Genomic DNA, 48,454 nt, shown 5'->3' with positions numbered 1-48,454 from the left:
ATTTGAGACAGCTTCTTTTTGGAGATCACAACTCCATTCATCATCACAATAACCGATTGTTCAGTGCAATGATGAGTGCCTCATTCATATTACTTACTCCTAGCTTTTCAAACAATTTCCGCCGGTGAAATTTCACCGTGTCGATGGAAACGAAAATTCGTTCGGATGTTTCATGAATACTAAGTCCACGATGATAAAAGCGCAATATTTCTATTTCGCGCGCTGTGAGATTTATCTTATTTCGGGATGTCCATTTTCCTGTTAACAGGTCTAGCTCCCATAATAAATCAGTATGAAGTTTCTCGATCACTACATTCCCTGAAGAAACATTGGTGGATAACGAAACAATACAAATGGCTTTCCATATTTTTCCCTCCTCTGTTAAAAAGACAGGCGTCAACTTATGATTAATCAAAAATGGTCTATTTGGAGCATTTTGTATTTGAAAATCATAAGATATAACGTATAATTTTCTCTCTTCAATGGGTATTTTTTCATAAAAGGCAAACCCCGCTTCGTTGATATTGATAAGCATCTGAAAATCATCAGCAGGAACATATTTCTCATAAAAAGCATATCCCATTTCCATTACTTCCATAGCGGTCAAACCAGCTAAAAAAAGAGGATTATCAGAAACGTATTCAAAGCCTTTACTTTGATAATCTATCAGGTAAATACTTTGGTAGGTGATCCGCGAAAAAGCTTTTACAAACTCAAGATAGTCATGGGTCTGTAAGATATCCTTTTCCGAAAGACGATCAAGGGCATTTTTTTTCGAAAATAGCGCATTAAAATCCATATTAAAATTGAAAATCCGAAGTTAAATAAAACTATAATCAGTTATAGTGTTTATTAAAACAAACTGCAATATTTTTGGTAAATAGCTACTTGGCTAATTTGTTGCAACCCCAGCAGTAAATAAAAAAATCTCCACGAAGGATGGAGATTTTAAAAATTACTTGGGAACCAAAGCGTTCTTAAAAGATAAAACCGAGAGTTATCATTTACTCACTTCATTCAACAATTGAATATCTTCTGTATCCAATTTAAGCGTTGGAGCAGCAAATAATGTTTCCAATTGGGTCGCACTTGTAGCACTTACGATTGGTGCTGTGATCAACGGTTTGGCCAATAACCAAGCTAATGCGACAGTAGCCTGCTGTACTCCATGTTTTTCAGCAATCGAGTCTAACGCTTTAAGGACAGCTTTTCCTTTATTGTCGAAATACTTCTTTATCCCACCGCCGCGAGTAGTATTGTCGAAGTCAGCTTCTGTTCGGTATTTACCAGTCAAAAAACCAGCCGCAAGTGACCAATAGGGAAATACACTTAAACCATACTTTTCGACCAATGGAGCGTAATCTGTTTCAAAACTTGATCTTTCAACGAGATTGTAATGTGGTTGCAAGGCCACATATTTTGGTAAACCATTCTTCTCGGCAGCATCAAAGCTTTCAATCAATCTTGTTGGCGACAAATTAGATGCTGCAATATATCGAACCTTACCCGCTTTAATTAGTTCATCATAGGCCGATAGTGTCTCTTCCACTGGTGTTAACTTATCATCAAAATGAGTGTAGTACAAATCAATATGATCTACTCCCAATCGTCTCAAAGAATCATCAGCAGATTTTAAAATATGTTTTTTTGAAATATCGTAACCATGCTCTTGAGTTTCTGAGCCAACTTTCGTAGCAATTACCATATCCTGTCGATTGCCACGGCTCTTCAACCATTTACCAATTATTTCCTCGGATTGCCCCCCTATGCCATTTACCCACCACGAATAGGTATCCGCCGTATCAATAAAATTAAATCCTGCGCCTACAAATTGGTCTAAAATCTCAAACGACTGTTGTTCGTTCAGCGTCCATCCAAAAACATTTCCACCGAAATTTAGTGGTGCTATCTGCAAATCTGTGTGTTGTATTTCTATCTTTTTCATTCAATTTATTTATTGTTCCATTTATTAAAAAAACTGGATCACACCGCTGTGTAGAAATTAAAGTTACATTATTAGAAGCGCGCTCGCGCAAAAACCTGTCACATAAAATTGTCATAAAACGAATTCGGAAAACATAGCACTGGCGTACACAAAACAATCTTCCAATGCAATATAAGGAGCATAATTCCGGAAGAAGAATTTAAGAATTCTCTGTTTTAAGAACTAATAAAACAACGAAGCTCCAATTAGGCATCTGGGGCAATACTCTAGCGGAAAACGAACATTCGCCGGTGGAGGAGTAACGAATGATGGGTAGAAAAAAGGGTCACTCTAATGAGAGTCGACCCTTATATATCTTACTTTTCGATAGATGACATGTCTATTACAAATCGATATTTAACATCACTGTCCAATACCCTTTGGTAAGCCTCATTGACATAGTCAATATCGATCATTTCTGTCTCGGGCAGAATATTATGCTCTGCACAAAAATCGAGCATATCCTGAGTTTCTTGTATTCCGCCAATACTGGACGCCGTTAGGACCTTATTGCCCCCCATAATGGACCGGCCATTAATCTCCATAGGAGCAGCAGGAATTCCAACACAAATGTAAACCCCTTTGGTTTTCAGCAGGGCCAAATAGAGGTTGTAATCGTGAGGAGCCGATACTGTATCAATAATGAAATCAAAATACGACGAAAACTCGTTGATCTCATTGGCCTCGTGCGTATTTAAAAACTTATGCGCGCCAAGCAAAGCCGCATCGTCTTTTTTACGTGGCGAATGACTAATCATGGTAACTTCTGCCCCCATCGCTACCGCAATCTTGACAGCCATATGCCCTAATCCACCTAGTCCCAATACACCAACTTTATGGCCTTTGCTGACATTCCATCTTTTTAATGGAGAATATGTTGTAATCCCGGCGCAAAGCAATGGGGCAACTTTTTTAATATCCAACGATTCTGGCACATGAAGCACGAAATTTGCGTCCGCTACAATATTATTGCTGTAACCACCAAATGTATAGCTGTGATCATGCATTACATCTTTGCTATTATAGGTCCAGACGGTCTTCTTTTCTGAGCAAAATTGTTGTTGATCTGCTTTACAGTTTTCGCAAGTACCGCACGAGGCAACCATGCAGCCTACACCGGCGAGATCACCTTTTTTAAATTTAGTTACCTCAGCACCAACCGCACTAATGCGGCCGACAATCTCATGCCCTGGTACAATCGGGTAGTGTGTACCGCCCCATTCATCATGCACTTGATGAATATCTGAATGACAGATTCCACTATACAAGATATCTATTAATACATCGTTCGCACCCAGCTCCCTTCTTTCAAATTCCCAGTATTCAAGTGGAGAAGTACTGTCTTTTGCCGCATAACCTTTCGATTTAATCATATCATCTTTTTTTATAGACCACATTTGGATACGAAAATGATTTCGATCCTCATTTAACTGGTGTAAAGTTAATAGGTCATGCTGATGAATGAAGAAGCCGAATTGGAATATTGACATTCGACAAACAAAAAAGTAAGTTTCAACATATACATTAAGCAAAAGACCGTGTATATTTGAGTACATATAAATCATTTCAATGAAAAGAATCAATTTAACGCTGGCTGTTCTTTGCTTTACATCTATGGCTTTTGCCCAAAAAATCGATTACAAGGTGAATACCCAATCTTCGAAGATCAAATGGAGCGCCAAAAAAGTCGTCGGTGGACATGTAGGAATTATAAATCTACAAGAAGGCAGCATACAAACCGATAAAGGAAAAATCATAGCCGGTAACTTTACAATAGATATGAATTCCATGGCGTGTACTGATGCTCCCAAATTGACGGGACATTTAAAAAATGAAGATTTCTTTAATGTCCCGAGCTATCCCACCGCGAAATTTGTCATCAGTAAAGTTGACAATAGCAAAGCAAACCCAATCATAACAGGTAATCTTACGATCAAGAATAAAACAAAATCAATATCATTTCCGGCAAAAGTCACCACGACGGTAGATGGTCTAGCCGCAGAAGCTGTCGGCGTAAAAGTAAATCGTTTGGATTTTGATATACAGTATCGTTCTGCGAGTTTCTTCTCCGATTTAGGCAACCGAGCAATAGACGACGAGTTCACATTGGATATACAGATTAAAGGAACAAAATAGCTGTTGCAGCGTAGCGGCTCAATAAAATGCCCTTAATAAGACTGTTTCTAGTCTCCAAATACACTGAAATTCGATCGTTAATATTTTTTAAACGTATGAAACGTGGATTCTGTTAAATTAGATTTGTTTCAAATTACACTTAACGTCCTTGAAAATTAACGAAAGTGAAGTTTTAGATTTATCTTTAAAATTCCTAAAGATAAATTATACAAAGTATTTATGGAGAAAATAAAAACTTTTCAACAGCACGAGCTTAATAGAATTAGAAAACATTGGAGTAATAGTGGCCTTGCATTTGAGAAGTTAGGAAGATCTTCTAATATATCGGATTACTCCGACCGGGAGATCAATGAGATGCTGCTAGGGATATATAAAGACAGTAAACATCTGATGGTTGATGAAGGATATTTTATTGATGTTTCAAAGGTACAAAAAGCCAGCTGCACTTTAGTGGATGTCTCCTACGCTAGACGCATTAAACCAGATCCAAAAAGTGCCCTCAAACTTCAGGACATCCGTAATTTTTATATTGAAGATTATTTTGTCGAAACAACAGAAATATTTTCTGATCAACATAAACACAAAATAACCGGTTATTTGAAAAAAATCGGTGGTATCAGCTTGGGGAAAGGTCAATACAATAAATTGTATTCTATTCCGAATGATTTTAAAACCTTTTTCGGTAACGCGCCCGCAGATTTATTCTACCCCATACAACGGTATATAAATGGGTTATTCTTTGACGACGATTATCGAATGTCAGATTTTGAGGTCGTCAGTAATATTTCCATTAGTAAGATATGAGCCTATTAGAACGCATATCTTACTAGCGTTTTTTTGACTATCTATTGCGTCTAATCGCTTTTTCTCAAGGTAACAACAGTGATTTCAGGCCATACCCCTATTCGACCTCTCAAACCGTGAAAACCAAATCCACGATTGACATAGAGATATTTCCCGTGCTTTTGATACAGCCCCGCCCACTGTTTGTAGAAATATTGAATTGGACTCCATTTAAATCCAAACAATTCGATCCCAAACTGCATACCATGTGTATGCCCAGCGAGGGTTAAATGGACATGTTGATCGTGAGCCAAGGTAACATGATCCCAATGGGAAGGATCATGAGACATCAAAATTTTGAAAGTATCCTTATTCAATCCAATAGTAGCCTTAGCAAGATCGCCGTACTGATGAAATCCACCTTTACCCCAATTTTCAACGCCAATGAGAGAAATACGATCTCCTTGCTTTTCAATTGCTATTGATTCATTCAGTAATAATTTAAATCCCATTTCATGGTGAATTTCCTTAAGTCTATTCAGGTTTGAAATTTTTGACTCGACACTATCCCATTGCACATAATCCCCATAATCGTGATTTCCAAGAACTGAAAACTTGCCGAAAGGAGCTTGCAATCGATTAAATTCTGAAACCCATGGCTCCATTTCAGAAGCCCTATTATTGACCAAATCGCCAGTAAACAATACAAGATCACTGTTCTGAGCATTCGCTAACTCAATACCTTTACGCACTCTTTTCATATCGGATAAACTCCCGGAATGGATATCTGATAGTTGCGTAATTTTAAAGCCGTTAAACGCCTCCGGGAGATCTGGAAAACTCACAATTTCTTCTCGTACTCTATAAAAATAACGACCTCTCGTTAGCCCGAAAAAAATAATCAGTAGCATGAGCACCGCACAGAGTAGGACGATCTCGCTCAAAAGAACACTACGCGGCGGATAAGAGCGGAAAATACGCGTAAGATCTTCGAGGAGCAAAAATGGAATAGCGATCAATTTAGGTATAAAAACAATCAAAAATGCCGTAATCAAACTGGTCGCTGACCGCTGGATTTCATAACCTGCCTTCCGCAAGAAAAATAGAGCGAAAACTCCAAGAAGCAACAATAAATCCAGACACCAATATATGCTGTGAAAAACTGAACTTTTAGCAACGGTAATGAAAGCCTGAAAAAAATAGAAATCCCCTACGATGAATAGGAATAAAATGAATAGAAGTCTTTTTGCCATATTGTACGAAATACATATGTTGAACCGCTAATGATATGCCAAAAGATATATCGTTGCACCTCTAGCAGCTTACGCTCGAAATACTGATGTGCTCGTGACAATTGATTCTATTTCAACCCCATTTGATAGCGAAATTTCCTTCCATGCATTCAAAACATGACATAATGTCTTAAAGTTTTTCTAAGTGATGATCATTACAATATGCCAACTTTTTGCATACATGCCCTCATTTTCCTATAAGTCCGCTCAATATCGTCATCTAAACCAATCGAGAATCTGATCAATCCATCTGAAATCCCCATCGTTAAACGTTCCTGCTCAGGGATTTCAGATGAGGTCGAACTACCCGAGCAGGAAAATAGTGTCTTGTAAAAACCTAAACTCACAGCAAGATATCCTAAATTCTCAGCCTGCATCAACTCCATCAGCTCATTAGCTCTCTCAGTCGTTTCCACGTCCACCGTCATTAAACCACCAAATCCATACGCCTCATGCATCATGCTCTTCATTAACTCATGATTGGGGTGAGAATTCAGTCCAGGGTAAGAAATCTTCAATCCATCTTGCTCAAACCGCTCGGCTAAATAGAGGGCGTTATAGCTATGTTGTTTCATCCGTATATGAAGTGTGCGCAAATTCTTCAGTATACTCGCCGAGCGTAGGCTGTCCATTGTTGGTCCCATCAACATGCAAGCTCCGCTATTCACGTTTTTGGTTTCGTCGATAAATTCCTGACTTGCACAATACACACCACCAACGCTATCGCTGCTACCGTTGATAAACTTTGTTAAGCTATGAATGACAATATCAGCGCCCAACCGTATAGGTGAAATTGACAAAGGAGAAAAGGTGTTGTCAACAATCAATTTTAGCTTATACTTTTTACAGAGAGTCGATAACCTCCTCAGATCCGCCACACGCAACAACGGATTGCTCACACTTTCACAGTACAAAATTTTTGTATTGGGTCTTATCGAATTTTCTAATGCTTCGAAATCATCAATATCCAAAAATGTCGTCTCAATTTGGAAAGGTGGGAGAAAATTTTTAAGGAAAGCATACGTTCCCCCATAGATCGTCCTGCTTGAAATAATATGGTCGCCACTTTTACAGAGCTGTAAGAGAACCGTAGTTATGGCCCCCATCCCAGAAGATGTTACATTAGCTGCAGCGGTATTTTCCATTTTTGCCAATGCCTGCGCTAAGTATAAATTCATTGGAGATGAATGTCTCGAATAAAGATAACATCCTTCCCCATTTCCTTCGAACGTATCAAACATCGTTTTAGCCGAAAGAAATGTATAAGTAGAACTGTCCGATATCGACGGATTCACACCTCCAAACTCACCAAAATATTGCAAATCTTGAATTTCATTTGCAGCGTTAAAATCTTCCATGTTTTTATCTTTAAAATTGGGGAATTTTAAATTAGATTACAATAAATTATAGCTATATTAGAGTATAAATCTATCATATAAAGGATCGTTAGTGAAAAAATCTATTTGATTTAAAAAAAGAATCATTAAACCAAAAATAAATCTATGCATTTCGATGAAATTGACCGAAAACTACTGCTCCTCCTACAACAAGACGCAAAACAAACAACCAAAGAGCTTTCCCACAAACTTAACTTATCAGCAACAGCAGTCTACGAACGTGTACGTAAACTCGAAAATACGGGAATTATTAAAGGATATGTTGCAGTACTTGATAAACGCAAAATAGACAAAGATTTCTTGGTATTATGTCACGTTAAATTAGTGCAACATAAAAAAGAATTTATCTTACATTTTGAAAAAGAGGTTATGAACCTTCAGGAAGTAACAGAATGCTTTCATGTGAGTGGAGATTTCGACTATATATTAAAAATATGTGTGCAGGATATGGCAGACTATCGTAATTTTATGTTAACGAAATTGACCAGTCTAAAACATATCGCAAGCACGCATAGCTCATTTATGATCGCCGAAGTCAAAAATACCATAGCTATAATGCTGTAGAAACCTAAACTAAAACTCCATTTTTTGAAGCAATTGGCTCTGGAATATCTTCGTCTCCTATGATCTGCAACATATCAATCTCAATGGTTCTACAGATCGATAGCATCGGTATATCAAACATCAGTCCTCCAAAAGGATTTTCGGTATAGTCACCCACCAGTTCCATCACAATATAAATCCATCCTATGACCACACAAAAAGGAATACTCGTCCATATACCCCAATCTCCCAATTTCGCAAATTCATTCACTAAACCCAATGGAAGCAGAATGATAAGAATAACATTGAACACAAATGCTGTACTCGCAAACTGCCGCGGCGAAGGAAATTTTTTGATTCTCTCTGCCTGCCCCTGATAATCATAAAATTGGTTTAAACAGTTCTGTAATTGAGTTTGATTGAAATCAGAGATGACCTTATCATTTTTCAAGGCATTTACTTCCCTAGCTTGTTGGGAAATCAAATATGTCGCAAAGTTTTTGTATTGACGCTGTGCATTGAATTCCGCAGTAGAAAGATATTTATTCAAAAAAATAGATGTCCTACTGTAATCAGGAAAACCAGCCTTTATAAGTCTGTTTCTTTTAACATTCATAGAACCAATATATTTTTTCAAACTAATGTGCTCCCATTCCGTTGGGACCAACAATTGCTCCCTCAACGTATACAGCCAGGCAATATGACGGTAAGCAATCCTTTTTCTCCGTTCTACTAAATCGGTAGAATCACCATTTTCGGTGTTAAAGGCATATAACATAGCTGTAAATGACCGGCTAGAATTAACAATTGAACCCCAAATTTTTCGGGCTTCCCAAAGTCGATCATAGGCCTGATTGTTTTTAAAACCAACGTAGAATGCTTCAGCCGTCCCGATCAATGCCAAGGGAACCCACGGAATTATCATCCACTGCCAGTTAAAAAAATAATAGATAACCGCCACGAGTGAGCACCAAAGTGTAAGCCATATCAAATGTGCCCCTGCTAAATTGAATATTTGCCTATAGTTGAAATATTTGGTTGTGATCATAAAGAATGGATATCTTTCATTATTAAAAAACGCTGTGAAAGTACACTTAATTTATAACTGTTCAATACACCAATTTGTTTTCGAGGCAATTATTTCTAAAGCTTTGCCATATTATTAAAACTAAAGCTTTAGATTTCAAAATAGCTTATCATTAAATTTACTCCTTTCGTCCCGAAAAAACCAATATATATCCCAAAAAATTGAATAAAAACATCGTTGAATATAGCTTTGGGTAATTATTCGAAACTTATGAACAAATTAATAGTAGTAACTCTTATCACATTTTTCACTAACAGTTTGCTATTCGCTCAAAGCACAGTCATCGGAAAGGTCTCCGATCAATCTGGAAATCCAGTCCCCTACGCGACCGTTTCATTTAAGCCATTACATGCAATGAAAGATACATCAATAGAGAAAATAGCCGATGAGTATGGAAACTTTCAGTTATTCATCAACGAAAAAGGAACATACCTCGCTTCAGTTCATATTGAAAAAATACTCAAAATGCAGCAAAAAATCGATATTAAGGAATCGAATGAAACCATGGCATTTGTAGTTCCCAAATCACGCTTAACCAACCTCGTGCTAGATGAAGTAACGGTAAACCATCGCAGACCGATCATACAGCGAAAAATCGACCGTCTCATCATGAATGTGGGGCAAACAGCCAATGCTGTTGGAAAATCAGCATTAGATTTGCTTAAAATAGCACCAGGAGTGTTTGTTAATAACGGCCAAATTTCAATTAACGGGATAATGGGCACACGCATTCTTGTAGACGGAAAAAGTATTAATCTGGCAGGAAGCGATCTTAAGAATTACCTTCAGTCATTACGTTCCAGTGATATCCAAAGCATTGAAATCATGGCGCATCCCTCAGCGGAATTTGATGCAGAAGGCAGCGGTGGCATAATTAATATTATTTTGAAGAAAAACGATAAGCAAGGAATCAATGGCTATATCGGTAATGACTATGGACTAGGCCTCGGAAAATATGCCTCATACAATCCTTACACCGCTTTAAATTATCGAAAGGGCAAAATTGGTTTAACCGCAAGCTATGCTTACGCTCACGCTAAATCCTATGAAGAACTAAAACAACAGAGAAACTTTCCCAATAATGGTCTATACAGTCAAACAACAGACAATACACAAACAAACAATAATAGCCGAATAAGAACAGTTGTGACATATGATCGCTCGAAAAGGGAATCTTTCGGATTAGCCTACACGGGCCAATACAGTAATTTTACGGGGCCCTCCGCCGCCCGTGCGACAGTGCGCTACGAAGATCCAGCTAAAAATATCATTTCGTCGGGCAGTTTTCCTTCCGAATCGAAATCCAATTATCAAAACCTTGGATTCAATTATGCTCGGGAAACAGACAGTTTACACTCTAAAGTCACTATAATCGCCGATTATACGCATAATAAACGCACTGGAAATAGTATCAGCAACAGCACGGATTGGAATGCAACTGGTAGCGTGATTAGCGATACGTTGTTTAGATTAGATTATCCAAGTACAGCAAAAATATTTACGGGCGAAGCGAAATACAACTGGATAGTAAAAAACGGAAACAATTTATCTATTGGCTTAAAGTCTACAGCGACAGATATCATAAACACCAATAATTCTCAGGTCTTCGATCAACATTGGACACCAAGTCCAGCTCTCGATTTCGAATTCGCTTATAAAGAAAGAATTTATGCAACCTACGCAAATTACACGGGAAAATGGGCAAAAATTGATTATCAATTGGGACTTAGAGGCGAGAAATCCATCGTTCAGGGACGACTTTGGGGAGCACAGCAGGCAGATCTTTTACAACATTATTTTAATTGGTTTCCAAGCATCTTTCTGAAGAAAGATCTAAATATGGAAGGAAGCAACTACCTTACTTTTTCCTACAATCGAAGAATTAGACGTCCTTCATACTTTGATTTGAATCCATATAAATATTATATAGATAATTATTCCGTGCAAACAGGAAACCCCTATTTGAGACCACAATTTACAAATTCAATAGAAATTGGTGGGATGTGGAAGGAAAAGTACTATAGTGCATTAAATTATTCACAGACAAAAAACGCCATATCACAAATCATCCGCAACCAGGCACAAGAAGAGCTATTGACCGTCATTAAAGACAACGTCGGTACTCAAAAGGTATTGACCGCTACCATCAGTGTGCCGGTAAACTTCTTGTCCTTCTGGTCAAGTACGAATACCATTCTGTTCACACATACCCGCTCCACTTCTCCAAACTTTAATTTAAAAAAAGCCTCTTTCCTCGTACAGACGGAACAGGAAATTACATGTGGCAAAGGCTATAGTATTAATATAAATGCATTCTATACACCTCAAATGTTAATTGGAAATATTATAACTAAAGCCATAGGGTCGGTAGATTTAGGGATCCAAAAAAAGTTTATTAAAGATAAATTGGTGGCCAAGGCAAGCATCAGTGATATCTTTTATACGAATAACTATACAGCAACAAGTTATTTCAACGATACTAAAATTTGGATAAGTCACAAAGAACAATCACGGGTTTGCTCCATCTCCTTACTATATAATTTCAAAAAAGGCACGGCGTTTAAGGCGAAAAAAATGGAATCTAGTAATATGGAGGAAAACGGAAGATTATAAATGTTAACAATTTTTATCTTTGCAGCTCAACGAGCTACTAAATTAAAATAAATAAGGGTCAATGAAAAAGTATAAGCTTGCCAAATTTATCGCTCAGGTAGATCCCTTCGTTAAAACAAAGAATATTGAAACATTTTATACGCCGAGTGTTCGAATCATGTTACATTTTGGTATGTGGTTCATATTTACGGTGCTCCTGTTCTGCAACTACTACTATGTGTTAGCAATTCCGCCAAATCAATCCTTATTTTTATCGATCCGCGTCCTGATTTCATCACTTGTTGTATTTTATCTCTTTTTTTATTGGATCATACCCTATGCGCGAAATTCAAAATTATGGATATTACCGTTTGTAGCATCGCCGGTATGTATTTTTATTTGGTTATTTATTAATAATCTTTTTTATGTACTAGCCTACAAATATGGTTATGACCTATCTAATTTATACCCATTAATGGGCAAAGAAAAAAACTTCATTCCGAATCTTTGGTCAGTTTTCAGTTTCAAGGTGATTGCATTAAATGCATTATCTGCTATCTATTCGATGTCTCCTTTTTTCTTTACCAAAATATTAATTGATATGAGAAGAATAAACAAAGACAGGATGCGAATTCAAGAGCAGAAGTTAAAGTTGTCACTGGAAAACATCCAAGTAGAAAAGGACTTTCTGAAAGCTCAACTTAATCCACATTTTCTATTCAATACGCTTAATAATCTCTATCGTTTGACCATGAAAAAAGATCCAACAGCGCCGGAGGTTGTTTTAAATTTATCCGAAATAATGGGATACACGTTATATGACTCGGATACAGAATATGTCTCCTTAAGCAAAGAGCTCGATTTTATTGAGAATTACTTCTCACTGGAAAAAATGCGGCATCCGCAAAACTATAAAATTGTATTGAAAATCGAAGGCCGACAGCATGCTGCTTGCCTAACAATTGCGCCATTATTGACATTTAATCTAATCGAAAACGCCTTTAAATACGGACTTAAAAATGAAGAGGACTCATTTGTCCAACTTTTTATTAGCATTACCAAAGATCAATTTATTTTTGAAATTAAAAATGACTATGATAATTTAGATAGAACAAAAATAGCTCCGTCTAAAGGTATCGGTATTAAAAATTTAAGAAAACGCCTCCATCTCATTTATCCGACAAAGAGCGATCTCCAAATCACAGATACTGGCGGTGAATTTAAAGTTGTATTAAATATCACATTACAGCATGATTGAAAAGTATAGCTGCATCGTCATTGATGACGAGCCTTTAGGAATTGAACTCATTACGGATTTCGTCAATCAAATACCCTTTCTGGAACTGAGAAAAACATTCGGAAAGCCAGTCGAGGCCATGAGCTTCTTGCAAGATAATCCCATTGATTTGGTGTTTAGTGATATTGAAATGCCCAAGTTGACGGGCTTAGACCTATTGGAAACCCTAGCGCAGCAACCCATCTTTATTTTTATCACAGCACATCGGCATTTTGCCATTGACGGATTTGAAAAAGGAGCGGCGGATTACCTCATTAAGCCGGTTCGTTTCGATCGGTTTTTAAAGGCTGTAAATAGAGTAAAGGAACAACTAGATACGCTTAAAAAGCTAAAAAATAGTCCCGTAAAAACAGATCGAATTTTCATAAAAAGTGAAAGTAAGTTTATCAGATTAATGCTAAAGGATATTGTTTATATCGAGGCTCAGGGCAATTACCTGACCATTGTCACGCTTAATGGTACGAACCAGACATTATCCACCTTGAAAGCCATGGAAGAAATTTTACACAATTCCAGTTTCTTTCGAATTCACAGAGCATTCATTGTCAATACAGATTATATTCAGTCGCTAAATGGAAATATCGTTCAGCTTTCGAATGGAAAAATTATTCCTATCGCCAGCAATAAAAAAGACCTATTATATTCACTTTTGGGGCTAAATTAAATAATAGAATACAATCCCATTATCTATCTGAATCTCCATAGGTGAACGTCTAGTGGATTTTAAAAAAAAGATATAGTATACTATTGTATATTTTTATCCGTTTAATTATTTTAATTGCATTGAAATATAAAACTTCAAATACACAACAAGATGATGATAAAAATAAAAGGCTTCGCATTAAACATGATTCCTCTACTGCTTGCGACAACTGCTTTTGCCCAAAACAAAGTGGATCTACGGACCATGTTAAATAAAAATCGAGAATTTATATTTCCGCAGACAGTGGATAAAATTGCTACGGCGTTGGATGTCAAAACGGAGTTTTATGAAGATGCCAATGAGGAAAAGTATGCAAAATGGATCACTAAATCTGGTTTAGAACTGTATAGCAATTACGGCGATGACAAAACTGTTAATGAACTTTTTTTTGATATTCCTGAAGATAAGTTTTTGGTTGTCGAGGGGCTACCTTTCGATCTAGCAATGAACAAAACAACCCTCCAGGATGCACTCTCAAAATTCAGTCGTCACGAAGTCAAACAGAAGATGCTTGATGATGGAAGCGCTTACCCTGGCGGTACTAGCCTGACCATGAAAACGGGAACGCATTTTACAACGCTAATCTTTGATAACAAAAATCTTTTAAAGTTTATGAGTTTAACCACTTCACTAATTGACCCCGCAGTCAATTAAGCTAACGGGGGCGGTAGAATTTGAAAAGATTAAAGATTTCCTTTTTTTAGCTCATTGACGGCAAAATCTACCGCCCTTGCGGTAAATGCCATATACGTTAGTGATGGATTCACACATGATGAAGAAGTCATAAATGCCCCATCTGTCACAAAAACATTTTTTGCATCCCATACTTGATTAAATTTGTTCAATACGGATGTTTTTGGATCATTGCCCATTCGTGCTGTTCCCATTTCGTGAATTCCCTGCCCCATACTGAACCCATTATCGTAGGTCTTTACATCTTTGACACCAATTGATGTTAACATTTCCACCATTTCATTACTGGCATCGCGTCTTATCTTCCGCTCGTTCTCCTTGATCGCTGCATCTATTGCTAATACAGGAAGTCCCCATTTATCGCGAATAGACGAATCCAATACGACTCTATTATCGTGGTATGGCAGTATTTCCCCGAAAGCAGTGAATCCAATTTTCCAGCCGCCAGGCTCAGTAATAGCATCTTTCCAGGCCCCGCCCACGCTCATATTGTCCACCTCACCCGTCCATTGTGGCCTTGAAGCACCGCCCTGATAACCAAAACCACGAACATAATCTCTCTTCGTACGATCTCCGGGAACATTAACGAATCGGGGAACATATAATCCATTAGCCCTTCGTCCAAAAATATATTTGTCTTCAAATCCCTCTACGCTTCCGCCAGCACCACTATTTAACATGTGATCCATTAAATTATGCCCCAGCTCCCCACTGCTACTTCCGAGACCATGTTCCCATATATTAGTAGCGGAATTCATTAATAACCAGGTGGAATTTAAAGTCGACGCACATACAAAAACAATTTTGGCAAAATATTCATACGTCTGATTCGTTTCCGCATCAACTATTTCAACTCCTTTAGCTCGCTGCGTATCAGGGTCATAAATAATATTCTTTACGATGGCAAATGGACGTAACGTTAATTTCCCTGTTTTCATCGCAGCAGGTAATGTTGCAGATTGTGTGCTAAAATAAGCGCCAAAATTACAGCCAAGCCAGCATTTATTTTGGTATTGGCAATTAATGCGGTTATGATGCGGAACTGTTATGTTGGCGACCCTACCAATTATAAAATGCCGTTTGCCTTGGTAATGCAATTTCAGTCGTGCAGCAAGATCTTTTTCCACAACGTTCATATCCATCGGCGGCATAAAGTCACCGTCGGGCAGCACTGCTATTCCGTCTTTATTACCAGAGATGCCGGCAAATTTCTCTACGTAACTGTACCAGGGCGCTATTTCCCGATAACGTACAGGCCAATCTATACCGTAACCATCTTTGCTATTAGCTTCAAAATCAATATCCGACAAACGATAACTCTGCCGCCCCCACATAAGCGACCGCCCTCCAACCTGATAACCTCTGAACCAATTAAAGGGTTTTATTTCCTTATATGGACTTTCAGTTTCATTGGTCCAGAAATCAATATTTCCTTCGTTTATCCATTGATTTTTAATTCCAAATGGCAAATAGTGCTGCACAATATCCAATGGTACACGGCCACTATGTGGAAAATCCCATGGATCTTTGTTGGGGGATGGATAATCTTTAATATGTTCAATATTGCGTCCTCTTTCTAACATTATGGTTTTAAGGCCCCGCTCTGTTAGTTCCTTCGCTGCCCAGCCACCAGTGATTCCAGACCCGATGACAATAGCATCATATACATTATTAGCCATGTAGTTGTAGTTGGTTTAATTGGTTATTACTTGTTGGAAAACTCCCTTTTAAAAATGAGTTATTTTCCAACATAAAACATTGCAAAGTTTGTCGGTAAACTTACCCTGCACCGAGGGCTTATCCGCCCCACCACCAAAGTAGAATAGACTCCCTAAACAAGTTTAAGGTTTTTTTTTGATTTAATTGCAACCGGTTGCGAATTTTTGTAATATTGTATTAAACAAGTACGTAACTTGAATAACCAGATTATAATAGTATAAACTAGAGACTAAATCATTGCTTCAAACTAATCAGAATATAAATCTTTTCAGTCTGAGATATGGTCTTTTCTAAACGTAATAAATATGACAACAATTAAAGGTCCTGCCATCTTTCTCGCACAATTTATCGGCGATGAACCCCCGTTTAATTCCTTAGAAAATATCTGCCAATGGGCCTCAGCGCTCGGCTATAAAGGTATTCAGTTGCCAACCTTAGATGCTCGTTTTATTGATCTAGAAAAAGCAGCGTGCGATAAAAGCTATGCACTCGACCTAAAAGCTAAAGTACAGTCCTATGGATTGGAAATCACGGAACTCTCAACCCATCTTCAAGGGCAACTAATCGCTGTAAACCCAAGTTTTGATGATCTCTTTGATGCTTTTGCACCACAGCAGGTACATCACGATCCTCAAGCCCGACAACAGTGGGCCATACAACAATTAAAATATGCCGTACAGGCCTCTCATAATCTTGGACTGAAAGCATTAGCAACCTTTAGTGGCGCATTATTGTGGCCATTTATATACCCTTGGCCACAAAGGCCAGCCAACCTGATTGAGACAGGATTTGCGGAACTTGCCAAATTATGGTTACCCATACTCGATGAATGCGAGCAGTATGATGTCGATCTCTGTTATGAATTACATCCGGGCGAAGACTTGCACGATGGTGTTACTTTCGACCTATTTCTCGAAAACGTAAATAATCACAAACGGGCAAACATCCTTTATGATCCCTCCCATTTTGTCCTTCAATGCCTCGATTACCTCGAATTTATTGACATCTATCACGAGCGAATTAAGATGTTTCATGTTAAAGATGCTGAATTTACAGCTTCTGGCCGTCAGGGTGTGTATGGTGGCTACCAGAACTGGCAAGCCAGAGCTGGTAGATTTAGATCAATTGGCGATGGACAAGTGGACTTTAAAGCCATATTTACCAAACTTACACAGTATGATTTTAAAGGCTGGGCTGTACTCGAATGGGAGTGCGCATTTAAAAATGCTGAAGATGGTGCTCGGGAAGGTGCCCTGCACATTAAAGACTATATTATACGGGTTACCGATAAGGCATTCGATAATTTCGCGGCAGTAGAAACAAATGATAGCCTCAATCGCAAACTATTGGGTTTGTAAAATAAATGATCTCGTCATTATAAATTTAACTTTATGAGCACTACAAAACTTAAAATGGGTATGATAGGCGGAGGAAAAAATGCTTTTATTGGTGCTGTTCACCGTATGGCGGCCGGAATCGACGGCCATATTGAATTATGTTGTGGAGCGCTAAACTCTGATCCTATTGTTGCAAAAGAATCTGGATTACTTTTGGGACTTCCAAAAGAAAGAAGTTATGGAAGTTATCAGGAAATGATCTTCCAAGAAAGCAAGCGCCCTGCGCAAGAACGCATGGACTTCGTCAGCATCGTCACCCCTAACTTTGCTCATTTTGAACCGGCAATGATGGCTTTAGACCATGGCTTTCATGTCGTCCTCGAAAAACCGATGACTTTAACACTTGAACAAGCACGTTTACTTCAAGAAAAAGTGGAAGAAACCGGATTAACACTCTGTGTGACATACACATACTCCGCTTATCCAATGGTAAAACAGGCCCGTCAACTGGTGAAGGAAGGTCGACTAGGTCCAATCAGAAAGATTATGGTTGAGTACCCACAAGGTTGGCTCAGTAAACTCATCGAAAACGGCCTCTCACTGGCATTCTGGCGCACAGATCCCGAAAAAAGTGGAAAAAGCGGATGTATGGGTGATATCGGAACGCACGCAGCACATTTAGCAGAATATATCTCAGGCCTGAAAATAACTAAAATGTGTGCCGACTTACAAACTTTCGTCGACGGCAGAAAACTGGAAGACGACGGCAATATTTTACTTCGATTTGAAAACGGTGCAACAGGAGTGTTATCTGCCTCGCAGGTCGCTGCCGGAGAAGAAAATGCCTTAAAAATTAGAGTATATGGTGAGGAAGGCGGTTTAGAATGGAACCAACAAGATGCCAATACACTAATCGTCAAACATATCAATCAGCCGACTCAGCTTTTTAGAGCGGGCCAACCATACCTTTCACCACTCGCACAACATAATATACGCTTACCTGCTGGTCACCCAGAAGGATATATTGAAGCATTTGCCAATATCTATAGAAATTTTGCAACTACACTTTTAGCGTCCATGGAAGGTAAAGTTCCGACAGAAGAAGAGACTGACTTCCCGACCGTAAGTGATGGTGTCCGGGGCATGAAGTTTTTAACAACTGTACTTGCTTCAGCAGAATCTGAACAAAAGTGGACTGACTTCCTAAGTTAATAAAATAAAAGAACCAATGTGGTGTCCCCCGCAGGCGGGGAAACCACATTGGTTGCTATTTTAGCGAAGTCACTTGTGATTATCGCATCGGATTTAAATAGTTCTACTCATTTGAATAAAGTTTCCTGCATATACGCTTCGTCCCATTTTTGCTCAGCGTATATAGAAGTGTTTCTATTCAACAGCTATTATTTTTTTGGATACTTTGCAGCTTCCTCTATCACTATAGTTTGTTCTTGTTGTGTTAGTGGAGCTGGAGGAATTTCAGCAATATCTCGTTCGATTTCCTGAGTTTCGACATGAACAGCATATGGCGAAGGTTCTATTGGAATACCCATTACAGTCGCATATTCTCTGGTATAAATAGCACCAAAATATAAGATAGCGGCTGTATAATAAACCCATAACAAGATCAACACAAACGAGCCCGCTGCACCATAAGTATCTTGTGTAGCCGAATGTTCTAAATACACCCCGATTAAGTACCTGCCTACCACAAATAAAATTGAGGTAAATAAAGCGCCAGCACGAACCGTTCGCCAGTGAATATTGACATCCGGCAGTATTTTAAATATGACACTGAACAAAAGAAAAATAGTTCCAAAGGATAAACCAAAGTTAATCCCGTTCACTAACATAACTGTCATATCTGGAAAATAACGCTGCAGCTGATCCATTAATGCCAAAATCACACCATTAATAATAAGTGTAACAACCAGCAAGAATCCCAATCCTATAACCAATGATGAAGACAAAAGTCTGTCCTGAATTAACTTTAACCAACCTTTCTTTGGCTTCGCGCGTACGTGCCAAATCTTGTTGATGGAATTTTGGATATCCCCAAAAACTGTTGTTGCCCCTAAAATTAAGGTAACACTACTGATCAGCAATGCCAGATTTGACTTTCCTGACAATTGTAAATTCTGAATAACCTCCTGAATCTGCTTAGCAGCACTATTCCCCACAAAACCGCGTAACTCCATAAACACCCTCCCCTCAATGGCATCCTCTCCATAAAAAATTCCAGCCAAGGCAATGATTAGAACGAATATTGGACCGATCGAGAAAACCGTATAATAAGATAGTGACGCACTGTACTTCATTGAATCTTCATTGAGAAATCCCGCAACAGTACTTTTCAAAATTCGCCAATACGTTTTTATTTTACTGCTACTCTTAGTTCTGATATCCATATTTTCGCGTTTTATCTCAACAACAAACCATTAAGTAGTCGAGAAAGTTTGTCCTTTATACGTTTTAATGCGAATAGTCTTTTAGAGTACCTTCCAGAACCAATCGATCCTGTTTTACGACTTTTAGACTAAGGATGAGATCTGAAACAAGGGTTTTCAGTCCTAAAATAGGCGACACTTTGACTTCATTTGGCCAGTCCGCCAGATGAATCGCAACATGAGATAACTCATCAGTCTTCTTATAGTTCCCGTTTAGTCTGTTTACGTCTTGCGATGTCGACAACATACTGAATCCCCTATCTTGCTTTTTAAACCATTGGTAGAACAGCTTATCTGGCAGAAACTTGTTGAGGTTACTATCACCCCCCATGGTAATTCTTACTTCTGGAACAAGTGTGTTATATAGCGTTTTCTCTTCGACCGTTTCGAAATTCTCATCAACCGCATAATTGACAATAGTATCCGTCTGAGTTACCTTATTTTTTAATATTTCAATATCAATATAACTACCGTCCAAATGTGTGATAAGAGAATCGGTCATCATCGGAAATTCTGCAAACGCTTGTTTTAGTTTATTTTTCAGTTGATTCGTAGGGATATTGACCCAAGCTTTTGCAATATATTGTGTCGATGCAAGTTCCCTGACAATGAACTCTTTCGGAAAGTTCCAATTTTTTGAGGTAAATTCACCATAAACATCAACTTGATCACCTTTCAATGTGAATTCAACATAATTGTTAGTGGATAAATCACTATAACGTACCGATTGGCCGGTAAGTGTGCTCGGATCGGCGATAAATTGTTTGATAGTCACCATATCGCCTTTTGATTGAATGAGCTGCAGCATCTCTTCCTTCTTATCATCAAGATCAAAACCTACACCAATCAATAAATCATTTCCTCTACACAAAAATGCCATTTTATTCGCCCGATCATACGCATACGTCATCCCGGAATCGGCGCCTCTTTCGATAGAATCTACTTGTATGACTTCTTTTAGAAAAAATAAGAATTGCTGTTTATCCTTTAGCTGAAAAAAAGCATAAAAATTTTTTGGATGTTCCTCCAAAGTAAAAAGAAAGACATTCGCTTTAATGTCAATGCCATTATCTTGAAGTTTACTTAGCCTTTTGCCGAAATTCAAACTTTCTTTTTGTGATATCTTCCATTTATTAAAAAACTGATTCAACAAAATATCATCCAATGATACCGTTAATAATGCTTTACTTTCTTTATGGACCAATGATTTGTAAGACTCTTGCTGCCTGAGTATGTATATTCCCCATACGGTAATTATCAAAAGTATAACAATCCCTATCGTCCAAACTATTGTCTTTTTTATCATATCGATTCAATCTATAAGTGTGAGTTGCCTATCTAATACCCGTCAAAAGGGAACCCTAGTCTTCCAATGAATTAAATCTATCGCGTTGGATACGCCAACAGAAACCTATACCACACTATTTATGGCTGAAGCAAACTCAGTATAAAAATCCTACAATTCAGCTAATGAAACTATTTGCCTTTTTGACATAAAGTATGTGTTTAGTTTTCAATATTGGAGTTTGACACGTTCAACCTAAAAATAGCGAGATTTAAAATAACGAGATCAAAAATATCAATCAAATAGCGCTTTTTTCACCCCTGAAATCAGGGAATTGGTAATTCCATTTAAGATTCTCGAATTAAACCATATTCCAGGGCAGATTTTACAGCGGCAGTAACGCTCTTCGTTTGAAATTTCTCCATTAGATTTTTGCGATGACTTTCTACTGTGTGCGAACTGATAAAGAGAGATTCAGCAATTTGATTAGTTGTCATACCTTTCGCTACGAAACTGAGCACTTCTTTTTCACGACGTGTCAATTTTGGCACCTGCTTTAGCCCTATCTCCGATTTCTTATTCAAAATAGTCTGGGTTTTCTCACAGATATAGCGCTTTCCAACAATAACATGTGAAATAGCAGTCAGTATTTCATCGCCATTTGCATTTTTCTGTAAATAGGCATCGGCTCCCTCGTTTAGAATACTATTGATGACAGCAAATTCATTGTGTACACTAAACGCGATTATTTTCAGACCATTGTTATTCTCTTTCAGGCCTTTAACTAAATCTATTCCATTAGCGTCCGGTAGATTAATATCGAGGAGCAGTACCATTGGCATGTCTACAGCAATATTCTTCGACAGCTCGGTTGCGCTAGAATACATGCCGACAACTTCAAAATCTTCATGCGCGTTGATAATGTTTTTCAATCCTTCAAGCAACAAGGGATGATCGTCTGTAATCGCTATTTTTATCATTTTTCTAAAAGTTAAACCATGGGTATTTCCAACTCTATCGTAGTACCCGAGCCGTAATCAGACATAAGCTTCATTTCGCCGTTTAAAAACGAAAGTCTTGAACGCACATTATGCATTCCTGCTGCATGCTGCAAATCGACACTTTCTATATCAAAACCCTTGCCATCATCTTCAATTGTGATATGTAAACGCTCATTATGTGAAGAAAGCTGTATTAAAATATTGGAAGCACTAGCATGCTTCAATGCGTTATTGACCAATTCCTGAATAATTCGATATAAAGAAATTTCCTGTTCAGTACTCAACGTTGATTCAAATTGTAGAAATTCGCATTCAACGAGACATGTAACCTGGCTCATACGACTCGCATAGTCTCTTAAACTCTCCTTCAAACCATATTTCACAATTAGATCAGGCATAAGGTTATGGGCAAGCCGACGAAGTTCATCTACCGCCCCATCCAACAGATCAATGCTTCGATCTATTCCTTCCTGTACGGATTCCTTTTCTAAAGTAGCCTTATTAAGCTCCGATAAACCTAACTTCGTACTAGACAGTAAACCACCCAAACCATCATGCAGGTCACGGGCAAGGCGTGTCCGCTCCTTCTCTTCCCCAGCGAGCATTGCTGTCAGGCTTTCAATCGCGTGTTGCTGATTTTTCTTTTCGATTTCTAATTGATGCAAATGCTCCCGCTGTTTCAATGCATTGGAACGCTGCCAATAGGCGTAAAAAAGCAAAACGATGACAACCAAACAACTAATAAATAACCAAATATAAATCGAATTCATTCGCGACTTAAAAGCAATTTTCTTTTTTGACACGTCAAGCTCTTGTAAACGTTGTGTATTTTCCAGTCGGCTTAATTGCAAATCTTGCTCCTTTTTATCTCTTTCGAGTTGTAATACTTTAAGCTGCTGGGTACGATTCAGTTCATTCAATTTCAAATTCTCAACCAGTTGATGCTGTCTGTCATTCAAAGCTTTCATCAACTTAATCTGCTGTTCCTTTTTCTCTCCCTCCAAACGAAGACGCATTAACTTTTGGTTCTGTAATTCTCGCTCAAACTTCAGCTCCAGCTGTTTGGTCTTATCTAGTTTATCCGAATTAAAAGCTTTTTCAAATACATCAATATAGCTTTTTTGATAGTTGAACGCTTCTTTATATTTTCCTTCTTCAACACTTACTTCAGCCAGTCTGCTAAATAGACTTAACCCCACCTGATAATCATAATGCGGCTCTCGATTAAGATTATCCAAAGCTTTTTGCAGGTATTTCTTACCTTCATCACGAGCGCCAGCTTTGAAAGCTTCATCCGCGAGGATACCATAAGCGGGTATCGTGATGGCATATTGTCCAGTTTCAGCAGCGATATCTAAAGCTTGCTTAGCGTAGGCTATCGCTTTTTTAACACCACTATCCGAATAAAACTCGTGGTATAAATTTGCAAGATTAACGGAAACATAGGCTCGATCCGTTGGATTGATAAGATGTTTATCATTCTTGTTCACCAAGCTATACGCATCAAGATAGTGTTGTTCAGCTTTACGCAATAGATCAAAATTCGCTTTATTTAACCTGTACTGTTCTTCAAACAGATAACCAGCTTGCATGTATGCATCAAATAAGCTATTGACATTCCCACCTGCTTTAGCCGTTTCCAACAATAATGAAGTATACTTTTCTTGAAAATCATAATTACGCTGATTGGCGTAGATTGCTGTTAGTTCTTTATAAACGGCCAATTTACGAGCGATATTTGCCTCTGTCTGCGGTGCCTTCTCTAAATAAGAAATCGCTTTGTGAAATTGGGCAACGGCCTCATCTTCTCTATTCTGCCGTGTCATAATCCATCCATCACAGTAATATACATATCCTTTTATTCCATTTTCATTGACAATCGGAAGCACAGATTTAGCATGTTCCAAATAAAATCTCGATTTTTCAAAAGCATGATCATTAAAACTATTCATCGCAGCAATACAATTCAAGTAAGCATAATACTGCTTATCAGGATAGTTTCTAGCCAACTGAATATTGTCATGGAGTAGTTGACCAGCCAGGGCTTTCTCATTATTAAAATACAGGGCCTGTGCGTATTTTCCCGTCAGTACAAACCGCTCTCTGCTTCCTAAAGGAAGATTGTAATACGATTTCTTTAACTCCTGCAGCTGTTCTTGCGCAAATACAGCACAACATGGACACAGAAAAAGAAAAAATATTAGAATTGAATACCAAATATTCTGAACATACCCCATAAAATCAATTGTTGCAGCTAGCTAAGTGAATAGTCCAAACTTAGATAAATTTAGCTTTATACACAATAAATTATCGCACATACAAGTTAAACGGATGCGCTCGATATGCAAATCAGACGGGACTTGCTAAACAAAAAATCATACCTTTGCTATAATGAAGTATATCTATTTATTTCTTGCTATAGCTGCTGAGATCTTCGCAACCACTTTCCTCAAAAAGTCTGAAGGCTTTACCCTGATAAAACCTACTATTATCAGTATTGTTGGGTATATCATTGCATTCTACTTTTTAAGTATCACCCTGAAATATTTACCTGTGGGTATATCCTACGCAATTTGGTCAGGAGTTGGAATTGTAGCGATTACACTAGTGGGTATGTTTTTATTTAAACAGATTCCCGATACAGCAGCGATTGTTGGTATGGTCTTAATCATCGCTGGAGTCATCGTTATCAATCTGTTTTCAAAAATGGGAGCACATTAGCTGATGTAAGATCTAAATTTGTATTTTTGTAACTTACATAAATTAAAGGATACGTGTCGTTAGAGAAACTAAAACTTAGCAAAAGATTGACTGCTACGATGACTGAACTCGGTTATCTGGCTCTAAAGGAAATTCAGAGTAGGTGCATTTCCAGAATTCTTGGTGGACAGGATGTCATTGCCATCGCTCCTGAAGGAGCTGGTAAAACCACAACTTATGTTTTAACCACCTTGATGAAGTTGAAATTCACAACAGATGAAGCTCCAAAGTTTTTGATCTTGGCGCCAAATGAAGAACGTATCGACGAAATCGTTGAAAAGTTCCACCAACTAAGCAAAAATAGAGATCTTCGCATCATTGGATTACGCGCTTCAGGCAGTATGGAAGAGGAAATCGGAGAATTAGTTGATGGAAAGGACATTGTTGTAGCTACGCCAAATCGTGCTAGAGCGATTTATCTTAAACTAGCATTAAATCTCAATCGAATTCAAACGTTAATTATCGATGATGCAGAAGAGATTATCAAACAAGGGATGCAAACACCCGTACGCGAATTGGCAGAAAGCTGTGGTAAGGTGCAACATATCGTGTACAGTACGGTTGAACACCAGAAACTTTATGACATGGTAGAGAATTTTATGAATGAAGATTATGCCGTCATAGAGGTAGACGAACTCGAAAACGATACTGTTGACACCTTGGATTTGCTCGTATATCATGTCCCTAATTTCACAACGAAAATCAATTTATTAAATCATCTGCTGCAAGATAAAGAAGTATTTCAGAAAGTAGTCGTTTTTGTAAACACCAAACTTACGGCCCAGAAATTAGCCAGCCACTTATTCAGCAGCAATAAAGAAGAAATTGCAGTACTCAATCCATTATTTTACGACGATTTCGGTTATGAAGCCATTGAAGACTTCAAAGAAAATAGTCTATCCCGTGTATTGATCATTGCGAGAGAAAACACAAATGATATCGATCTTTCCGCTATTCCGTTCGTTTTCCAATTTGAATTACCAAATGAAAAGGAACAATTCTTAAATCACCTCCTCAAGAATGAAGAGAATGAAGAAACGATAATACTGACTTTTGCTACGGACCTGGAATTACCTATGGTGAAAAAAATCGAACAGGCCGTTGGTAAAAGGATGGACATATTAGAGCTACCCGAAGATGTTTCCATATATAACTCGACCACCGATAAGAAGAAAAAGGTCAATAAGGAAGAAGACCAGACAGATAGTTCTCGTGGAGGAGCATTTCACCAAAAGAAAGAAAGCAATGCCAAAACTTTTAATTATGGCGGCGGTGAAAAAGCGAAAATGACCATGAAAATGAAAAAGAAATAGAAATTCAAAAAGAATTACCACTAAGAAGGGAAGNNCTTCCCTTCTTAGTGGTAATTTAAAACTTTTCTCAACAACTTAATATAAGCATTTGCAATTCTTTCCATCCCTTCATCATTTGGATGCGCGTAGTCAACCGTAGAGTTCAGATCCAAATTAAGCTCTTGACTCGATAACAAAAAAAGCTGGCGAACACCCTTTGACTGTAATTTGCTAAACGTGGCTTTCAGTACCCGGCTGCTTTGCTGATATTCATCATTTTTATCTTCATTAAAAACCTGTTCAATATTCCCAGAACTGTGTTGTGTCAAAATAATAGGCGTAGTCGGATGTTCTTTTCTTAAAAATGTTACCGCATAGACCAACAAAGAATCCAACTGCTTTTCTGTTAAAGAATTCGAAATAGCGAGATTGGGAATACAATCCAGTACAAAACAGGCCGCATCCACGCTATTCATCACATTCAAAATTGGCTTTTCCAATCGGCCATTTCCCGAGAAACATAAGTTTATTACTTCGTGATCAAATGCACGTCCAACTTGATTGGTCCAAGCCAAACCCGGCCGACTCGTACAGGCCCCCTGGCCAATTGATGTTCCATAGACGACTATTGGCTTTTTTGGAGTTGTATGCGTATATGAAAATTTGGCTGTGCTTGGAATACCGATTTTTAACCACTTAACTGTATTATATAATGGAAGATATAAGCGATAATTAAACTTTTCATTACGACCGATATTCTTCCATTTATAAGAGACGGTGTCCGAAAAATCATAGTTGCCATATGTCCATTTCCATTCCTTTTTTGCTGTATCAAAGGCATAAAGATCCACGCCGCTGACAGCAGTTGTTGGCATGTGTGGCATATTGAGTCCGCCGGCCACCTGATACTGAACAGTAATCTCTGGAGAAGATGTCTGAAAGTCGACATAGAAACCCGCACTGTTCTTACCTAGCTCCCATACAGGTTTTCGTACTTGACTTTCCAATTGATCCGGAAGCCGGTTGAAGGCAGAGAGTTTCTGATTTGCCAATCTACCCTGTACATGCCCATCTTCAAGTGGTGAAAACCAACGATAATTCTCCTGCGATTTGATAACAGAAAAAGATAACAGTAAATATACTGTCAATACTATTCTTGGGAACATACAATAACGAGTTTTAAGTTTGATACAATTGATTATTAAAAAAGGAGCCTATTGGCCCCCTTTTGTTGCGATTTATTTATTATACTATAAAATAGCTTGTCTAATCCGTATCAGCTTTTCCATCAAACCTTCAAGCAAATCCAAATGCAACATATTCGCTCCATCAGACTTCGCATTTGCTGGATCGGGATGGGTCTCTATGAAAAGACCGTCAGCTCCCACTGCGATTGCAGCTTTCGCTATTGTTTCAATTAAAGCTGGCTTCCCTCCCGTTACACCAGAAGTCTGATTGGGCTGCTGCAAAGAATGTGTGCAGTCCATTACTGTAGGCACATTAAAAGCACGCATTTCAGGAATTCCACGATAATCTACAATAAGATCCTGATACCCAAATGTGTTGCCACGATCAGTTAAAAAAACCTTTTCATTGCCTGATTCCAAAATTTTATCGACTGCAAATTTCATTGACCCGGCACTCAAAAATTGTCCCTTTTTTACATTAACGACCTTATTTGTCTTTGCGGCAGCAACTAGCAAATCAGTTTGGCGGCATAAAAAAGCTGGAATTTGAAGAACATCAACATATGCAGCAGCCATTTCTGCCTCATGGCTTTCATGAATATCCGTCACGGTCGGAACACCAAAGGTATTACCAACCTTTTCCAAAATTTTCAACGCCTTTTCATCACCGATACCCATAAACGAGTCGAGGCGAGATCTATTAGCCTTACGGTAAGACCCTTTAAAAATATAGGGAATATTAAGTTTATCTGTAATAGTAACAATCTTCTCAGCAATACGCAAAGCGATTTCTTCTCCTTCAATCGCACAAGGTCCCGCCATTAAAAAGAAGTTCTGCGATGTCCCGTTCTTAATTTCAGGAATGTATTTGTTAATCATATAATTATAAAAAATTAATTGCCAAGCTCTGATAAAAATTTTATCCGCATCAATTGGAGATCCTCATAGCTATAGTCATCGCCTCCAAGTTCTTTCAATGCATTGTTAATTGAATCAGTCTCCGCCGTCTTAAAATAGTCGTACACCTCATCCTGACGATCCTCATCAATAATCTCGTCAATAAAATAATTGATATTTATTTTAGTACCCGCATTTACGATGGTTTCAATTTCCTTCAATATTTCCTCATAAGTAATCCCCTTAGCCGAAGCAATATCATCCAAAGCTATTTTACGATCAATATTTTGAATGATAGATACCTTTAACGCGGATTTATTCGCTGTACTCTTAATGACAAGGTCCACAGGTCTGTCAATTTCATTTTCCTCAACGTACTCTTTGATCAAGGCAATAAAGGGCGGCCCAAATTTGATCGCTTTGCCATTGCCGACACCCTGAATTTGTTTCAATTCATCGATGCTAATTGGGTAATGCGTACACATTTCTTCGAGCGAAGGATCCTGAAAAATGACAAATGGAGGTAAAGCTTTTCCCTTTGCTATTTTCTTACGCAGGTCTTTCAACATGCCCAACAATACGGTATCTAAAGCTCCTGTACCATGCCCAGCATCGTCCGAATTTGTATGGTCGCTACCCTCTATAGGACGATTTATGACAAATTTTAGCTGATAAGGATTGGTTATATAATGCCTGCCAATATCCGTCAATTTTAAAAGACCATAATGATCAATATCTTTTTCAATAAAATTATCGAGAACAGCCTGTCTGACCAAAGACTTCCAATAGATAACGCCTTTGTCTTTCCCCTTTCCAAATAAGCGATGCTCATCATGCTTATAGGATGACACCGGTTGATTATTTTGTCCCATCATCACGTTAATCACATGATGATCGTCAAACTTCTCTCCCTGTTCCTGAATAAATCCCAGTACATCACGCAACGATTCCTCTGCCTCAAAATATTCCTTCGCGGAACGACAGTTATCGCACATGTTATTACAACCTTGTTCATCGAAATTTTCTCCGAAATAATGAAGGATCTGCTTACGACGACAAACAGCAGACTCGGAATAATCGATAACTTCTTTTAAAATCTGTGTACCAATCTCCCGTTCAGCCACAGGTTTATCTTTCATAAACTTAGTGAGTTTTTCTACGTCCTTTTCGGAGTAAAAAGCCAAACAGTAACCATCTCCCCCATCACGTCCAGCACGCCCAGTTTCCTGGTAATATCCTTCCATTGATTTAGGGATATCGTGATGAATCACATAGCGAACATCCGGTTTGTCAATTCCCATACCGAAAGCAATTGTCGCCACAATCACTTCAACATCCTCCATCAGAAATTTATCTTGCGTATCCGCTCGGGTTTTAGCATCTAAGCCCGCGTGGTAAGGTAAAGCTTTAATCCCGTTTAAGTTTAAAACTTCACTAATCTCCTCCACTTTCTTACGGCTTAAGCAGTAAACGATGCCAGTTTTCCCGGATTTTGTTTTGATAAAACGAACAATCTCTTTAACGACATCTTTTTTTGGCCTTACTTCATAATATAAATTACTGCGATTAAATGATGATTTAAATAAAACAGCATCATTCATCTGTAAATTTTTACGAATATCCGACTGTACCTTCGGGGTAGCCGTGGCGGTGAGCGCAATAATTGGAATACTCGGCCCTATTTCATTAATTACCTGGCGAATTTTACGATATTCTGGTCTGAAATCGTGCCCCCATTCGGAAATACAATGCGCTTCATCAACAGCAACAAAGGATACTTTTATCTGATGTAAAAACTCCAAATTTTCTTGCTTGGCAAGCGATTCAGGAGCAACATACAGCAACTTGGTTTTTCCAGCGACCACATCATCCTTAACCCTGGTAATCTCACTCTTATTTAAAGAAGAATTCAAAAAATGAGCGATACTGTCTTCGCCACCGAATGCACGAAGTTGATCTACTTGGTTTTTCATTAAAGCTATCAGCGGAGAGATAACAATTGCGGTCCCCTCACTCATGAGTGCAGGAAGTTGGTAGCAAATTGATTTTCCCCCACCGGTCGGCATAATTACAAACGTGTCTCTTCGTTGAAGAATACTCGTTATAATAGCCTCTTGATCTCCTTTAAAAGTATCAAAACCAAAAAAATCTTGTAAATTGTCGAAAAGTGATTTTTCTATTTCCATTGCGCCTTGGGCAAAAATAAGATAGATAAATGAAGAAATAATCTTGAAAAATAATCTATTTTTGCAATCTATTCTAATACATAAAAGTAAGAGTATTTTTTGTGAAAAACAACTACGAAATAAAAAATATAGCTATTCAAGCTATTCAAGAAGAAGCCAAAGCAGTAGCTGCCTTAGCCCAATATATTGATGATGATTTTGTTACCATTGTTAATCGCATATTAAATCTGCAGGGAAGAGTTGTCGTTACCGGGATTGGCAAAAGTGCTATTATTGCACAGAAGATCGTAGCAACGTTAAATTCCACTGGAACACCATCCATCTTCATGCATGCAGCTGATGCTATTCATGGCGATCTCGGGATCATCCAGCAAAATGATTTAATTATTGCCATCTCCAAAAGCGGTAACACACCTGAGATTAAAGTGTTGGTCCCCTTTTTAAAGCAAACGAAAAATGTACTGATTGCTTTGGTTGGAAATACGGAATCCTATTTGGCAAAAAATGCCGACTACATCTTGAACACCACAGTCGAAAAAGAAGCATGTCCCAACAATCTGGCCCCTACCTCGAGTACAACTGCACAATTAGCCATGGGTGATGCACTTGCTGTTGTATTACAGGAATGCCGCGATTTCACGGACAGAGATTTTGCCAAATACCATCCTGGAGGAGCATTAGGCAAAAAATTGTACTTAAGGGTGGGCGACCTGTCTGATCAGAACGGAAAACCTAGCGTCCAACAACAGGCTACTGTCAGCGATATTATCATTACCATTACACAGTTTAGACTGGGTGCCGTGGCTGTACTGGACGAAGACCGTATTGTTGGCATTATCACCGACGGCGATATACGACGAATGTTGGAAAAACATACCGATCTAGCGAGAATTACCGCCGGAGATATTATGGGAAAATCACCCAAAATCATTGATAAAAATGAACTTGCGGCAAATGCCCTTCATATTATGCGTGAAAATAACATCACGCAGCTATTGGTATCCGACAAAAATTATTATGCCGGCGTTATTCATATTCAGGACCTACTTAAAGAAGGGATAATATAACTGTAATAAAGTTGTTAGATAGGAGATTAATTGGCAATAAATACTACATTTGGCATATCAGTTGTTCTATTTTAATCATAAAGTAATATCTTAGAAGCATGAAAAAGTATATAACAATTTTAGCAATGATCATTTCCTTTATCGGTTTTTCGTCTATGCAGGCCGGCCAAGGGGAATTTAAGTTCGAAAAAGAAACCCACGATTTTGGAAAAATACCAGCAGGCACACCCGTTTCGTATAATTTCAAATTTTCAAATACTGGTAGTGAGCCAATTATCATTTCAAACGTTGTGCCGACTTGTGGTTGTTCTGTGGCAGAATTCACAAAAACCCCGATTAAACCGGGTGAAAGTGGCACCATCAAAGTGACATATAACGCAGCTGCCAAAGCTCCATTCACAAAGAGCTTTACAGTACAGTCAAATACCAAGACTCCTGTAAAGACGCTCTATATTAAGGGTATAGTGGAATAATAATACTAGAAATATAAAACGAAAAAAGCCACATCATGATGTGGCTTTTTTCGTTTTATTTTGGTTAAATTTGCACGACTAATTTTAAAAAAACTATAATGCCAGTACTATCAGAAAAGGGGCTTAATATGCCTGCGTCACCAATCAGAAAACTGACGCCGTATGCTGATCAAGCAAAAAAAGAAGGTAAGAAGATATACCACCTTAATATCGGACAGCCTGATATCCAGACGCCTGAAGTTATGCTTAATGCTTTGAAAAATATTGAGTTCAAAGTATGGGCCTACACGCCATCTGAAGGTACTGCCTCGTATCGGAACAAATTAGCTGAATATTATAATAAACTGAATTATAATATCGAGCCTACAGATATATTGGTAACAAACGGTGGCTCGGAAGCCATTACGATCGCAATGCAGGCCTGCTTGAATGAAGGCGAAGAAATTATTATTCCAGAGCCGTTCTACGCGAATTATAACGGTTTTGCCTGCTCCTCAGATGTTGTGATCAAACCTATCATGTCATACATCGAAAGCGGATTTGCCCTCCCTTCTATCGCCGAGTTTGAAAAAGTAATTACGTCCAAAACCAAAGCGATCTGTATCTGCAACCCAAATAACCCTACGGGTTATCTTTATTCCAGAGCCGAACTAGAGGCTTTACGCGAGCTTTGCTTAAAATATGATCTTTACCTTTTCTCGGATGAAGCGTATCGCGAATTCTGCTATGACGGTAGAGAGTTTATTTCTCCAATGCACTTGGAAGGGCTCGAAAATAATGTCGTTATCTTCGATACGGTATCAAAACGTTACTCTGCATGCGGTGCCCGTATTGGATGTATCATTACAAAAAATAAAGAACTATACCAAACTGCACTTAAATTTGCTCAAGCTCGCTTAAGCCCTTCTTTGGAAGGACAGATTGCAGGTGAAGCAGCTGTTGATACACCCGACAGCTATTTTGAAGCTGTGTCGAAGGAATATACAGCGCGAAGAGATACCCTTGTGAAAGGACTGAATGCCATTGAAGGGGTCTATTCCCCAAATCCTGGAGGAGCATTTTACGTCGTCGCCAAACTACCAATTGACAATGCAGACAGATTCTGCCAATGGATGCTGGAAGAATTTTCGTATAACAATGAAACAGTCATGATGGCTCCAGCTACGGGTTTCTATAGCACAGAGGGAGCTGGTATAAATGAAGTGAGACTCGCCTACGTGCTTAATCAAGTTGATCTTAATAATGCCTTGATTTGTTTAGAAAAAGCACTTGAAGTTTATCCAGGACGAACAAATTAATAACGAAATTAAAGCAAGTAGGAAAGGCGGACCAGCTATGGTTCGCCTTTTTCTTTAGCCATATTTTCATTCATTTAAAAAATGCCCCGTGTCCTTTTTTAAAAAAAACAAAACAAATTTTTGAAGCACCTTGTTCTTATTGTAGTAACTAAAAGATATTGCATATGGATAAATTGAAGAAATTCCAATTGATGGAAAAAATAGCAAGAGAATTAGAAGATGTCCGGAATAGTCAACAAGCTGTTTTAGAAAAAATAGGCAAAATCGAAGTTGATAACATCGAGCTAGGCGATAAAAATATTGAAAAGACAATTCCTGATATCTATCAACGTACAGCAGATAATTCGGATGCTATAAAAGCTCTTCTGGAATCATTTCAAGATCAAACAGAGGAATTCGGAGAAAAAAATAATGTGAGTAAATTATTAGAACAACAGCAAATCAATAGTGTGAAATAGTAAAATTAAAAACACATAGAAGAAAAAAAGGGGGGAAATTTATAAATCTCCCCCCTTTTTTTCTTCTATGCTTGAGTTTTTGCAGCTCTCGCTTTCAAATATTCTTCTTCAACAAATTGCAATTGCTGCTCAGGTGTTAAATTGGAATTATCCAATACAATTGCATCTTCTGCTTGCCGTAATGGACTTTCTGCGCGAGTACTGTCGATACGGTCACGGGTTGCTAAATTTTCAACGACTTCTTCTAAAGTCACATCTTCCCCTTTTTCGGTTAATTCAAGGTAACGCCTCGCAGCCCGAACTTTAGGATCAGCTGTCATAAAAATCTTGAGATCAGCATCGGGAAAAACGGTAGTCCCTATATCGCGGCCATCCATAATAATGTTCCTTCTGCTTCCTAGCTTTTGCTGCTGCGCAACCATCGCCACGCGAACAGCTTTAATTGCGCTCACATCACTCACTTTATCCGAAATATACATCTGACGAATCTCTTCAGAGATATCCTCATCATTTAAATGAATTTCCGTCTTTATTGCATTGGGTATAAAATCGATATGGATATCTTTCAGCGCGCTTTCAATAGTTGCCTGGTCATCCAGGGCGATGTTATGACGGATAAAATAGAGCGTAACGGCTCTATACATTGCACCGCTGTCAATAAACGCAAATTTCAGTTTCTTTGCTAAAGATTTGGCTAATGTGCTTTTACCACACGATGAAAATCCGTCTATTGCGATAATGAAATTGTGACGCCCACTCATTATTCGTTTCCTCCTATAATTACACCCGGCTTATTCACCAACGGAACTTTCATCAGGTTGCCATCTACTATGCTTTCGGGCAAGAAAATGTATTTCTTATCGTAAATGATGTTGTCGATATAGAAACTCACCCAATATTCGTTTGTCAAACCAAAAACCTGCTCGTCTATTGCTTCCACACGATCAAAAGATTTAGCGGCTATATTTCCTATAAAATGGCGTAAAGTAGTGGTAGTAACCTGACGTCCATCCTTTTCGCCATAGCCTTTTGAGCTGATCAACACATTCTGAATTGCGATGTTCTTATCATTAATTACATAAACGGTCCAGTTTTTTGTCTCTACGGTCTCGCCTTCCAAAACAACGGCGATCATAATGTCTTTGACAATATTTTCAGGCAAATCTGCTTTCATCCTTATTTAGACTTTGTAGTTTTCTTAGCCGGAGCCTTCTTCGCGGGAGCTTTTTTAGCTACGCTTTTCTTTTCTGTTGCTTTTGCTTTAGTAGCTTTACCTTTCGGTGCATCAGCCTCAGCCCATTTCAACACATCAGCATACGTTATTTTTTCAATTTCCATCCCTTTCGGGATTTTCAAATTTTGCTTACCAAAACGAATGAATGGCCCCCATCTGCCCTGCTCAATTTGAGCTTCCTCATTTTCATCAAATACGCGAATGACTTTTTCTATATCTTTTTGACGCTTGTCTTTAATAATCTGTATTGCTTCTTCCTCAGTCACGTCCAAAGGATCCAAACCTTTCGGTATAGAATAAAAAGCCGAATTGTGCCGGATATAAGGTCCAAATCGACCCACCGCAACAGTCATCTCCTTATCCTCAAATAAACCAACTTTTTTAGGCAATTTAAAGAGCTCCATGGCATCCTCAAAAGTGATGGTTTCAATCATCTGTCCTTTACGTAAAGAAGCAAAGCGGGGCTTCTCCTCGTCGTCCGGAGAACCAATCTGTACCAATGGACCAAACTTACCGATACGAACCGAAACGGGTTTTCCCGAAACCGGATCGACACCAAGTTCACGCTCATTATTCGCACGATCAGCATTTTCTAAAGTATCCTCTACTTCAGAATGAAATGGTCCATAGAAATCATGCAACATTTTTGTCCATTCCGTCAAACCATGCGCAATATCATCAAACTCTTTTTCGACATTAGCCGTAAAGTGAAAATCTACAATGCCATTGAAATGTTCAACCAAAAAATCATTCACCACAACACCGATATCCGTTGGGAACATTTTTCCTTTCTCAGCACCAGTAATTTCGGTTTTTGTGACTGCCGTTAATTCAGCATCCTTCAATGTCAGTACACGGTAATCACGCGATTTACCTTCACGCTCTTCTTTCACGACATAACCGCGATTTTGAATTGTGGAAATAGTAGGTGCATATGTTGAAGGACGACCAATCCCTAATTCCTCCAATTTTTTCACCAAACCAGCTTCTGTATATCGTGCAGGAGGGCGTGTAAACCGCTCCGTTGCTGACATACTTTTCAAAGTCAATGGTTGACCCGCAGTTAACGGTGGAAGGATAGCATTATCACTATCTTCATCCACAGTATTTTCCTGATCGTCATCCAAAGATTCCATATAAACTTTTAGAAATCCATCAAACTTCATTACCTCTCCCGAAGCACTCAAATCTTCTGAGCGCGTTGATATGGAAATCTTTGCCAACGTACGTTCAAACTCAGCCTCACTCATTTGCGATGCGATAGCTCTTTTCCAAATAAGTTCGTACAACCTCTTCTCAGAAGCATCTCCATCGATGGTATGCTCGGAAAAATAGGTCGGACGGATAGCTTCGTGTGCCTCCTGTGCACCCGATGTCTTCGTTTTATATTTTCTGACCTTATGATATTGGTTACCGTAAGCAGATTTAATTTCTTTTTCAGCCGCCTCAATTGCCGTATCGCTTAAATTGACAGAATCGGTACGCATATAGGTAATCCGTCCTGACTCATATAGCCTTTGAGCGACCTGCATTGTGCGCGCTACAGAAAATCCAAGTTTTCTACTGGCTTCCTGCTGTAATGTTGACGTTGTAAACGGAGCCGATGGCGAACGTTTGGCAGGTTTTGTTTCTAAATTTTTGACAGAAAACAAGGCTGATTTACAATCTTCCAAAAATTTGGTAGCCTCCGCTTCCGTAGCAAAACGCTGTGGAAGCTCAGCTTTGAAACTATCTTTAACTTTTCCAGTATGAAAGAACGCTACAATCTTAAAGGCAGCCTCTGGCTCAAATTTATTGATCTCACGTTCACGATCAACAATTAAACGGACTGCAACAGATTGTACTCGTCCTGCAGACAATGAAGGTTTAACTTTCTTCCAAAGAACTGGAGATAACTCGAAACCAACCAACCGATCCAACACGCGCCGGGCCTGCTGAGCGTTAACAAGGTTATAGTCTATTTTACGAGGATTGTCAATAGCTTTTAGAATAGCTGGCTTCGTAATTTCATGAAAAACGATTCTTTTCGTACTCTCATCTTTCAATCCTAATGTCTCAAATAAATGCCATGAAATCGCTTCTCCTTCGCGGTCCTCATCGGATGCTAGCCAAACAGTTTCAGCAGCTTTAGCCAATTTCTTCAGTTCACTTACAACAGCCTTTTTATCGGATGGAACTTCATACTTTTGTTCGAAATTATTTTCGGTGTTAATCGCATCATCGGTTTTCACCAAGTCGCGAATATGTCCATAACTCGACTTAACCAAAAAATCCTTTCCTAAATATCCTTCTATCGTTTTCGCTTTCGCTGGAGACTCAACTATCAATAAATTTTTCGCCATCTAATTTGAGATTTGTGCAAATAAAGGCAATTCTGAAAGGAATGGCAATAATTTATTGCAAAAAAGACAAAAAAAATAGATTTCATAACGATAATCGCCAAATCCCGCTGAAAGCAAAGGCCTCATTCCCCTATTCGACCAATACAAATAACAGACCGCATTACAGCAATTTGCTACCATCAAACATTACGATTCCACCAACCGCTGATAAAACAGATTTGTTCCAACCTAATTAGCTTCAAAAAATGTGTTAAACACCTGCAAAACGAAATTTCTGAGCGATCTAAAAGACATAAAAAATAAGATATATCCGTATATTTGCACCTTCGAAAGGGCAATACAACAACCTTCCCTATTCTTTTAAATATGATAGACAATGAAAAGTAGTTTTCTGAAATTTGCCATTTTGGGCACATTATTACCATTTGTATCTTGTTCAGCCAGGAAAGAGTCTGTAAAAGCAAACTCAGACAATTTCCCTAAACTAAGTTTGGAAGCCCATCGGGGGGGCCGGGGACTCTATCCTGAAGGGTCTATCGCTGCAATGAAAAACGCGATAGACATCGAAAAAGTGACCACGTTAGAAATGGATTGCCATACCACCAAAGATCGCAAAGTGATCGTTTTTCACGATGACTATCTCAATCCCCAATTTGTATTGAAACCCAACGGTGCTGAAATTTCAGAAAAAGATAAACCTTTAAAAGTTTATAACATGCTTTATCGAGATTTGATTAAATATGATATTGGATCTAAATTTTATAAAGCATTTCCGCAACAGAAAAAACAAGTTACACGTATCGCAAAACTGTCGGATCTTATTGATAGTACCGAAGCATATGCTCAACACAAAAGAAACGCTCCGATTTTCTACAACATCGAGGTTAAAAGTAAAGACGGTAAAGATGGTATCTTGCATCCTCGAGTAGAAGAGTTTGTCGACCTAATCATTCAGCTTATCACCGATAAAAAAATCGCAACAAGAACCATCATTCAGTCATTTGACAGTAGAGCAATTAAATACCTACACAAGGCTTACCCCCAGATCAGGGTGTCCTACCTCATTGATGGAGACGAACGCAAAAATGTCCAACAAACAATTATGGAGCTCGGTTTTACACCCTATATTATAAGCCCACAATATAAAACCGTGACAAACGATTATATTAAACAATGCCATAAGGCTGGAATCAAAGTAATTCCTTGGACGGTCAATACCAAAGAAGAAATAGAGCAATTAAAAACGATGAAAGTGGATGGCATCATCAGCGATTATCCAAATTTATTTTAATAAACAGATCGAATGCTCGCATAAAATACTCAAAAAATTGAGCGCTCGACGATCTTCACCATTGAACAAAACAACGTCCGGATTAAAATTTATTTTACGCGGACGTTGTTTCTTTTAGCGCCTGCTCTATATAATCCTTTCCTTTTTGAACCAGAAATTCAGTCCGATGATAATCCCACAAATTACAGATATTATAAGGTATGTCAACAACGACGTCCGGGCGATACAAGTCGACTATCATCTGACTCATTTTCCTGCGCATCACATAGTAAGACGCCTGCAGGATATCCAATGAATTTGACGTCTTCGGATCGAGTTTTTTGATGACAGAATATTGTTTGTCCGGTTTCGATTCAAGATTAACCGCAATGATTAAATTTTCTTTCCTTGTCACATGATTTATGGGTAATGGATTCAGTACACCACCGTCAACATACACATGCTTGTTTTCTTCCACCGCCGTAAACACTGCCGGGATGGCGATGGAAGCCCGAATAGCATCATACATGCTCCCAAAATCCAATACGACCTCCTTTTCGTAATTGAGATCCGTAGCCACAGCTTTGAACAAAATTGGAAATGTCTCTATATTACCATCAGGGATGACGGACTTTAATGCGTTGAACACCTTTACCCCCTTCATCATGCCCAATCCTCTCCAGCTAAAATCCATCATGTTAAAGACCGACTTCTTCGTCAACCGAAGCATCCAATCTTCTAAAAGATCCATCTTTCCTTGCGCATAAATTCCGCCAACGAGTGCACCTATAGAGCAGCCAACGACCTCATTTATCTCAAAACCAAGCTCTTCCAACCGCCTGATGATGCCAATATGTACCAGTCCTCTAGCACCGCCGCCGCCCAGGACGAGAGTAACTTTACGATTCAAAAAAGATTTCTCTAACATGGATAAACATTAAATAATAATCTGTTGACATTCGAAAAACAATGTAAGCAGATTATCATCGTTATTATATGTATTTTTGATTACAATATACGCAGTAAAAAAAGAAATATGAAAATAGAAATTTGGTCGGACATCATTTGTCCATTTTGTTATATTGGTCTGACAAAGCTCGAAATGGCACTTCAGGAATCTGCAAATAAGCCTGCGGCTGAAATTATCTGGAAATCTTATCAGCTTAACCCCGACTATCCCGAAGATGCACCGGCAATACCTACTTATGACTATCTCGTACAAACGAAAGGAATGAGTATGGATGATGTGGTTGCAATGACATCACAACTCAGTGCACAGGGAAGGGAGCTGGGAATTGCCCTGAATTTTGACAAAGCAGTTGTCGTAAATACACGAAAAGCGCATCGCCTGATTCATTTTGCCCAAGGCAACCAAAAAGGTACGCCAATTAAGAAAGCGTTGTTTAAAGCGCATTTCACAGACGGTCTAAATATTAATGACAACCAGGTTCTTACCCATATTGCGACTCAATACGAACTTCCTGCTCATGCAATTCAAAACTTGCTCGAATCGGATGATTTTGCTTACGATGTTGCTCAAGATATCCAAGAAGGCGTTAACTTAGGACTGCGGGGTGTTCCCTTCTTTGTATTCGACCGAAAATATGCCATCCCCGGAGCACAGCCCATGGAAGTTTTTCATAATACCATAAATGAATGCTTAGCAAGCCAATCTGCTCCGCTGCAACAAAGAGGTGAAGAAGGCCCTTCATGTGATCCTGAAACAGGAAAATGTGAATAAACAAAGAAAAAAATCTTGTTTAATTTTACTATTTTCGCAAGCTTATAACGACAAACAAATTTGGTATAAATGCAGTTAACCAAACTAGAAATTAAAGGATTTAAGAGTTTCGGAGATAAAATCACGATCAACTTCAATGACGGTGTCACAGCGATTGTTGGCCCCAATGGATGCGGAAAATCCAATGTGGTCGATGCAATACGCTGGGTACTCGGAGAGCAGAGTACGAAGATGCTGCGCTCCGATAAAATGGAAAATATTATTTTCAACGGGACAAAAAATAGAAAGCCCGCAAATCTTGCAGAGGTATCGCTGACCTTCAATAATAACAATAATATTTTACCAACTGAATTCTCCACAGTTACTGTCACCCGAAAATTATTCCGAAACGGCGATAGTGAATATCGGTTGAATGATGTGAAATGTCGTTTAAAAGATATTACTGATTTGTTTCTGGATACCGGTGTGGGCGCGGATAGTTATTCCATTATTGAATTGAAAATGATTGACGAAATCATCAATAATAAAGATAACTCTCGTCGAAACCTATTTGAAGAAGCATCCGGAATTTCGAAATATAAAGTACGTAAAAAACAGACCCTAGCGAAATTAAGAGATACCGAAGCCGATCTTAGTCGTGTGGACGACCTGCTTTTTGAAATCACAAAAAACCTTAAATCGTTAGAGAATCAAGCTAAAAAAGCAGAGAAATACACCTTACTCAAGTCAGAATACCGACAGAGCAGTATCGATCTGGCCTATTATAAAATAGCAGATTTCTCGACAGAACTAGAACGGCTTCAGACACAAGAATCCAAAGTCCAAAAAGATGCACAAAATGCACAGCAGAATATCTTGCATGCGGAAAATGAACTCCAATCGCTCCGTCAAACAAATTTAGAGCAGGAAAAAAACCTGTCGGTACAGCAGAAAACGACACAGGAATTCGTAAATAAAATTCGTGGTTACGAATCTGAAAAAAAGATCAAAAACGAAAAGGTTAAAAATCTCCAAGATAAAGAAAATCGTCTAAGCATCGATATTAACAGCGACAAACAACAACTTAATCACGTAGTCTATACCATTAAGCGATTAAATGAAGAGTTATTTGACGAACAAAATAAACTGGACGGATTAAAAAGTAACCTGGAGTCGAATAAATCAGAAGTTGAAGAACTGCGAGGGCAGCAACAATCTGCAAAAGGAAAGCTTGATATTTTTAATAAAAGTAACGCCGATTTGCAAGCAAAGATCTATAAATTGGAAAAAGATCTTGCCGTGTTTACGATACAGAAAGAGGCTCTTTTACAAGAACTAATTCGCAATAGTGAGGATACCGAAGCGAAAGAAAATGAATTACAACAGTTCAATTCCGCTGTTGTAGAGCTGGAAGGTCGTGTAGAAGCACAGCAATTACAGTACGATGCGGCAAATCAACTGGAAGAAGAGCTCCAAGGGCAAATCAGTCAATGTCAAGCAAACTTAGAAGAATTCAAAGCCCAACTTGCCAAAGATCTTCGTCTGGTAGATGCGAAACAAAACGAATATAATCTGACTAAATCTCTCGTTGACAATTTAGAAGGTTTTCCAGACTCCATCCGTTTTTTAAAGAAAAATGCAGGCTGGAAAAAACAACCACCGCTTCTTTCAGATGTATTGTTTTGTCAGGAAGATTACCGAGTGGCTATCGAGAATTATCTCGAGCCCATTATGAACCATTATGTTGTCGATACACAACAGGATGCTGTTCAAGCCATTCAGCTACTAAGCGACGCCGCAAAAGGACGCGCCAATTTCTTTGTTTTAGATGCAATAAAGACGACTCCTACCCCACCTCCTATACCGAATAATAATTTGATGTCGGCCTTGGATGTGATTACAGTAGACGAAAAGTACAGGTCTTTGTGCACCTTACTACTCCAACAGGTTTTCATCCTTAAACATGAACATGAAAAAGAACTGGATGAGAAACTTCCCGAATCAGGACAGGTAATTTTGCAAAAAAACGGACGTTATGCAAAACATCATTTGGGTCTGTCAGGTGGATCTGTAGGACTGTTTGAAGGAAAACGTATTGGCAGAGCTAAAAACCTCGAAGTACTATCCCAAGAGATCAAGACAATCAACCAAGAAATTGTAAAACTTGAAAATAAGATAACGGCCGAAACAGCTCGTCTAGAAACCTTAAGAGGCAATTCCCAGAAAGAGCTGATCAATGAGTTGCGCTTTCAGTTCAACCGGCTCAATAATGAATTAATTACAGTCAAAACAAAGCAAGAGCAATATCAAACTTTCATCAACAACTCCCAAACACGCAAAAAAGATATTGAGGAGAAAATTACAGCGATGGAGTCGAATTTAAAAATTGCTGAGCCCCAAATACAAAACTTACGCTTAGAGAAGGAACAGAGCGTTCTTGAGTTAGCGCTACTTCAAGACCAATTTCATGAAATCTCTGAAATACTCAACGAAAAATCGACTGTATATAATCAAGAGAATATTGCTTACCACCAACAGTTAAACAAAGTTTCTAATATCACCAAAGATCTGGAATTTAGAGAAACACAAAAAGACGACCACGAGATTCGTATCGAAAAAAATAGTGTAGAACTGGTTGAAGTGCAAGCAGCGCTGCGCACCACCATTCCATTTGAGGACGATGAAGATCAAGATCTTATCGCCATGTACGAGCAGAAGATCGCCTTAGAAGATGGACTGAAAGAATTGGAAGACAGTTATTATGCAGATAAGCAAAAAATCAATAACCTAGAAGATTCGTTAACGCAATTACGCCGTTCGAAAGAACAAAGCGATTTCCTTGTTTCCGAAATTAAAGATAAAAAAACAAGTCTTCAAATTGATTTGAATGCGTTAAAAGAACGCCTTTCCGTCGAATTCAACATTGAACTTAAAGACCTAATCGATCGAGAGGATGTACCTCAGCTTGTAGAAGACCAAGCTACACTGGCGGCAAAATGTAGTAAACTCAAAAAACAGCTTGACGAATTCGGTACCATCAACCTGATGGCCAAAGAGGCTTTCGATGAGATGAATGAACGTTATGATTTCATCAATAAAGAGAAAGCAGATTTGATCGAAGCAAAAGGTTCTTTGATGGCAACGATCAAAGAAATCGACGACACCGCTAAAGTTCAGTTCATGTTTACATTCGATGCAGTAAGAAATAATTTTGTCAAAGTATTCCGATCGTTATTTAACGAAGAAGATAGCTGTGATCTGATCTTAACAGACCCAAGCAATCCTTTGGATTCAGATATCGATATTATCGCTAGACCAAAAGGGAAAAGACCATTGTCTATTAATCAGCTATCGGGTGGCGAGAAAACATTGACTTCTACTGCCTTGCTATTCTCACTATATCTTTCCAAGCCAGCGCCATTTTGTATATTCGATGAGGTGGATGCTCCTTTGGACGATACCAACATCGATAAATTCAACAATATTATCCGGGATTTCTCTAAAAACTCACAATTTATAGTGGTCTCGCACAATAAGAAAACAATCGCAAGCACAGATATCATTTATGGAGTTACCATGGTAGAACAAGGTGTATCTCGAGTAGTGGCTGTGGATCTAAGGGAAGTGGCCTGACAACACAAAACAATATCTTAAAACAATGGCCGAGACTATAAATCTCGGCCATTTTTTTTAATCAATCTTCAAATCCAGTACCACCCCTCATCTATTTGAAAGAAGCATAATGCGATACCTAAACATATTCAACAATCCTATCTTGCGGCTATTGATAAATTATAATTAAATAGAAAGCCCAGAGTGGGGAACTCTGAGCTTTCGTTAGCCATATATTAACCTATTTATGAAAAGTATTTGTAGTAAAAACGATGCTTTTTTCTAATCATTATGTCGACAATATCCGTTTAACATTTTTTAACATTTAGGGCATTCGTATGATAGCTAAAACACTAGCTCTCAAGGATACCGTCGGATTGTTAAAAAAAATAAAGCTCGAAGTGGGGAACTCCGAGCTAACCTAACCAATTATTAACCTAAATTTATGAAAAGTCTAATCTATTTGAACATCCATTTGGTGTTCTGATTAATAAACGTACTGTAGCCATATATTAGTATTACAATACATTAATTTTATTTGAAATTTGACATTTTTTAACAATTCAATAAGTAACTTTAATAAAAACGATCGATTAAATAAATATCCTATGGCAGAATACGATTTAAATGAACTTCAGAAGATCCACGAAAACAAAGATGTTTTAAATTACCTAGAGCAACATGGCATTCTTGAAATAAAAAAGTTCAACGATGTTTACGATTATGAAAAAGAGCTCTATGAACTACAGGTCAAGTTGTTGAAGCTCCAATACGAAATTATTGAAAAAGGAAAGCGGGTACTAATTATTTTTGAAGGTAGGGACGCTGCTGGCAAAGGCGGCACAATAGGCCGCGTAGCCCAATATTTAAATCCTAAAAAGATTCGCATTGTCGCATTACCGAAGCCAACCGAAGAAGAATCCGGACAGTGGTATTTTCAACGCTATATCAAACAGCTTCCTAATGCCGGAGAAATTGTAATTTTTGACAGAAGTTGGTATAACCGTGCTGTAGTTGAACCCATATTTGGATTCTGCACCAAAGAGCAACACGAATTATTTATGAGTCAGGTGCCAGAATTTGAAAAACAATTAATTGACGATGGAATCATTGTCATCAAGTTATTTCTGAGCATCAGCAAAGAAGAGCAGGCCGAAAGGTTAAAAGAGCGTCAGGAAGATATTCTTAAACGATGGAAAATAGGAACGCTCGACCAACAGGCACAGGAAAAATGGGATATTTACACCAATTATATTGAGAACCTCTTTAAGAAAACAGGATCAAAAAAATCACCCTGGTTTGAAATTGTTAAAGACAATAAGAAAAAAGCACGATTGGCGGCTATTAAGCTTATTATCAATACCCTTGTCGGAAGCGAACAGGAGCAAGTAGATTCTTTCGTTAAAAAACACGATTAAAGATTTTCATCCCCACCAAAAAAAATCGTACAACAAAAAGAGAAATCCCATGTTTACTCTTTTTGTTGTACGAATGCAAACTTAATTAAACGAGGACACTACGGTCAATCTTAGGACCTGCCGCGAGAACTGTCTCTGGCATCTCGTTATTAAATTTTTCAAAGTTTGCTATGAATAGTTTCGCCAAGCGTTTTGCCTGCATATCATAAGCCTCATCGTTATTCCATAATCCCCGGGCATCCATGATTTGCTCGGGAACATACGCTCCGCAACTGGTCGGATAATCTAAGCCAAAAATATCGTGTCTATTAAACTGAGATTCTAATAATGAACCATCGATTGCGGCTCGGATTAACGCTCTCGTATAGGCGAGTTTAATTCTTCGCCCTATTCCATAAGGACCTGCAATCCAGCCCGTATTCACTAACCAGACTTTGATATTACGATTCTGTTCAAGTTTTGAACGCAGCAACGCCGCATATTTCGCGGGATGAAGCGGCAAAAATGCCTGTCCAAAGCAAGTTGAAAATGCAGCCATAGGTTCCTTTACTCCCACTTCTGTACCTGCAACCTTAGCTGTATAGCCACTTACAAAATGATAGACAGCCTGGTCGGTAGACAACAATGAAATAGGCGGAAGTACACCAAAGGCATCTGCTGTCAAGAAAAAAATATGAGCCGGCTCATTAGCAATACCGCTTACTTCAGCATTTTCCATGAAGTCTATTGGATAAGACACGCGCGTATTCTCGGTTTTACTGATGTCATTGTAATCAGGTTTATCCTGCTCATCCAAAACCACATTTTCTAGCAGCGAACCAAAACGAATGGCATGATAGATCTCCGGTTCCTTATCGGCTGTTAGACCAACGCATTTTGCATAACAACCTCCTTCAAAATTAAAAACTCCCCGTTCACTCCAACCATGCTCATCGTCCCCAATTAACCGCCTGTTTTTATCAGCAGACAGTGTCGTCTTTCCAGTACCCGAAAGCCCAAAAAACAATGCAGTATCCCCATCTTTAGAAGTATTGGCTGAACAGTGCATAGAAAGGACGTTATGCTCGAATGGTAAAATAAAATTCAATATCGAAAAAATACTCTTTTTAATTTCCCCCGTGTAACCCGTCCCAGCAATCAATACAATTTTCTTCGTAAAATCAATTGCAACAAAATTTTCGTTAAGGATACCATATGCATGCGGTTCTTTAATAAACAAGGTCGGAGCAGCTAAGATAGACCAAGGTGGCCGAACTTCTGGATTCGGCTCCTGACGTAAAAACAAGTTGTTGGCAAATATACTTTGATAAGCTGTCTCTGTTACAACACGGATACCAATTTGATAAATCGGATCGGCACCCGCAGCGCAATCTCTTATGTAGATATTTCGCTCAGCCAAGTGAGAGGCTACCAGCGAAAATAGCGCCTCAAAATGATCCGGAGACATCCGTTGATTGATTTCCCCCCACCAGACGCTGTCTTTAGTTAAAGAATCCTCTACAAGGAAGCGATCCTTTGGCGACCTCCCCGTAAATTTTCCCGTATCAGCGGCAAGCGCTCCTGTATCAGAAAGCCTCCCCTCTTGATTTGCCAAAGCATGTTGAACCAATTCAGAAACGGGTAATTGATAAAATACACGTTTCGTGCTATCAATTTTCAAATATTTCAAATCAGGCGCGTTTCCAATGTTACCCTTTTTCATATTTTTTGTTTGTTTTAAAATGTGCTCAAATTTAAAGGCAATTTTCGCTAAAAACAAAACATAATCATCTAAAAATCAAGCTTATTGTACAAAAAACACAAAACCAAAACACTCACTACCAACCACTTACACAGATAAAATAAATTACATTTTTTAGCATACTTTTTTAGCAACTCAAGTGATGCTAATTAAAAAATATAATTTATTTTTCGTAAATTGTTCCATCCTTTACATATATTAATAAGAGTAAAATTTTGAGCTTAAGCAAACGTTGATTATGCAAAACAGCAAACAATGGTTATACGTACTGGTCAAAAAGTAAATACAAAATAAGAAGATGAAATTATATGCTATAGAAACGGGGTTCTTTAAACTCGATGGTGGTGCTATGTTTGGTGTGGTCCCTAAAAGCATCTGGAATAAAACAAACCCGGCCGATTCAAACAATATGTGTACCTGGGGAAATCGTCTGCTTCTCATCGAGGATAATAATCGATTAATGCTAGTCGACACGGGCCTTGGAGACAAACAAAATGAAAAATTTTTTAGCTATTATTACCTTCATGGTGATGCGACATTAGACAAATCACTAAAAAATATTGGATTTGACAGAAATGACATCACCGATGTTATCCTTACCCACCTACATTTCGATCATTGTGGTGGTGCCATAGCGCGAGAAGGTGATCAACTTGTTCCAGCCTTTAAAAACGCTCATTTTTGGAGTAATGCAGACCATTGGTCTTGGGCAACTAATCCCAACCCCCGGGAGAAGGCTTCTTTTCTAAAAGAGAATATTCTTCCGATACAAGAAAGCGGACAATTAAAGTTTGTTGAAGATGTACAAAATCCGTTCGGAAGCGATATCAGCATGCGCTATGCAAATGGCCACACAGAATCCATGATGTTACCTCAGGTCCAATACAAAGGAAAGACAATGCTGTATATGGCAGATTTACTCCCTTCGGTAGGTCATATACCTATTCCCTACGTGATGGGATATGATGTACGTCCGTTAGTTACTATGGAAGAACGCCATAGCTACTGGAACGAAATAGTAGATAACGAATATATCCTGTTTTTCGAACACGATTCAGTTCACGAATGCTGCACCCTACAACGTACCGAGAAAGGGATACGGGTAAAAGATATCTTTAAGTTGGACGAAATTTGAGGTGTACCTCGGTATAGTAAAAAAGCCATGTAAAAAAACAGGCTACTTTAAAGGAGGGCACTGAAAAAGTC

39 protein-coding genes are annotated in these 48,454 nt (G+C 38.5%); 20 read left to right on the top strand and 19 right to left on the bottom strand.

The window, feature by feature from the left end:
- Window positions 1–43: 43 nt before the first annotated feature.
- The 3 genes from B3E00_RS10540 to B3E00_RS10530 form a co-directional block, all read right to left on the bottom strand.
- Entirely contained in the window at window positions 44–799 is a 756-nt protein-coding gene (locus B3E00_RS10540; RefSeq protein ID WP_293938371.1) for a response regulator transcription factor, read from the bottom strand.
- A gap of 201 nt (window positions 800–1,000) precedes the next feature.
- A complete protein-coding gene (locus tag B3E00_RS10535) occupies window positions 1,001–1,945 on the bottom strand; it encodes an aldo/keto reductase (protein ID WP_293938370.1) in 945 nt (314 codons plus the stop codon).
- A gap of 356 nt (window positions 1,946–2,301) precedes the next feature.
- Entirely contained in the window at window positions 2,302–3,357 is a 1,056-nt protein-coding gene (locus tag B3E00_RS10530) for an NAD(P)-dependent alcohol dehydrogenase (protein ID WP_293888142.1), read from the bottom strand.
- 196 nt (window positions 3,358–3,553) lie between these two features.
- On the opposite strand from B3E00_RS10530, the gene B3E00_RS10525 reads away from it, so the two are divergent.
- The gene (locus B3E00_RS10525) at window positions 3,554–4,120 is read left to right on the top strand and encodes a YceI family protein (RefSeq protein WP_293884563.1); all 567 of its coding nucleotides are present in this window, start codon (window positions 3,554–3,556) and stop codon (window positions 4,118–4,120) included.
- A 219-nt stretch (window positions 4,121–4,339) separates the two neighbouring features.
- Window positions 4,340–4,924 (top strand): hypothetical protein, encoded by a 585-nt coding sequence (locus tag B3E00_RS10520; protein WP_209579187.1) that lies wholly within the window; start codon window positions 4,340–4,342, stop codon window positions 4,922–4,924.
- Window positions 4,925–4,974: 50 nt separating this feature from the next.
- Here the strand turns inward: B3E00_RS10520 and B3E00_RS10515 are convergent, their stop codons facing one another.
- On the bottom strand, window positions 4,975–6,156 hold the full coding sequence (locus tag B3E00_RS10515) for a metallophosphoesterase (RefSeq protein ID WP_293884562.1): 1,182 nt from the start codon (window positions 6,154–6,156) through the stop codon (window positions 4,975–4,977).
- Between the two features lie 194 nt (window positions 6,157–6,350).
- Complete coding sequence (locus tag B3E00_RS10510) at window positions 6,351–7,553, bottom strand: aminotransferase class I/II-fold pyridoxal phosphate-dependent enzyme (protein WP_293884561.1); 1,203 nt, start codon at window positions 7,551–7,553, stop codon at window positions 6,351–6,353.
- A gap of 144 nt (window positions 7,554–7,697) precedes the next feature.
- On the opposite strand from B3E00_RS10510, the gene B3E00_RS10505 reads away from it, so the two are divergent.
- Window positions 7,698–8,156, top strand: coding sequence for an Lrp/AsnC family transcriptional regulator (locus tag B3E00_RS10505; protein ID WP_293884560.1), 459 nt, complete (start codon window positions 7,698–7,700; stop codon window positions 8,154–8,156).
- Between the two features lie 4 nt (window positions 8,157–8,160).
- Here B3E00_RS10505 and B3E00_RS10500 read toward each other — a convergent pair whose 3' ends face one another.
- On the bottom strand, window positions 8,161–9,183 hold the full coding sequence (locus B3E00_RS10500) for a bestrophin family protein (protein WP_209579183.1): 1,023 nt from the start codon (window positions 9,181–9,183) through the stop codon (window positions 8,161–8,163).
- Window positions 9,184–9,432: 249 nt separating this feature from the next.
- Between B3E00_RS10500 and B3E00_RS10495 the strand changes: the two genes are divergently transcribed.
- The 4 genes from B3E00_RS10495 to B3E00_RS10480 all read left to right on the top strand — a co-directional run bounded on the left by B3E00_RS10495 (window position 9,433) and on the right by B3E00_RS10480 (window position 14,468).
- Window positions 9,433–11,835 (top strand): outer membrane beta-barrel protein, encoded by a 2,403-nt coding sequence (locus B3E00_RS10495; RefSeq protein WP_293938369.1) that lies wholly within the window; start codon window positions 9,433–9,435, stop codon window positions 11,833–11,835.
- Between the two features lie 61 nt (window positions 11,836–11,896).
- Complete coding sequence (locus tag B3E00_RS10490; RefSeq protein WP_293884558.1) at window positions 11,897–13,072, top strand: sensor histidine kinase; 1,176 nt, start codon at window positions 11,897–11,899, stop codon at window positions 13,070–13,072.
- Complete coding sequence (locus B3E00_RS10485) at window positions 13,065–13,775, top strand: LytR/AlgR family response regulator transcription factor (RefSeq protein WP_293884557.1); 711 nt, start codon at window positions 13,065–13,067, stop codon at window positions 13,773–13,775. Before B3E00_RS10490 ends, B3E00_RS10485 begins: the two co-directional genes overlap by 8 nt.
- A 150-nt stretch (window positions 13,776–13,925) precedes the next feature.
- Window positions 13,926–14,468 carry a hypothetical protein gene (locus B3E00_RS10480; protein WP_293884556.1) on the top strand — a complete coding sequence of 181 codons (543 nt, stop codon included), beginning with the start codon at window positions 13,926–13,928 and terminating at the stop codon, window positions 14,466–14,468.
- A 29-nt stretch (window positions 14,469–14,497) separates the two neighbouring features.
- Here the strand turns inward: B3E00_RS10480 and B3E00_RS10475 are convergent, their stop codons facing one another.
- Complete coding sequence (locus tag B3E00_RS10475) at window positions 14,498–16,186, bottom strand: GMC oxidoreductase (protein ID WP_293938368.1); 1,689 nt, start codon at window positions 16,184–16,186, stop codon at window positions 14,498–14,500.
- A 345-nt stretch (window positions 16,187–16,531) separates the two neighbouring features.
- Here B3E00_RS10475 and B3E00_RS10470 point away from each other — a divergent pair, with 345 nt between their 5' ends.
- Window positions 16,532–17,584 carry a sugar phosphate isomerase/epimerase family protein gene (locus B3E00_RS10470; protein ID WP_293938367.1) on the top strand — a complete coding sequence of 351 codons (1,053 nt, stop codon included), beginning with the start codon at window positions 16,532–16,534 and terminating at the stop codon, window positions 17,582–17,584.
- A gap of 33 nt (window positions 17,585–17,617) precedes the next feature.
- The gene (locus B3E00_RS10465; protein ID WP_293938366.1) at window positions 17,618–18,775 is read left to right on the top strand and encodes a Gfo/Idh/MocA family protein; all 1,158 of its coding nucleotides are present in this window, start codon (window positions 17,618–17,620) and stop codon (window positions 18,773–18,775) included.
- 188 nt (window positions 18,776–18,963) lie between these two features.
- On the opposite strand, the gene B3E00_RS10460 is transcribed toward B3E00_RS10465, so the two are convergent.
- From B3E00_RS10460 to B3E00_RS10445, 4 genes are all read right to left on the bottom strand, one after another.
- Window positions 18,964–19,968: a YihY/virulence factor BrkB family protein gene (locus B3E00_RS10460; RefSeq protein ID WP_293938365.1), complete on the bottom strand. Its 1,005-nt coding sequence runs from the start codon at window positions 19,966–19,968 to the stop codon at window positions 18,964–18,966.
- Window positions 19,969–20,032: 64 nt separating this feature from the next.
- A complete protein-coding gene (locus B3E00_RS10455) occupies window positions 20,033–21,313 on the bottom strand; it encodes a hypothetical protein (protein WP_293938364.1) in 1,281 nt (426 codons plus the stop codon).
- 326 nt (window positions 21,314–21,639) lie between these two features.
- A complete protein-coding gene (locus B3E00_RS10450) occupies window positions 21,640–22,272 on the bottom strand; it encodes a response regulator (protein ID WP_293888148.1) in 633 nt (210 codons plus the stop codon).
- A gap of 11 nt (window positions 22,273–22,283) precedes the next feature.
- Complete coding sequence (locus B3E00_RS10445; RefSeq protein ID WP_293938363.1) at window positions 22,284–24,530, bottom strand: sensor histidine kinase; 2,247 nt, start codon at window positions 24,528–24,530, stop codon at window positions 22,284–22,286.
- A 151-nt stretch (window positions 24,531–24,681) separates the two neighbouring features.
- On the opposite strand from B3E00_RS10445, the gene B3E00_RS10440 reads away from it, so the two are divergent.
- The gene (locus tag B3E00_RS10440; RefSeq protein WP_409530115.1) at window positions 24,682–25,014 is read left to right on the top strand and encodes a DMT family transporter; all 333 of its coding nucleotides are present in this window, start codon (window positions 24,682–24,684) and stop codon (window positions 25,012–25,014) included.
- A gap of 53 nt (window positions 25,015–25,067) precedes the next feature.
- A complete protein-coding gene (locus B3E00_RS10435) occupies window positions 25,068–26,366 on the top strand; it encodes a DEAD/DEAH box helicase (protein WP_293938362.1) in 1,299 nt (432 codons plus the stop codon).
- 44 nt (window positions 26,367–26,410) lie between these two features.
- On the opposite strand, the gene B3E00_RS10430 is transcribed toward B3E00_RS10435, so the two are convergent.
- The 3 genes from B3E00_RS10430 to recQ all read right to left on the bottom strand — a co-directional run bounded on the left by B3E00_RS10430 (window position 26,411) and on the right by recQ (window position 30,615).
- The gene (locus B3E00_RS10430; RefSeq protein WP_293938361.1) at window positions 26,411–27,511 is read right to left on the bottom strand and encodes an SGNH/GDSL hydrolase family protein; all 1,101 of its coding nucleotides are present in this window, start codon (window positions 27,509–27,511) and stop codon (window positions 26,411–26,413) included.
- A gap of 84 nt (window positions 27,512–27,595) precedes the next feature.
- Complete coding sequence (kdsA, locus tag B3E00_RS10425; protein ID WP_209579168.1) at window positions 27,596–28,411, bottom strand: 3-deoxy-8-phosphooctulonate synthase; 816 nt, start codon at window positions 28,409–28,411, stop codon at window positions 27,596–27,598.
- A gap of 14 nt (window positions 28,412–28,425) precedes the next feature.
- Complete coding sequence (gene recQ, locus B3E00_RS10420) at window positions 28,426–30,615, bottom strand: DNA helicase RecQ (RefSeq protein ID WP_293884545.1); 2,190 nt, start codon at window positions 30,613–30,615, stop codon at window positions 28,426–28,428.
- A gap of 101 nt (window positions 30,616–30,716) precedes the next feature.
- Here recQ and B3E00_RS10415 point away from each other — a divergent pair, with 101 nt between their 5' ends.
- From B3E00_RS10415 to B3E00_RS10400, 4 genes are all read left to right on the top strand, one after another.
- Window positions 30,717–31,682: a KpsF/GutQ family sugar-phosphate isomerase gene (locus B3E00_RS10415; RefSeq protein ID WP_209579166.1), complete on the top strand. Its 966-nt coding sequence runs from the start codon at window positions 30,717–30,719 to the stop codon at window positions 31,680–31,682.
- A gap of 98 nt (window positions 31,683–31,780) precedes the next feature.
- Window positions 31,781–32,155: a DUF1573 domain-containing protein gene (locus tag B3E00_RS10410; RefSeq protein ID WP_293884543.1), complete on the top strand. Its 375-nt coding sequence runs from the start codon at window positions 31,781–31,783 to the stop codon at window positions 32,153–32,155.
- 98 nt (window positions 32,156–32,253) lie between these two features.
- Window positions 32,254–33,453 (top strand): pyridoxal phosphate-dependent aminotransferase, encoded by a 1,200-nt coding sequence (locus B3E00_RS10405; protein ID WP_293888152.1) that lies wholly within the window; start codon window positions 32,254–32,256, stop codon window positions 33,451–33,453.
- A gap of 164 nt (window positions 33,454–33,617) precedes the next feature.
- Window positions 33,618–33,911 carry a hypothetical protein gene (locus B3E00_RS10400; RefSeq protein WP_293884541.1) on the top strand — a complete coding sequence of 98 codons (294 nt, stop codon included), beginning with the start codon at window positions 33,618–33,620 and terminating at the stop codon, window positions 33,909–33,911.
- Window positions 33,912–33,976: 65 nt separating this feature from the next.
- On the opposite strand, the gene cmk is transcribed toward B3E00_RS10400, so the two are convergent.
- The 3 genes from cmk to topA are packed head-to-tail and all read right to left on the bottom strand — an operon-like array spanning window position 33,977 to window position 37,487.
- Window positions 33,977–34,672 carry a (d)CMP kinase gene (gene cmk / locus B3E00_RS10395; RefSeq protein WP_209579162.1) on the bottom strand — a complete coding sequence of 232 codons (696 nt, stop codon included), beginning with the start codon at window positions 34,670–34,672 and terminating at the stop codon, window positions 33,977–33,979.
- Entirely contained in the window at window positions 34,672–35,085 is a 414-nt protein-coding gene (locus tag B3E00_RS10390) for a hypothetical protein (protein ID WP_293884540.1), read from the bottom strand. Before B3E00_RS10390 ends, cmk begins: the two co-directional genes overlap by 1 nt.
- A 2-nt stretch (window positions 35,086–35,087) precedes the next feature.
- Window positions 35,088–37,487, bottom strand: a complete 2,400-nt coding sequence (topA, locus tag B3E00_RS10385) for a type I DNA topoisomerase (RefSeq protein WP_293884539.1) — start codon at window positions 37,485–37,487, stop codon at window positions 35,088–35,090.
- Between the two features lie 376 nt (window positions 37,488–37,863).
- On the opposite strand from topA, the gene B3E00_RS10380 reads away from it, so the two are divergent.
- Window positions 37,864–38,778 (top strand): glycerophosphodiester phosphodiesterase family protein, encoded by a 915-nt coding sequence (locus B3E00_RS10380; protein WP_293938360.1) that lies wholly within the window; start codon window positions 37,864–37,866, stop codon window positions 38,776–38,778.
- A 94-nt stretch (window positions 38,779–38,872) separates the two neighbouring features.
- Here the strand turns inward: B3E00_RS10380 and B3E00_RS10375 are convergent, their stop codons facing one another.
- On the bottom strand, window positions 38,873–39,685 hold the full coding sequence (locus B3E00_RS10375) for a patatin-like phospholipase family protein (protein ID WP_293888158.1): 813 nt from the start codon (window positions 39,683–39,685) through the stop codon (window positions 38,873–38,875).
- A 108-nt stretch (window positions 39,686–39,793) separates the two neighbouring features.
- Between B3E00_RS10375 and B3E00_RS10370 the strand changes: the two genes are divergently transcribed.
- The 3 genes from B3E00_RS10370 (at window position 39,794) to ppk2 (ending at window position 45,507) form a co-directional block, all read left to right on the top strand.
- Entirely contained in the window at window positions 39,794–40,498 is a 705-nt protein-coding gene (locus B3E00_RS10370) for a DsbA family oxidoreductase (RefSeq protein ID WP_293888160.1), read from the top strand.
- Between the two features lie 69 nt (window positions 40,499–40,567).
- Window positions 40,568–44,110, top strand: coding sequence for a chromosome segregation protein SMC (gene smc / locus B3E00_RS10365; protein ID WP_293888162.1), 3,543 nt, complete (start codon window positions 40,568–40,570; stop codon window positions 44,108–44,110).
- A 587-nt stretch (window positions 44,111–44,697) separates the two neighbouring features.
- Window positions 44,698–45,507: a polyphosphate kinase 2 gene (gene ppk2 / locus B3E00_RS10360; protein ID WP_293938359.1), complete on the top strand. Its 810-nt coding sequence runs from the start codon at window positions 44,698–44,700 to the stop codon at window positions 45,505–45,507.
- An 85-nt stretch (window positions 45,508–45,592) separates the two neighbouring features.
- Here ppk2 and pckA read toward each other — a convergent pair whose 3' ends face one another.
- Entirely contained in the window at window positions 45,593–47,209 is a 1,617-nt protein-coding gene (gene pckA / locus B3E00_RS10355) for a phosphoenolpyruvate carboxykinase (ATP) (protein WP_293888166.1), read from the bottom strand.
- A 337-nt stretch (window positions 47,210–47,546) separates the two neighbouring features.
- Here pckA and B3E00_RS10350 point away from each other — a divergent pair, with 337 nt between their 5' ends.
- A complete protein-coding gene (locus B3E00_RS10350; RefSeq protein WP_293888168.1) occupies window positions 47,547–48,383 on the top strand; it encodes an MBL fold metallo-hydrolase in 837 nt (278 codons plus the stop codon).
- The last annotated feature ends 71 nt before the right edge of the window (window positions 48,384–48,454 follow it).

It is taken from the genome of Sphingobacterium sp. UBA5996 (assembly GCF_002429765.1).
GTDB lineage: Bacteria > Bacteroidota > Bacteroidia > Sphingobacteriales > Sphingobacteriaceae > Sphingobacterium.
The sequence above is the reverse complement of the archived record's forward strand: the minus strand, read 5'-3'. Positions and strand labels throughout refer to the sequence as shown.

Coding starts and splice junctions, on each gene's coding strand:
- B3E00_RS10430 (WP_293938361.1), bottom strand. CDS start 27,511: ATGTTCCCAAGAATAGTATTGACAGTATATTTACTGTTATCTTTTTCT.
- B3E00_RS10405 (WP_293888152.1), top strand. CDS start 32,254: ATGCCAGTACTATCAGAAAAGGGGCTTAATATGCCTGCGTCACCAATC.
- B3E00_RS10485 (WP_293884557.1), top strand. CDS start 13,065: ATGATTGAAAAGTATAGCTGCATCGTCATTGATGACGAGCCTTTAGGA.
- B3E00_RS10450 (WP_293888148.1), bottom strand. CDS start 22,272: ATGATAAAAATAGCGATTACAGACGATCATCCCTTGTTGCTTGAAGGA.
- B3E00_RS10515 (WP_293884562.1), bottom strand. CDS start 6,156: ATGGCAAAAAGACTTCTATTCATTTTATTCCTATTCATCGTAGGGGAT.
- B3E00_RS10510 (WP_293884561.1), bottom strand. CDS start 7,553: ATGGAAGATTTTAACGCTGCAAATGAAATTCAAGATTTGCAATATTTT.
- B3E00_RS10490 (WP_293884558.1), top strand. CDS start 11,897: ATGAAAAAGTATAAGCTTGCCAAATTTATCGCTCAGGTAGATCCCTTC.
- B3E00_RS10370 (WP_293888160.1), top strand. CDS start 39,794: ATGAAAATAGAAATTTGGTCGGACATCATTTGTCCATTTTGTTATATT.
- B3E00_RS10540 (WP_293938371.1), bottom strand. CDS start 799: ATGGATTTTAATGCGCTATTTTCGAAAAAAAATGCCCTTGATCGTCTT.
- ppk2 (WP_293938359.1), top strand. CDS start 44,698: ATGGCAGAATACGATTTAAATGAACTTCAGAAGATCCACGAAAACAAA.
- B3E00_RS10535 (WP_293938370.1), bottom strand. CDS start 1,945: ATGAAAAAGATAGAAATACAACACACAGATTTGCAGATAGCACCACTA.
- B3E00_RS10470 (WP_293938367.1), top strand. CDS start 16,532: ATGACAACAATTAAAGGTCCTGCCATCTTTCTCGCACAATTTATCGGC.
- B3E00_RS10350 (WP_293888168.1), top strand. CDS start 47,547: ATGAAATTATATGCTATAGAAACGGGGTTCTTTAAACTCGATGGTGGT.
- B3E00_RS10375 (WP_293888158.1), bottom strand. CDS start 39,685: ATGTTAGAGAAATCTTTTTTGAATCGTAAAGTTACTCTCGTCCTGGGC.
- B3E00_RS10480 (WP_293884556.1), top strand. CDS start 13,926: ATGATGATAAAAATAAAAGGCTTCGCATTAAACATGATTCCTCTACTG.
- B3E00_RS10495 (WP_293938369.1), top strand. CDS start 9,433: ATGAACAAATTAATAGTAGTAACTCTTATCACATTTTTCACTAACAGT.
- B3E00_RS10390 (WP_293884540.1), bottom strand. CDS start 35,085: ATGAAAGCAGATTTGCCTGAAAATATTGTCAAAGACATTATGATCGCC.
- B3E00_RS10500 (WP_209579183.1), bottom strand. CDS start 9,183: ATGATCACAACCAAATATTTCAACTATAGGCAAATATTCAATTTAGCA.
- B3E00_RS10455 (WP_293938364.1), bottom strand. CDS start 21,313: ATGATAAAAAAGACAATAGTTTGGACGATAGGGATTGTTATACTTTTG.
- B3E00_RS10410 (WP_293884543.1), top strand. CDS start 31,781: ATGAAAAAGTATATAACAATTTTAGCAATGATCATTTCCTTTATCGGT.
- smc (WP_293888162.1), top strand. CDS start 40,568: ATGCAGTTAACCAAACTAGAAATTAAAGGATTTAAGAGTTTCGGAGAT.
- pckA (WP_293888166.1), bottom strand. CDS start 47,209: ATGAAAAAGGGTAACATTGGAAACGCGCCTGATTTGAAATATTTGAAA.
- B3E00_RS10505 (WP_293884560.1), top strand. CDS start 7,698: ATGCATTTCGATGAAATTGACCGAAAACTACTGCTCCTCCTACAACAA.
- B3E00_RS10400 (WP_293884541.1), top strand. CDS start 33,618: ATGGATAAATTGAAGAAATTCCAATTGATGGAAAAAATAGCAAGAGAA.
- B3E00_RS10530 (WP_293888142.1), bottom strand. CDS start 3,357: ATGATTAAATCGAAAGGTTATGCGGCAAAAGACAGTACTTCTCCACTT.
- recQ (WP_293884545.1), bottom strand. CDS start 30,615: ATGGAAATAGAAAAATCACTTTTCGACAATTTACAAGATTTTTTTGGT.
- B3E00_RS10460 (WP_293938365.1), bottom strand. CDS start 19,968: ATGGATATCAGAACTAAGAGTAGCAGTAAAATAAAAACGTATTGGCGA.
- kdsA (WP_209579168.1), bottom strand. CDS start 28,411: ATGATTAACAAATACATTCCTGAAATTAAGAACGGGACATCGCAGAAC.
- B3E00_RS10465 (WP_293938366.1), top strand. CDS start 17,618: ATGAGCACTACAAAACTTAAAATGGGTATGATAGGCGGAGGAAAAAAT.
- B3E00_RS10475 (WP_293938368.1), bottom strand. CDS start 16,186: ATGGCTAATAATGTATATGATGCTATTGTCATCGGGTCTGGAATCACT.
- topA (WP_293884539.1), bottom strand. CDS start 37,487: ATGGCGAAAAATTTATTGATAGTTGAGTCTCCAGCGAAAGCGAAAACG.
- B3E00_RS10525 (WP_293884563.1), top strand. CDS start 3,554: ATGAAAAGAATCAATTTAACGCTGGCTGTTCTTTGCTTTACATCTATG.
- cmk (WP_209579162.1), bottom strand. CDS start 34,672: ATGAGTGGGCGTCACAATTTCATTATCGCAATAGACGGATTTTCATCG.
- B3E00_RS10445 (WP_293938363.1), bottom strand. CDS start 24,530: ATGGGGTATGTTCAGAATATTTGGTATTCAATTCTAATATTTTTTCTT.
- B3E00_RS10520 (WP_209579187.1), top strand. CDS start 4,340: ATGGAGAAAATAAAAACTTTTCAACAGCACGAGCTTAATAGAATTAGA.
- B3E00_RS10380 (WP_293938360.1), top strand. CDS start 37,864: ATGAAAAGTAGTTTTCTGAAATTTGCCATTTTGGGCACATTATTACCA.